Annotated in this window: 51 protein-coding genes and 1 tRNA gene (2 of these 52 running past the window's edge); 31 read left to right on the forward strand and 21 right to left on the reverse strand. The window is 65.3% G+C overall.

Annotated elements, in window-relative coordinates; genetic code table 11:
- The 10 genes from nusA to JQ586_RS02650 all read left to right on the forward strand — a co-directional run.
- Window positions 1–221 carry the final stretch of a transcription termination factor NusA gene (gene nusA / locus JQ586_RS02605; RefSeq protein WP_212392904.1) on the forward strand. Its footprint begins 1390 nt before the window's first position, so only the last 221 of its 1611 coding nucleotides appear in the window; the start codon falls outside the window, past its left edge; its stop codon occupies window positions 219–221.
- Window positions 222–295: 74 nt separating this feature from the next.
- On the forward strand, window positions 296–982 hold the full coding sequence (locus JQ586_RS02610) for an RNA-binding protein (protein WP_212392905.1): 687 nt from the start codon (window positions 296–298) through the stop codon (window positions 980–982).
- A gap of 108 nt (window positions 983–1090) precedes the next feature.
- A complete protein-coding gene (infB, locus tag JQ586_RS02615) occupies window positions 1091–3808 on the forward strand; it encodes a translation initiation factor IF-2 (protein ID WP_212392906.1) in 2718 nt (905 codons plus the stop codon).
- A 153-nt stretch (window positions 3809–3961) separates the two neighbouring features.
- A complete protein-coding gene (rbfA, locus tag JQ586_RS02620; RefSeq protein WP_212392907.1) occupies window positions 3962–4375 on the forward strand; it encodes a 30S ribosome-binding factor RbfA in 414 nt (137 codons plus the stop codon).
- A complete protein-coding gene (gene truB, locus JQ586_RS02625) occupies window positions 4375–5484 on the forward strand; it encodes a tRNA pseudouridine(55) synthase TruB (protein ID WP_212393010.1) in 1110 nt (369 codons plus the stop codon). Before rbfA ends, truB begins: the two co-directional genes overlap by 1 nt.
- 2 nt (window positions 5485–5486) lie before the next feature.
- Entirely contained in the window at window positions 5487–5756 is a 270-nt protein-coding gene (rpsO, locus tag JQ586_RS02630; protein WP_212392908.1) for a 30S ribosomal protein S15, read from the forward strand.
- Between the two features lie 317 nt (window positions 5757–6073).
- The gene (gene pnp, locus JQ586_RS02635) at window positions 6074–8230 is read left to right on the forward strand and encodes a polyribonucleotide nucleotidyltransferase (RefSeq protein WP_212392909.1); all 2157 of its coding nucleotides are present in this window, start codon (window positions 6074–6076) and stop codon (window positions 8228–8230) included.
- 84 nt (window positions 8231–8314) lie between these two features.
- Complete coding sequence (locus tag JQ586_RS02640; RefSeq protein WP_212392910.1) at window positions 8315–8767, forward strand: GNAT family N-acetyltransferase; 453 nt, start codon at window positions 8315–8317, stop codon at window positions 8765–8767.
- A gap of 183 nt (window positions 8768–8950) precedes the next feature.
- Window positions 8951–9781: a hypothetical protein gene (locus JQ586_RS02645; protein ID WP_249147199.1), complete on the forward strand. Its 831-nt coding sequence runs from the start codon at window positions 8951–8953 to the stop codon at window positions 9779–9781.
- 119 nt (window positions 9782–9900) lie between these two features.
- On the forward strand, window positions 9901–10497 hold the full coding sequence (locus JQ586_RS02650) for a glutathione S-transferase family protein (protein WP_212392911.1): 597 nt from the start codon (window positions 9901–9903) through the stop codon (window positions 10495–10497).
- A gap of 18 nt (window positions 10498–10515) precedes the next feature.
- Here JQ586_RS02650 and fabV read toward each other — a convergent pair whose 3' ends face one another.
- The 3 genes from fabV to fabA all read right to left on the reverse strand — a co-directional run bounded on the left by fabV (window position 10516) and on the right by fabA (window position 13558).
- Window positions 10516–11688 carry an enoyl-ACP reductase FabV gene (gene fabV, locus JQ586_RS02655; protein ID WP_212392912.1) on the reverse strand — a complete coding sequence of 391 codons (1173 nt, stop codon included), beginning with the start codon at window positions 11686–11688 and terminating at the stop codon, window positions 10516–10518.
- Window positions 11689–11772: 84 nt separating this feature from the next.
- Window positions 11773–12996, reverse strand: coding sequence for a beta-ketoacyl-ACP synthase I (gene fabB, locus JQ586_RS02660; protein WP_212392913.1), 1224 nt, complete (start codon window positions 12994–12996; stop codon window positions 11773–11775).
- 40 nt (window positions 12997–13036) lie between these two features.
- Window positions 13037–13558: a bifunctional 3-hydroxydecanoyl-ACP dehydratase/trans-2-decenoyl-ACP isomerase gene (fabA, locus tag JQ586_RS02665; protein WP_212393012.1), complete on the reverse strand. Its 522-nt coding sequence runs from the start codon at window positions 13556–13558 to the stop codon at window positions 13037–13039.
- 326 nt (window positions 13559–13884) lie between these two features.
- Between fabA and irrA the strand changes: the two genes are divergently transcribed.
- A complete protein-coding gene (gene irrA, locus JQ586_RS02670; protein ID WP_283815408.1) occupies window positions 13885–14376 on the forward strand; it encodes an iron response transcriptional regulator IrrA in 492 nt (163 codons plus the stop codon).
- 132 nt (window positions 14377–14508) lie between these two features.
- Here irrA and JQ586_RS02675 read toward each other — a convergent pair whose 3' ends face one another.
- Complete coding sequence (locus JQ586_RS02675; protein WP_212392914.1) at window positions 14509–15039, reverse strand: SH3 domain-containing protein; 531 nt, start codon at window positions 15037–15039, stop codon at window positions 14509–14511.
- 347 nt (window positions 15040–15386) lie between these two features.
- Here JQ586_RS02675 and JQ586_RS02680 point away from each other — a divergent pair, with 347 nt between their 5' ends.
- Window positions 15387–16391, forward strand: a complete 1005-nt coding sequence (locus JQ586_RS02680) for a D-glycerate dehydrogenase (RefSeq protein ID WP_212392915.1) — start codon at window positions 15387–15389, stop codon at window positions 16389–16391.
- Between the two features lie 176 nt (window positions 16392–16567).
- Here JQ586_RS02680 and JQ586_RS02685 read toward each other — a convergent pair whose 3' ends face one another.
- Entirely contained in the window at window positions 16568–17482 is a 915-nt protein-coding gene (locus tag JQ586_RS02685; protein WP_212393014.1) for a LysR family transcriptional regulator, read from the reverse strand.
- Window positions 17483–17601: 119 nt separating this feature from the next.
- Here JQ586_RS02685 and JQ586_RS02690 point away from each other — a divergent pair, with 119 nt between their 5' ends.
- Window positions 17602–18609 carry an aldo/keto reductase gene (locus tag JQ586_RS02690; protein ID WP_212392916.1) on the forward strand — a complete coding sequence of 336 codons (1008 nt, stop codon included), beginning with the start codon at window positions 17602–17604 and terminating at the stop codon, window positions 18607–18609.
- 3 nt (window positions 18610–18612) lie between these two features.
- Here the strand turns inward: JQ586_RS02690 and JQ586_RS02695 are convergent, their stop codons facing one another.
- Complete coding sequence (locus JQ586_RS02695) at window positions 18613–19413, reverse strand: molybdopterin-synthase adenylyltransferase MoeB (protein WP_212392917.1); 801 nt, start codon at window positions 19411–19413, stop codon at window positions 18613–18615.
- A gap of 112 nt (window positions 19414–19525) precedes the next feature.
- On the opposite strand from JQ586_RS02695, the gene JQ586_RS02700 reads away from it, so the two are divergent.
- The gene (locus JQ586_RS02700) at window positions 19526–20887 is read left to right on the forward strand and encodes a serine protease (RefSeq protein WP_212393015.1); all 1362 of its coding nucleotides are present in this window, start codon (window positions 19526–19528) and stop codon (window positions 20885–20887) included.
- 129 nt (window positions 20888–21016) lie between these two features.
- On the opposite strand, the gene ggt is transcribed toward JQ586_RS02700, so the two are convergent.
- Both ggt and mutM read right to left on the reverse strand, forming a co-directional pair.
- Window positions 21017–22696, reverse strand: a complete 1680-nt coding sequence (gene ggt / locus JQ586_RS02705) for a gamma-glutamyltransferase (RefSeq protein WP_212392918.1) — start codon at window positions 22694–22696, stop codon at window positions 21017–21019.
- Window positions 22697–22730: 34 nt separating this feature from the next.
- A complete protein-coding gene (gene mutM / locus JQ586_RS02710) occupies window positions 22731–23612 on the reverse strand; it encodes a bifunctional DNA-formamidopyrimidine glycosylase/DNA-(apurinic or apyrimidinic site) lyase (protein WP_212392919.1) in 882 nt (293 codons plus the stop codon).
- A gap of 140 nt (window positions 23613–23752) precedes the next feature.
- Here mutM and ubiE point away from each other — a divergent pair, with 140 nt between their 5' ends.
- From ubiE to trxA, 11 genes are all read left to right on the forward strand, one after another.
- Entirely contained in the window at window positions 23753–24514 is a 762-nt protein-coding gene (ubiE, locus tag JQ586_RS02715; RefSeq protein ID WP_212393016.1) for a bifunctional demethylmenaquinone methyltransferase/2-methoxy-6-polyprenyl-1,4-benzoquinol methylase UbiE, read from the forward strand.
- A complete protein-coding gene (gene ubiB / locus JQ586_RS02720; protein ID WP_212393017.1) occupies window positions 24511–26085 on the forward strand; it encodes a 2-polyprenylphenol 6-hydroxylase in 1575 nt (524 codons plus the stop codon). The genes ubiE and ubiB overlap by 4 nt, the downstream gene beginning before the upstream one ends.
- A gap of 58 nt (window positions 26086–26143) precedes the next feature.
- Window positions 26144–27568, forward strand: coding sequence for a bifunctional phosphopantothenoylcysteine decarboxylase/phosphopantothenate--cysteine ligase CoaBC (gene coaBC, locus JQ586_RS02725; protein WP_212392920.1), 1425 nt, complete (start codon window positions 26144–26146; stop codon window positions 27566–27568).
- Window positions 27565–28023: a dUTP diphosphatase gene (gene dut, locus JQ586_RS02730; protein WP_212392921.1), complete on the forward strand. Its 459-nt coding sequence runs from the start codon at window positions 27565–27567 to the stop codon at window positions 28021–28023. The genes coaBC and dut overlap by 4 nt, the downstream gene beginning before the upstream one ends.
- Window positions 28024–28396: 373 nt before the next feature.
- Window positions 28397–30907 (forward strand): PAS domain-containing sensor histidine kinase, encoded by a 2511-nt coding sequence (locus JQ586_RS02735; protein WP_212392922.1) that lies wholly within the window; start codon window positions 28397–28399, stop codon window positions 30905–30907.
- Complete coding sequence (gene tsaE / locus JQ586_RS02740; protein ID WP_212392923.1) at window positions 30904–32427, forward strand: tRNA (adenosine(37)-N6)-threonylcarbamoyltransferase complex ATPase subunit type 1 TsaE; 1524 nt, start codon at window positions 30904–30906, stop codon at window positions 32425–32427. The genes JQ586_RS02735 and tsaE overlap by 4 nt, the downstream gene beginning before the upstream one ends.
- A gap of 90 nt (window positions 32428–32517) precedes the next feature.
- On the forward strand, window positions 32518–32838 hold the full coding sequence (locus tag JQ586_RS02745) for a PilZ domain-containing protein (protein ID WP_212392924.1): 321 nt from the start codon (window positions 32518–32520) through the stop codon (window positions 32836–32838).
- A gap of 124 nt (window positions 32839–32962) precedes the next feature.
- Window positions 32963–33685 (forward strand): nucleotidyltransferase family protein, encoded by a 723-nt coding sequence (locus JQ586_RS02750; RefSeq protein ID WP_212393018.1) that lies wholly within the window; start codon window positions 32963–32965, stop codon window positions 33683–33685.
- Window positions 33686–33865: 180 nt separating this feature from the next.
- Complete coding sequence (addB, locus tag JQ586_RS02755; RefSeq protein ID WP_212392925.1) at window positions 33866–37012, forward strand: double-strand break repair protein AddB; 3147 nt, start codon at window positions 33866–33868, stop codon at window positions 37010–37012.
- On the forward strand, window positions 37006–40482 hold the full coding sequence (gene addA, locus JQ586_RS02760; protein ID WP_212392926.1) for a double-strand break repair helicase AddA: 3477 nt from the start codon (window positions 37006–37008) through the stop codon (window positions 40480–40482). The genes addB and addA overlap by 7 nt, the downstream gene beginning before the upstream one ends.
- A gap of 117 nt (window positions 40483–40599) precedes the next feature.
- Window positions 40600–40920 carry a thioredoxin gene (gene trxA, locus JQ586_RS02765; RefSeq protein ID WP_016847387.1) on the forward strand — a complete coding sequence of 107 codons (321 nt, stop codon included), beginning with the start codon at window positions 40600–40602 and terminating at the stop codon, window positions 40918–40920.
- A gap of 55 nt (window positions 40921–40975) precedes the next feature.
- On the opposite strand, the gene JQ586_RS02770 is transcribed toward trxA, so the two are convergent.
- From JQ586_RS02770 to rpsA, 10 genes are all read right to left on the reverse strand, one after another.
- Window positions 40976–41716, reverse strand: a complete 741-nt coding sequence (locus JQ586_RS02770) for a metallophosphoesterase (RefSeq protein WP_212392927.1) — start codon at window positions 41714–41716, stop codon at window positions 40976–40978.
- A 46-nt stretch (window positions 41717–41762) separates the two neighbouring features.
- The gene (locus JQ586_RS02775) at window positions 41763–43064 is read right to left on the reverse strand and encodes a bifunctional folylpolyglutamate synthase/dihydrofolate synthase (protein ID WP_249147243.1); all 1302 of its coding nucleotides are present in this window, start codon (window positions 43062–43064) and stop codon (window positions 41763–41765) included.
- Between the two features lie 38 nt (window positions 43065–43102).
- Window positions 43103–44044 carry an acetyl-CoA carboxylase, carboxyltransferase subunit beta gene (gene accD / locus JQ586_RS02780; protein WP_212392929.1) on the reverse strand — a complete coding sequence of 314 codons (942 nt, stop codon included), beginning with the start codon at window positions 44042–44044 and terminating at the stop codon, window positions 43103–43105.
- Between the two features lie 105 nt (window positions 44045–44149).
- The gene (trpA, locus tag JQ586_RS02785; protein WP_212392930.1) at window positions 44150–44986 is read right to left on the reverse strand and encodes a tryptophan synthase subunit alpha; all 837 of its coding nucleotides are present in this window, start codon (window positions 44984–44986) and stop codon (window positions 44150–44152) included.
- Window positions 44983–46200 carry a tryptophan synthase subunit beta gene (gene trpB / locus JQ586_RS02790; protein ID WP_212392931.1) on the reverse strand — a complete coding sequence of 406 codons (1218 nt, stop codon included), beginning with the start codon at window positions 46198–46200 and terminating at the stop codon, window positions 44983–44985. Before trpB ends, trpA begins: the two co-directional genes overlap by 4 nt.
- Window positions 46197–46856 carry a phosphoribosylanthranilate isomerase gene (locus JQ586_RS02795; protein ID WP_212392932.1) on the reverse strand — a complete coding sequence of 220 codons (660 nt, stop codon included), beginning with the start codon at window positions 46854–46856 and terminating at the stop codon, window positions 46197–46199. The genes trpB and JQ586_RS02795 overlap by 4 nt, the downstream gene beginning before the upstream one ends.
- A 79-nt stretch (window positions 46857–46935) precedes the next feature.
- The gene (locus JQ586_RS02800) at window positions 46936–47328 is read right to left on the reverse strand and encodes a lipopolysaccharide assembly protein LapA domain-containing protein (protein ID WP_212392933.1); all 393 of its coding nucleotides are present in this window, start codon (window positions 47326–47328) and stop codon (window positions 46936–46938) included.
- Between the two features lie 72 nt (window positions 47329–47400).
- The gene (locus JQ586_RS02805; protein WP_212392934.1) at window positions 47401–47724 is read right to left on the reverse strand and encodes an integration host factor subunit beta; all 324 of its coding nucleotides are present in this window, start codon (window positions 47722–47724) and stop codon (window positions 47401–47403) included.
- Window positions 47725–47895: 171 nt separating this feature from the next.
- The gene (gene sppA, locus JQ586_RS02810) at window positions 47896–48873 is read right to left on the reverse strand and encodes a signal peptide peptidase SppA (protein WP_212392935.1); all 978 of its coding nucleotides are present in this window, start codon (window positions 48871–48873) and stop codon (window positions 47896–47898) included.
- Window positions 48874–49143: 270 nt separating this feature from the next.
- A complete protein-coding gene (rpsA, locus tag JQ586_RS02815) occupies window positions 49144–50853 on the reverse strand; it encodes a 30S ribosomal protein S1 (RefSeq protein WP_212392936.1) in 1710 nt (569 codons plus the stop codon).
- A 500-nt stretch (window positions 50854–51353) separates the two neighbouring features.
- Between rpsA and JQ586_RS02820 the strand changes: the two genes are divergently transcribed.
- Window positions 51354–51527, forward strand: a complete 174-nt coding sequence (locus JQ586_RS02820; protein ID WP_212392937.1) for a hypothetical protein — start codon at window positions 51354–51356, stop codon at window positions 51525–51527.
- Between the two features lie 75 nt (window positions 51528–51602).
- Here JQ586_RS02820 and cmk read toward each other — a convergent pair whose 3' ends face one another.
- Together cmk and aroA are read right to left on the reverse strand one after the other, a co-directional pair.
- Window positions 51603–52232, reverse strand: coding sequence for a (d)CMP kinase (cmk, locus tag JQ586_RS02825; protein WP_212392938.1), 630 nt, complete (start codon window positions 52230–52232; stop codon window positions 51603–51605).
- Window positions 52229–53566 carry a 3-phosphoshikimate 1-carboxyvinyltransferase gene (aroA, locus tag JQ586_RS02830; protein ID WP_212392939.1) on the reverse strand — a complete coding sequence of 446 codons (1338 nt, stop codon included), beginning with the start codon at window positions 53564–53566 and terminating at the stop codon, window positions 52229–52231. The genes cmk and aroA overlap by 4 nt, the downstream gene beginning before the upstream one ends.
- Window positions 53567–53711: 145 nt before the next feature.
- On the opposite strand from aroA, the gene JQ586_RS02835 reads away from it, so the two are divergent.
- From JQ586_RS02835 to JQ586_RS02845, 3 genes are all read left to right on the forward strand, one after another.
- On the forward strand, window positions 53712–54119 hold the full coding sequence (locus tag JQ586_RS02835) for a TIGR02300 family protein (protein ID WP_212393019.1): 408 nt from the start codon (window positions 53712–53714) through the stop codon (window positions 54117–54119).
- 102 nt (window positions 54120–54221) lie between these two features.
- Window positions 54222–54297 (forward strand) — tRNA-Ala (locus JQ586_RS02840).
- A gap of 185 nt (window positions 54298–54482) precedes the next feature.
- Window positions 54483–54710, forward strand: coding sequence for a GIY-YIG nuclease family protein (locus JQ586_RS02845; protein WP_212392940.1), 228 nt, complete (start codon window positions 54483–54485; stop codon window positions 54708–54710).
- Between the two features lie 8 nt (window positions 54711–54718).
- On the opposite strand, the gene JQ586_RS02850 is transcribed toward JQ586_RS02845, so the two are convergent.
- Window positions 54719–55180 carry a MarR family winged helix-turn-helix transcriptional regulator gene (locus JQ586_RS02850; protein WP_212392941.1) on the reverse strand — a complete coding sequence of 154 codons (462 nt, stop codon included), beginning with the start codon at window positions 55178–55180 and terminating at the stop codon, window positions 54719–54721.
- A gap of 166 nt (window positions 55181–55346) precedes the next feature.
- Between JQ586_RS02850 and JQ586_RS02855 the strand changes: the two genes are divergently transcribed.
- Together JQ586_RS02855 and JQ586_RS02860 are read left to right on the forward strand one after the other, a co-directional pair.
- The gene (locus tag JQ586_RS02855) at window positions 55347–55772 is read left to right on the forward strand and encodes an organic hydroperoxide resistance protein (protein ID WP_212392942.1); all 426 of its coding nucleotides are present in this window, start codon (window positions 55347–55349) and stop codon (window positions 55770–55772) included.
- Between the two features lie 160 nt (window positions 55773–55932).
- Window positions 55933–56758, forward strand: the 5' portion of a protein-coding gene (locus JQ586_RS02860) for a CaiB/BaiF CoA-transferase family protein (protein WP_249147200.1). The gene runs 380 nt beyond the window's last position; 826 of the gene's 1206 nt are visible here — the first part of the coding sequence; its start codon is at window positions 55933–55935; the stop codon falls past the right edge of the window.

Below are 56758 nucleotides of genomic sequence, written 5' to 3' on the forward strand. Positions count from 1 at the left end.
ACCTCGCCGGCTGCGCCACCGACGATCTGGTCGGCTGGACCGAGCGCAAGGAAGGCGGCGAGCCGACCAAGCATGCCGGATTCCTCGACGGCGTCGAGATCTCGCGCGACGACGCCGAGGCCATGATCATGCAGGCGCGCCTCAAGGCCGGCTGGATCACCGAGGCCGATCTCGCCAGGCCGGCCGCCGAGGCCGACGTGGCCGAAGAACCGGCGGCGTAGCGCGCGTTCCGCAGATGTGGAGACCGGCCTTGCGACAAGAACTCGCACCAAATGAGTAGGGAGATGGCCACCGGATGCTCGCTCAGGCTGACCCCGATCTCGACGATGGGCCGCGGACGCAGAAGTCCGCGACCACGCGGATGTGCGCGGTTAGCCGCGAGGTGCGTCCGATCGACGAGTTGATCCGGTTCGTCGTCGCGCCCACCGGCGAGGTGGTGCCGGATCTCAAGCGCAAGCTGCCCGGCCGGGGATTATGGGTTTCCGCATCGCGGCGCAGCATTGCGGAAGCAGTCCGCCGTCACCAATTTAGCAAGGGATTCAAGCGTGATGTCCGCGTCGCGCCGACCCTTCCCGCCGATACCGAGACCCTTTTGGTGCGCAGCGTCACCGAGGCCTTGGCGATGGCTGCCAAGGCCGGCCAGGTCGTGTCGGGCTTCGGCAAGGTCGAGGACGCGCTCAAGGCGGGCGAAACCGCAGCCCTGATCCACGCTTCCGACGGCGCCGCCGACGGAATCCGCAAATTGGACGCGATCGTCAGGCAAAGGGGCGAAAAACGTGGTGAATCGCCGGTAATCGCCGCCGTCAATGTTTTGACGTCGGCAGAATTGGATTTGGCACTTGGGCGGTCAAATGTGATACATGCTGCGCTGCTCGCGGGCCCGGCGAGCAAGACGTTCCTGTCGCGCTGCCAGTTGCTGGTCCGATACCGGATGGCCGACGACGACAAGACCGCCGAAGCGGCCAGAAATTCCAGAGCCTGATCCGGAGAGGCGGATACCGCCTTTCCAACATGATCATGCTCAACAAAAGACGACGAGTTGAAGGATTTGTGCGGTAAACGCACAGCGAAACGAGATTAGGACTGCTGAATGGTTGATACCAAAACTCCTGGCGACAAGACTCTGAGTGTCCCGACCAAGACCTTGACGCTGAAGCCGCGCGTCGAGACGGGCACCGTGCGCCAGAGCTTCAGCCATGGCCGGACCAAGCAGGTCGTGGTCGAGAAGCGTGGCAAGCGCCGCATCGGCGGCGACGGCCCCGCCGACGCGCATGCGCCGGAACCCGTGGTTGCAAAGCCCGCGGCGCCCGCCCCCAAGCCGCCGCTCGGCCGCCCCGGAGGCGGACCGTCGGGCCAACCCCAGCGCAATTCCGGTTCGGGCGTCGTGCTTCGCACCCTGACCGACGATGAACGTTCGGCCCGCGCCAGCGCGCTCGCCGACGCCAGGCAGCGTGACATCGAGGAGCGCCGGCAGGCCGAAGAGGAAGCCAAGCGCCGTGCCGTCCGCGAGGCCGCCGAGAAGGTCGAGCGTGAGGCCGCCGAAGCCCGCCGCAAGGCGGAAGAAGATCGCCATCGCCACGAAGAGGAAGCCAAGCGCAAGGCGGAGGTCGAGGCCAAGCGTCGCTTTGGCGAAGGCGAGGCCAAGCCGGGAGCCTCTGCTGCGCCGGCCAGCCCCGCAGCCTCGTCGCCGCCTGCGCGGCCCGCGACGTCTGCTCCGGGGCGCCCCGCGACGTCAGCGCCGGCTCGCACGACAACATCCCCCTCTGCGCGCACCCCGGCCTCCGCGCCCGGACGGCCACCGGCGGTTGCGGCCGAAGCGGACGAGGATGAAGGTCCGCGTCTGGTGCGCCGCCCCGGCGGCGCCGTACGTCCCGCGGCTGCGCCCAAGACGACCCACAAGCCCGGTCCGCAGAAAGAGCGCGGCCGCCTGACCGTGACCACCGCGCTCAATGCCGATGACGTGCGCGAGCGTTCGATCGCCTCGTTCCGCCGCCGCACCCAGCGCCTGAAGGGTCATGCCTCAAACGAGCCGAAGGAGAAGCTGACCCGCGAAGTCACGATCCCCGAGGCGATCACGATCCAGGAACTCGCCAACCGCATGTCTGAACGCGCGGTCGACGTCATCCGCATGCTGATGAAGCAGGGCGCGATGCACAAGATCACCGACGTGATCGACGCCGACACCGCGCAGCTGATCGCCGAAGAGCTCGGCCATACCGTGAAGCGCGTCGCCGCCGCCGACGTGGAAGAAGGCCTGTTCGACGTCGTCGACGATTCCACCGATACCGAGCCGCGTTCCCCGGTCGTCACCGTCATGGGGCACGTCGACCACGGCAAGACCTCGCTGCTCGATGCGCTGCGCCACGCCAACGTCGTGTCGGGCGAAGCCGGTGGCATCACCCAGCACATCGGCGCCTATCAGGTGCTCTCGCCCGAGAGCGGCACCAAGATCACCTTCATCGACACGCCCGGCCACGCCGCGTTCACCGCGATGCGCGCCCGCGGCGCCAAGGTCACCGACATCGTCGTGCTGGTGGTCGCGGCCGATGACGGTGTGATGCCGCAGACGATCGAGGCGATCAATCATGCCAAGGCGGCCAAGGTGCCGATGATCGTGGCGATCAACAAGATCGACAAGCCCGATGCGAGGCCGGAGCGCGTGCGCACCGAGCTGCTGCAGCACGAGGTACAGGTCGAATCGCTTGGCGGCGACGTCGTCGATGTCGAAGTCTCTGCCAAGAACAAGACCAATCTCGACAAGCTCCTGGAAATGATCGCGCTGCAGGCCGAAATCCTCGACCTGAAGACCAATTCGGAACGTCCGGCGGAAGGCACCGTAATCGAAGCCAAGCTCGATCGCGGCCGCGGTCCGGTCGCGACCGTGCTGGTACAGCGCGGCACGCTGCGGGTCGGCGACATCATCGTGGCCGGTGCCGAGATGGGCCGTGTCCGCGCGCTGATCTCCGACCAGGGTGAGAATCTCGACGAGGCCGGCCCGTCGGTGCCGGTCGAGGTGCTCGGCTTCAACGGCCCGCCGGAAGCCGGCGATCGCCTCGCCGTGGTCGAGAACGAAGCCCGCGCCCGCCAGGTCACGAGCTACCGCGCGCACCAGAAGCGCGAGAATGCCGCGGCGTCGATCTCCGGCATGCGCGGCTCGCTTGAGCAGATGATGTCCCAGCTCAAGACCGCGGGCCGCAAGGAGTTCCCGCTGATCGTCAAGGCCGACGTGCAGGGCTCGCTGGAAGCGATCCTGGGCTCGCTGGAGAAGCTCGGCACCGACGAGGTCGCCGCCCGCATCCTGCATGCCGGCGTCGGCGGCATCTCGGAGTCCGACGTCACGCTGGCCGAAGGCTTCAACGCCGCGATCATCGGCTTCTCGGTCCGAGCCAACAAGGAAGCTGCCGCCGCGGCCAAGCGCAACGGCATCGAGATCCGCTACTACAACATCATCTACGACCTCGTGGATGACATCAAAAAGGCGATGTCCGGCCTGCTCGCGCCGACCCTGCGCGAAACCATGCTGGGCAACGCGCAGATCCTGGAAGTGTTCAACATTTCCAAGGTCGGCAAGGTCGCGGGTTGCCGCGTCACCGACGGCACCGTGGAGCGCGGCGCCAATGTTCGCCTGATCCGCGACAACGTCGTGGTGCACGAAGGCAAGCTCTCGACGCTGAAGCGCTTCAAGGATGAAGTGAAGGAAGTCGTCGCCGGCCAGGAATGCGGTATGGCGTTCGAAAACTACGGCGACATGCGCGTCGGCGACGTGATCGAGTGTTATCGCATCGAGACGATCCAGCGCTCTCTGTAAGTCCAAGTCTTACGAAGCGCCTGGATTCATTTTGCTGAAAATGCCGTGACGCGGCCGGACTTCAAGTCCGGCCACGTCCGCATTGCCTGATTTGAACCCAAGGACCTCGTTGCCTGCCTCAGCATGCGGGCCTGAAGGTTTTGAAAGAGCACGATGCCGCGTCATCAAAAAAAGAGCTCCGCCGCCGGCGGCTCGCAACGTCAGTTACGCGTCGGCGAAACGGTTCGCCACGCCGTTGCCGATATTTTGTCGCACGGTGACGTCCACGATCCCGATCTCGAAGGCCACATCATCACCGTTCCCGAGGTGCGTATGTCGCCGGACCTGAAGCTCGCCACGATCTACGTGATGCCGCTCGGCGGACGCGACACCGACGTCGTGATCGCCGCACTCGAGCGCAACAAGAAATTCCTCCGCGGCGAGATCGCGCATCGCGTTAACCTGAAGTTTGCACCTGACATTCGCTTCCGCGTCGATGAACGATTCGACGAAGCGGAACGTATCGAGAAATTACTGCGAACACCTGCGGTGCAGAGAGACCTTGCACCCGATTCGGACGACGAATGATGACTGTGACGACGACCAACAGCGGGATCGACGCGAAAGACGGCGACGCGCGCGACGCTGAGCGAAATATTTTTTCCGAACAGCGCGGCGAGAATTCGCGCCGGGTGAACAACGATCCGCGCCAGAAGCAGGGCAAGCCTGGTCAGCAGCCGCGCCGCGACAAGCGCGACGTGCACGGCTGGGTCGTGCTCGACAAGCCGATCGGCATGACCTCGACGCACGCGGTAGCGGTGCTCAAGCGCCTGTTCCAGGCCAAGCGCGCGGGCCATGCCGGCACGCTCGATCCGCTCGCCTCCGGTGGTCTGCCGATCGCGCTCGGCGAGGCGACCAAGACCGTGCCGTTCGTGATGGACGGCCGCAAGCGTTACCGCTTCACGGTGTGCTGGGGCGAGGAGCGCGACACCGACGACACCGAAGGGCGCATGGTCAGGACCAGCGAGAGCCGGCCGACCGCGGACGCGATCCGGGAGTTGCTGCCGCGCTTCACGGGGGTGATCGAGCAGATCCCGCCGCAATATTCGGCGATCAAAGTGCAGGGCGAGCGCGCCTATGACCTGGCACGCGACGGCGAGACCGTGGAACTGAAACCCCGGCCCGTTGAGATTCACGAATTAATCCTTTTGGAACATGGAGATAACGGCCAATCCGTGTTCGAGGCCGAATGCGGCAAGGGAACCTATGTTCGGGCGCTGGCGCGGGACATGGGCCGGATTCTGGGCTGTTTCGGCCATATCTGCGCCCTGCGGCGGACCATTGTCGGCCCGTTTACCGAAGCGGACATGATTCCGCTGGAACAGTTGGAGGCTTTGTGCAATAGAGCCGCGTCTGGCGAGGGCAGCCTCGCCGACGCGCTTTTGCCCGTTGAGACCGCGCTGGACGACATCCCGGCACTGGCCGTCACACGGGCTGATGCGGCAAGGCTCCATAGGGGCCAGGCCGTTTTGTTGCGCGGACGGGATGCGCCCAATACGAGCGGCACAGTCTATGTCACGGTGGCAGGCCGTCTGTTGGCGCTTGCCGAACTTGGCAATGGCGAACTCATCCCCAAGCGCGTGTTCAACCTGAGCGGACTGACTGCCGGTCCGGCTCGCAACCATGGAAGCAACTGACGATGTCGATTACCGCGCAACGCAAAGCGGAAGTCATCAAGACGAATGCCACCAAAGCCGGCGACACCGGCTCGCCCGAGGTCCAGGTCGCGATCCTCTCGGAACGCATCAATAACCTCACCGAGCACTTCAAGTCCCACGTGAAGGATAACCACTCACGCCGCGGCCTGCTGAAGCTCGTGTCGACGCGCCGCTCCCTTCTCGACTACATCAAGAAGAAGGACGAGGCGCGTTACAAGGCACTGCTCGAAAAGCACAACATCCGTCGTTGATATTGAGAAGCACGCGCGCGAGGGTTCGCGCGCGTTTTCGTATGATCATCCGCTGACGCGGGCTTTCGAATTGTCGGAAGACGATCATGCGCAACAGCATGGCATTCGCGCCATGCGCACTAGCGTCCAGCAGCAATCCGGCCGTTGGACGGGGCAAGATGCCCAGATCCGAAAGGATGGACGCCATCCGAATCCCGAAGACCATGGCAGGATCGCCGGATGCTGATCGCACGAGCGCGTCAGTGTCCCGCCGTCTTGCGCATGGTCTTTGAGTTTCAGGGCACCGTACTTTCGTGAAACCATGAAAGAAAACCGAAATGTTCAATACTCATTCCGTCGAGATCGACTGGGGTGGACGTCCCCTCAAGCTTGAAACCGGCAAGATCGCCCGCCAGGCCGACGGCGCCGTGATGGCAACGTATGGCGAGACCGTCGTGCTCGCCACCGTCGTGGCCGCGAAGGCGCCGCGCGAAGGCGTCGACTTCCTGCCGCTCACGGTCGACTACCAGGAGAAAACCTATGCCGCGGGCCGCATTCCCGGCGGCTACTTCAAGCGCGAAGGCCGTCCGACCGAGAAGGAGACGCTGGTCTCCCGGCTGATCGACCGCCCGATCCGTCCGCTGTTCGTCGATGGCTGGCGCAACGAAACACAGGTGATCGTCACCGTTCTCTCGCACGACATGGAGAACGACCCCGATATCGTGGCGCTGGTTGCGGCGTCCGCGGCGCTGACGCTGTCGGGCGCGCCCTTCAAGGGCCCGATCGGCGCAGCGCGCGTCGGCTTCGCCAACGATGAATATGTTCTCAACCCGACGCTGGACGAGATGACCGAGACCCAGCTCGACCTCGTCGTCGCCGGCACCGCCGACGCCGTGCTGATGGTCGAATCCGAAGCCAAGGAGCTCAACGAAGACGTGATGCTCGGCGCCGTGATGTTCGGTCACCGCCACTTCCAGCCCGTCATCAACGCGATCATCGAACTCGCCGAGAAGGCCGCCAAGGAGCCGCGCGAGGTCACCGCGATCGACAATTCGGAGATCGAGAAGGAGATGCTCGGCATCGCCGAGCAGGATCTGCGCAAGGCCTATGCGATCCCGGTCAAGCAGGAACGCTATGCCGCGGTCGGCGCCGTCAAGGAAAGGGTGCTGGCGCACTTCTTTCCGGAAGGGCAGGAGCCGAAATTCGACAAGCTCCGCGTCGCCGACGTATTCAAGGAGCTCGAGGCCAAGATCGTCCGCTGGAACATCCTCGACACCGGCAAGCGCATCGACGGCCGTGACGTCAAGACCGTGCGCAACATCGTCGCCGAGGCCGGCGTGCTGCCGCGCGCCCACGGTTCGGCGCTCTTCACCCGGGGCGAAACCCAGGCGATGGTCGTGACCACGCTCGGCACCGGCGAAGACGAGCAGTACATCGACGCGCTGTCGGGGACGTACAAGGAAACGTTCCTGCTGCACTACAACTTCCCGCCCTACTCGGTCGGTGAAACCGGCCGCCTCGGCGGCACCAAGCGCCGCGAGATCGGCCACGGCAAGCTCGCCTGGCGTGCGATCCACCCGGTGCTGCCGCCGCATCACGAGTTCCCCTACACGGTGCGCGTGGTCTCGGAGGTCACCGAGTCGAACGGCTCGTCGTCGATGGCCTCGGTGTGCGGCGCCTCGCTGTCGCTGATGGACGCCGGCGTGCCGCTGAAGCGGCCGACCGCGGGTATCGCGATGGGGCTGATCCTGGAAGGTCAACGCTTTGCCGTGCTGTCTGACATCCTCGGTGACGAGGATCATCTCGGCGACATGGACTTCAAGGTTGCCGGCACCGACCATGGCATCACCTCGCTCCAGATGGACATCAAGATCGAGGGCATTACCGAGGAAATCATGCGTGTCGCGCTTGGCCAGGCCAAGGAAGGGCGCATCCACATCCTCGGCGAGATGGCCAAGGCCCTGACCGCGGCCCGTGCCGAGCTCGGCGAATATGCGCCGCGCATCGAGACCTTCAAGATCGCTACCGACAAGATCCGCGAAGTGATCGGCACCGGCGGCAAGGTGATCCGCGAGATCGTCGAGAAGACCGGCGCCAAGGTCAACATCGAGGACGACGGCACCGTGAAGGTCGCCTCCAACGACGGCGAGGCGATGAAGGCGGCGATCAAGTGGATCAAGTCGATCGCCTCCGATCCGGAGGTCGGCCAGATCTATGACGGCACCGTCGTCAAGGTGATGGAGTTCGGCGCCTTCGTGAACTTCTTCGGCGCCAAGGACGGTCTCGTCCACATCAGCCAGCTCGCCGCCAACCGCGTGCAGAAGACCTCCGACGTCGTCAAGGAAGGCGACAAGGTCAAGGTCAAGCTGCTCGGTTTCGACGATCGCGGCAAGACCCGGCTCTCGATGAAGGCGGTCGACCAGCAGACCGGCGAAGACCTCGAGGCCAAGCAGAAGACCGACGCGCCGGCCCCGCGCGAGGCCGCCGGCGAGTAAGCCGGGCTGCAATCGAAACGACCAAGGGGCGGACCGCAAGGCCGCCCCTTTTTCGTGAGCTCAGGTGCATGAAGGGAAGCTTCTATGACGCCGCCGACCATCCGCCCCGCCCGGCCGGACGAGTATGACGACATCGCCCGGGCCTGGATGGAGAGCTGGGTCTCGACCGGACTGTCGCCGCGCAGCGATGGCCTGTTAAGCGATCTGCGCGCCCGTCTGCCGCGCGAGATCGCCAACGGCTGGAGCCTGTTCGTCGCCGGCGATGATGGCACGATCGCCGCCATGCTGGCGCTGCACCTGCCGACCGCCCTGCTCGACCAGTTGATGGTCGTGCCGGCCTATCAGGACCGAAGCCTGGGGCGTCACTTGCTCGCCTTCACACGCCAGTGTTTGCCGGACGAGATCTGGCTGAAATGTGTCCGCGAGAACGAAAAGGCGTGGCGCTGGTACGAGCGAGAAGGCTTCGTATTCGAGAAGGAAGAGGTCAATCCGCGGACCGGCTTCATGATGAAGCACTACCGGTGGAAGAAGCGATGAGCACGATCGCCTGCCTTGCGGACATGATCTGCACGTTCTAGAGCATTTTCGGTTCTGATTGAATCAGAACCGAAGCCCTAGATTCTCGTTTTGACGCGTTTTCTTCACGCGAACCGGTATCCACTTCGCTCGAAAACGCTCTAGTCAGGCAGATCTGTTGCATAAACCTTTCGTTGGTTGATCATGATCCGTCGTTTCGCCGTCGCCGCCGTCCTCGTGTCATGCTTTGGCGCGGCGGGATGGGCCCAATCTCTTCCAACATCGCCGACACCACCCGCGCTCGCCAAGCCGCCCGCAAAGAAAGTCGCGCGGAAGGCCAACGCGGCCGCGAAGCCCGCGGTTGCCGCGCAGGCCGGTCCATGCCGGCTCGGCGTGATTCCGGTACTTGGAAATCAATTCGCTGTGCAGAAGTACGGTGTGACCATCATCGGGAATGAATCGACCAACGTTCTGATCGAATGGGGGCTCGACGACCTCGTCGTCGCGCGGGTTCGCGCCGCGACCGGCAATGATCCTGCGGTCCGCAGGATCAACTATCCCAAAGGCGCCTTCGACCTGTTCTATCATCCGAAGCCGCATTTGCTGCCGGATCCAACCACGGGCATCCCTGCGATCGTTCAAAGCTTCACGCAAAATGCGAACTGCGAACGCTACCTTGTCGTGACCAAATTCAGGTTGCACCCGCAGGGCACCAACCTTCAGCTTGATGGCATCGGCACCTACAATCAGGGCCTAGGCTCGATGCTCAGGCACTCGCACGTGTTCGCCAATGTAGAGCTGACGCTGCTCGACGGCAGGAGCTATGCGAGGATGGACCGCACGCTGGCGACCATGGGCAACCGCTTCTCCGAAAGCATGAGACTGACGGAAAATCCGTTCAAGCATCTCGACAATTCGGACTTTCCCGACCCTCCCGAGGCTGCGGCCTCCAGCGCGACGCTGCGCGAGAAGACCCGCGGCCTCGTTGCGGAAGAGATCGACAAGGCGATGCCAGCCTATCTCAAGGACGAATAGATCCGCGCTGATCGGCCCGCCAATCCGCCGATCCTCTCCACTCATCGTACATTGCCAATTCGTGGCAGAAACGCGATGAAGATGGCCGGCTTGTCCACGCCGAGGAAAGGTCCCGCACCATGATCAAGCTGTATTGGTCGCCGCGCTCACGCTCGTTCACCGCCATCTGGCTGCTTGAAGAATCCGGCCTGCCTTACCAGCGGGTGCTGACCGACATCAACACCGGCGCGCAGAAGGCGCCGGACTATTTGAAGATCAATCCGATGGGCAAGGTGCCGGCGCTGGTCGACGGCGACGCAAAGCTCGCCGAAACTGCCGCGATCTGCGCCTATGTCGCCGACCGCTATCCGGAGACCAGGCTCGCGCCGGCCACAGACGATCCGAAGCGCGCGCGCTATCTGCAATGGCTGTTCTTCGGGCCGAGCTGCATCGAGCCGGCACTGATCCAGCTCTTCACCAAGCTCGAGGTGCCCTCGCGCATGGCGGCCTGGGGCAGCGCGACCCAGGTGTTCGACGTGCTTGACGCCGAGCTGCAGAAGGGGCCGTGGCTTCTCGGCGACCATTTTTCCGCCGCCGACATCACGATCGGAGCCGGGCTGAACCAGGCGGTGCGGGTGTTCAAGATGGTGCCGCCGCGGCCGTCATTCGACGCCTATATCGACCGCTGCGTGGCGCGGCCCGCATTCCAGCGGACCGAGAAGATCGCGGCGGGGTAAGATCGTCGTCGGCTCGGTCTAACCCGGCACGACGCGCGGATCGAGATCCTGCGTGTAGTCGACGCCGTCGATGCCAAAGCCGAACAGGCGCAGGAACTCTCGCTTGTACTCTCCGAGATCGGCCAGCTCGCCGAGTGTCTCCGTCGATAGCAGCGGCCATCGACGCGACACCTCGGCCTGAACCTCGGGCGAGAGCTCCCAATCGTCGACCCTGAGCCGCTGCGCGTCATCGAGCGTGGCATCCTTGCCGAGGCGCGTGCGGAACAGGCGATCGATCTGCTCGATACAGCCTTCGTGCAGGCCGAGCTGCTTCATGACCTTGAACAGCACCGTGCCATAGAGCGGCACCACTGGAATGGCCGAGCTCGCCTGGGTCACCACGGCCTTCAGCGCCACCACGCGGGCAGCGTCCTGGCCGAGCCGACCGCGGATCTCTTCCGCCTTGCGGTCGAGATCGACCTTGGCGCGACCGAGCGTGCCGTTCCAGTAGATCGGCCAGGTCAGCTCGCTGCCGATATAGGTGTAATTGAGCGTCCGGAAGCCCGTCGCCAGCACCCCGGCGTCCGCGAGCTGGTCGATCCAGCGCTTCCAGTCGTCGCCGCCCATCACCGCGACCGTGGCCGCGGTTTGCTCCTCATTCGCCGGTTCAAGGGTCGTCTGGAAGACCTCGCCGGTCTCGGTGTCGAGGGTCTTGATCTCGACGGGAGCGCCGAGCGGCTTGATGACCGATCGATAGGTTTTGCCGGTGACCGGATCGGTGCGCACCGGCGCTGCCATGCTGTAGACCAGCAGGTCAAGCTGTCCGAACTTGTCGCGCACGCGCTCGATGAAGGTCGCCTTCATCTCGTCCGAGAAGGCGTCGCCCTCGAGCGTGAGCGGAGATCGTCCGATCTTCTGCGCCTCGATCTCGAATGCGCGGTTGTTGTACCAGCCGGCGCTGGCCGGCCTTTTTTCCGTCGGCTCGCGTTCGAGCGACACGCCGATGGTTTCAGCACCGCCGGCGAAGGTCGCGACGATGCGGCTGGCCAGACCGTACCCCGTCGAGCAGCCCAGCACGGCGACGCGCTTGGGGCAGTCCGGAACCGCGCCCTGGCGAAGCACATAAGCGATCTGTTCGCGAACGTTCCTGGCGCAACCGACAGGGTGTGCAGTCGTGCAGATGAAGCCACGCACGCGCGGTTCGATGATCATGCCACCTCCGTTTCGGATCGTCGCAAAGTCGCCATCAGCAGCCCGCTGGCCTCTCGGCGCAAGCGAAGGGAAGCCAACACGACATCAGGCATCCAGTCGCTTGAACACCAGCGTGGCGTTGGTGCCGCCGAAGCCGAACGAGTTCGACAGCACTGTGCCGAGCCTGGCGTTGTCGATGCGCTTGCGCACGATCGGCATGTCGGCGAACGCGGGATCAAGCTCGGTGATGTGCGCGCTCTCGCAGATGAAACCGTTGTTCAGCATCAGAAGCGAATAGATCGCTTCCTGCACGCCGGTGGCGCCGAGCGAATGGCCGGTCAGCGCCTTGGTGGCGGAGATCGGCGGACACTTGTCGCCGGTGCCGAACACCTTGCGGATCGCCTCGATCTCGGGCGGATCGCCGGCCGGCGTCGAGGTCGCGTGCGGATTGATGTAGTCGACCGGCGTCTTCACCGTCGACATCGCCATGCGCATGCAGCGCTCGGCGCCCTCGCCCGACGGCGCCACCATGTCGTATCCGTCGGAGGTCGCTCCATAACCGACCACTTCGCCATAGATCTTGGCGCCGCGCGCCTTGGCATGCTCGAGCTCTTCGAGCACCACCACGCCCGCACCGCCGGCGATCACAAAACCGTCGCGGCTGATGTCGTAGGGACGGGAGGCAGTGGCCGGCGTGTCGTTGTATTTCGACGACATCGCGCCCATCGCGTCGAACAGCACCGACAGCGTCCAGTCGAGTTCCTCGCAGCCGCCGGCGAAGATCACGTCCTGCTTGCCGATCTGAATCGTCTCATAGGCGTTGCCGATGCAATGGTTCGACGTCGCGCAGGCCGAGGAGATAGAGTAGTTCACGCCCTTGATCTTGAACCAGGTCGCAAGCGTGGCGGACGCCGTCGACGACATGCCCTTGGGTACCGCGAACGGGCCGACGCGCTTCGGGCCCTTGGCCCGCGCGATGTCGGCCGCTTCCACCAGCGTCCGGGTCGACGGGCCGCCGGATCCCATGATGATGCCGGTGCGGACGTTGGAGACGTCGCTTTCCTCGAGGCCGGAGTCGCGGATCGCCTGCTCCATCGCGACGTGATTCCAGGCCGCGCCCTCGGCGAGGAACCGCATGGCGCGGCGATCGATCACCTCGGCGGGATTGAGCGTCGGCGCACCGTGCACCTGCGAGCGAAAGCCGAGCTCTGCGGCCTTCTCCGCGCGCGTGATGCCTGACTTCGCCTCGTAGAGGCTCGCAAGCACTTCCTGGGTGTTGTTACCGATGGACGAGACAATGCCCATCCCCGTGATGACAACCCGCCTCATGTTCGCCTCGCCCTGCCGTTGTCCTGCATGATGATCCTGCTCAAGACGGTGCCGTGCCCTGCTTGAACAACCCTACCTTCAGGTCCTTTGCGCGATAAATAATCTCGTCGTCCATGGAAAGCCACCCGTCGGCAATTCCAAGCACGAGCTTTGACCGCATCACGCGCTTGATATCGACGTTGTACACAACCTTGCGCGCATGCGGCAGCACCTGCCCGGAGAACTTCAGTTCGCCGAGGCCGAGTGCGCGGCCACGACCTTCACCGCCGATCCAGCCGAGATAAAAGCCGACCATTTGCCACATGGCATCGAGGCCGAGACAGCCCGGCATCACCGGATCGTTCTTGAAATGGCAGCCGAAGAACCAGAGATCGGACTTCACGTCGAGCTCGGCGCGCACCAGCCCCTTGCCGAATTCGCCGCCGGTCTCGGAAATCTGGCTGATGCGGTCGAACATCAACATCGGCGGCAGCGGCAACTGGGCATTGCCGGGCCCGAAAAGCTCGCCCCTGCCGCAGGCCAGCAAATCCTCGTATTCGTAACCGCCGCGCCGATCCAGCATCCTCTTCAGCCTCTCAAATATCCCGATGAAGCGCTTTTTGCCTGAGCCGGACCGGTTTTCCCGCGGGAACCGGAGTACCCCGCAAATTGGCGCTACCTGGGTACGCCGCCGGCCTTTTGTCTCTGCCGATAGCGCATATGTGGTCCGCGCGCTCTCTATCATAGGCCCAACAGGGCGGCAAAGCGGCATTCCAGTGATAAATCACGGCTTCTGCATCAGTTTCTGCTTGACCTTGGATTCGTTCTAGTTGCGAAAAACTTGCATCTGATAAGCATCCTTTTTATATTTGCTGGGAATATTGCGCGAGTTAGGTGCATAGAGTGGATATGAGCGACGAGGTACCGGTTTTGAACGATGACGCCGTGCACCCGGCCGCACAGGCTGCCGGGCATCACCCGGCCCTGACCGGCTGTCCCTGGCATGACGTCAACGAGATGCTGCAGGCCGCCGGCCTTCGGCCGACCCGTCAGCGCATGGCGCTGGGCTGGCTGCTGTTCGGCAAGGGTGCCCGGCACCTGACCGCCGAAATGCTGTACGAGGAAGCCACGCTGGCCAAGGTTCCGGTGTCGCTGGCGACCGTCTACAACACCCTCAACCAGCTCACCGATGCCGGCCTGCTCCGCCAGGTCAGCGTCGACGGCACGAAGACCTATTTCGACACCAACGTTTCGGCGCACCACCACTTCTATCTCGAGCACAATCACGAGCTGGTCGACATTCCCGACCCGAACCTGATGCTGACCAAGATGCCCGAGGTGCCCGAGGGCTTCGAGATCGCTCGCGTCGACATGGTCGTGCGGCTGCGCAAGAAGCGGTAGTTGTCGTCCCGGCGCAGGCCGGCCCCCATAACCACCGATGCCGATCGTCGTGCACCGCCGGAACGACGTGTCGCCCCAACTACGCCTGCTGCGGAGTATGGGTCCCGGCCTTCGCCGGGACGGCGATGGACGTCAGTCCACCTTCTCGTCGGCGTAGACGCCCCACAGCCGCTGCTGCTCGATCCAGCCATCAAACCCGGTGCCGGTGACCCGGCACCAGTTGTTGGTGCACTTCTTGACCTGCGCGACCACGCCGGCCTGCAGCCGCGCGGCGATCGCGCTGGTGGCATCGGGGCGATCATAGAGCGAGGCGAGATCGTCCTTGTTCTTCATGGTGACGACGGCGGTGCGGCGGCCGGACAGCAGGGAATGATAGACCCAGCCCTCGGCTCCCTCGGAATCGCGCACCCGGCGCCAGTTCTCGAATTCGGCGGTAATCTCGACCGGCAGGCCGGCGCGCGTGTAGACCCAGGCGACGTCATTGTCCTTGGTCGGGCCGGCGCGAACGTTCACATGATCCGATTTCAGGCTGACATAGCGCGGGATCGGCAATCCGCTGGTGGTGGGGCTCGCATCCTTGGCCGAATGTCCCGGCATGACCGACGCACCCAGCATGCATCCGACCAGCGCCGCCAACGACCCCAAACGCCAGAACGCCACCATCAACTCGTCTCCTGTCGAGATGACCAACCCGCATTCGGCGAGCTGCTACCCAAACTCACGCCCTCGACCCCAGGCCCTATGCCCGCTCCCATCAGCTCCTCCACCGCCGATTCCGAGAGGGTTCTTGGGGGTTCTTGTCTTGGCCCGGCCTTCTGCTAGAGAGGACGGAACGCTTCTAGAACCAGAACGCCCGATGTCGCCGGCGAATGCCGGACAAGTGTCGGGAACCCTAGGAAACGCAAAGGAAACGCCGGGACAGCGCGGCGATCAGCAGTGTCGAACAACCGGGTTAATGAGGTCTGAACGGCGGCCAATTTGGCAAGCCGCAGGCCTCATGAAAGCAGGACATGTCGGTGAAGAAAAAGCCTCTCGTCGTCGTCACCCGCAAGCTGCCGGACTCGATCGAGACCCGGATGCGCGAGCTGTTCGACGCCAGACTGAATCTCGACGACACGCCGATGACGCCGGAGCAGATCGCGGAAGCCGCGCGCAGCGCCGACATTCTGGTGCCGACGGTGACGGATCTGATCCGCGAGGACGTGATCAACCAACCGGACTGCAAGCTGAAGATGATCGCCAATTTCGGCAACGGCGTCGACAATATCGACGTCGCGGCCGCGCATGCGCGCGGCATCACGGTCACCAACACGCCTAAAGTCCTGACCGAAGACACCGCCGACATGACCATGGCGATGATCCTCGCGGTGCCCAGGCGCATGATCGAAGGCGCCTCGATCCTGACCGAGGGCAAGCAGAACTGGGCCGGCTGGTCGCCGACCTGGATGCTCGGCCATCGCATCGGCGGAAAGCGGCTCGGCATCATCGGCATGGGCCGCATCGGCCAGGCGGTGGCGCGGCGCGCCCGCGCCTTCGGCCTGCAGATCCACTATCACAACCGCCGCCCGGTGGCGCCTGTCATCGCCGACGAGCTGGGGGCGACCTATTGGGAAAGCCTCGACCAGATGCTGGCACGGATGGACATCATCTCGGTGAACTGTCCGCACACGCCGGCCACCTTCCATCTGCTGTCAGCGCGGCGGCTCAAGCTGATCCGGAAAGAGGCCTATATCGTCAACACGTCCCGCGGTGAGGTGATCGACGAGGACACCCTGATCAAGCTGATCGAAGCCGGCGAGATCGGTGGTGCGGCTCTCGACGTCTACGAGCACGAGCCCGCGGTGAACCCGAAGCTGGTGCGGCTCGCCAGGGCCGGCAAGGTGGCGTTGTTGCCGCATATGGGCTCGGCGACCATCGAGGGCCGGGTCGAGATGGGCGAGAAGGTGATCATCAACATCAGAACCTTCCTCGACGCCCACAAGCCGCCGGATCGCGTGCTGCCGAGCATGCTGTGACCTCGTAGCCCGGATGGAGCGCAGCGAAATCCGGGGCCGCGCTCGAAATATCGAAAACAACGCCATGCAAAGTAACCGGTGGCAGACATCGTCGCCAGCGGCTGACCCCCATCCCGACCTTCCCACTTTCGGGGGCAGGAGAGGACAGATCGCGGCCGGAAGAAGCCAACGCGTCCCTACGTGCTTTTCTTGCGTGCCTGCTTGCGCCAGTCGGCAACGAACGACACGAACGCAGCGAGCGCCGGCGGTGGCTGGCGGCGGCTCGGATAGTAGAGGAACGGCCCGGGGAACGGCGGGCACCAATCGTCGAGCACGCTGACCAGCGCCCCGGACTTGACGCCGTAGCGCACATAGCCCTCGAACGTCGCCCAGTAGCCGACGCCGTCATGAACTGCGCGCAGTGCCAGGCCGAGATAGGTCGCGATCAGCTTGGCCGGCGGCGAGATCTTCACCATGCGGCCGTTCTTCTCGAACTCCCAATCGAAGATCGCGCCGCTGCCGAAACGGGTGCGGATGCAGGCGTGGTCCAGCAGATCCTTCGGATGCATCGGCCGGCCGTGCCTCGCGACATAGTCGCTCGAAGCCACGACCGCATAGCGCTGCGGAGCGCCCAGCGGCACCGCGATCATATCCTGCGCCAGGTGCTCGCCATAGCGCACGCCGGCATCGAACCCCTGCGCGACGATGTCGACGAACGCGCTCTCCGCGACGATCTCCAGATCGACCTTCGGATGTTTGGCAAGGAACGGCCCGATCATCGGCGCCAGCACCAGATCGATCGCCGGCGGTGGCGCGTTGATTCGCAACCGCCCCGACGGCTCGGCGCGCAGGCCGCGCACCTGGTTGAGCGCATCGCCGACGTCGGCCATCGCTGGGCCGACGCGTGCGAGCAGCAGTTCGCCGGCCTCGGTCAGTGCGACGCTGCGCGTGGTGCGGTTCATCAGGCGGACGCCGAGCCGCTCTTCCATGTCACGCAGACGCTGGCTGAGGCTCGACACCGAGACGCGCTGCTCGAGCGCCGCACGTCGGAAGTTGCGCGTGCGCGCCACCGCCACGAAGGCGTCGAGGTCGCGAAGGTCGAAATCCTGCATTGTTCGGTATATTGAACAAGCCATTCAGCACTGTCCAGCTTATCCACGCAATCGAAAAGCTTCATATCAGCGCCGTCTTTCGGCGGCGGAATCCTGTCGCCGTTTCCTGGAGAAACATCATGGACAAGCGCAAACTAGGTTCCACCGGCCCAGCCGTTTCGGCCATCGGCCTCGGCTGCATGGGCATGTCCGATTTCTACGGCCCCGCCGACCGCAACGAGAGCATCGCCACCATCCATGCCGCACTCGAGGCCGGCATCACGCTGCTCGACACCGGCGACTTCTACGGCATGGGCCACAATGAAATGCTGATTGGCGAGGCGCTCAAGGGCCGGAGCCGCGACAATCTGCAGATCAGCGTCAAGTTCGGCGCGCTGCGTGATCCCAATTACGGCTTCCTCGGCTATGACAGTCGACCCCAGGCGGTGAAGAATTTCGTCGCCTATTCGCTGCGGCGACTCGGCGTCGATCACATCGACATCTACCGTCCGGCCCGGCTCGATCCCGCCGTGCCGATCGAGGAAACGATCGGCGCCATGGCCGACATGATCAAGGCCGGCTGGATCCGGCATATCGGCCTGTCCGAGGTCGGTTCCGACACCATCCGCCGCGCCCACAAAATACATCCGATCACCGACCTGCAGATCGAATATTCGCTGATCTCGCGCGGCATCGAGCATGACATCCTCAAAACCTGCCGCGAGTTCGGCATTGGCATATCAGCCTATGGCGTGCTGGCGCGCGGATTGATCAGCGGCCACTGGTCGAAGGATCACTCGAACGCGAAGGATTTTCGCCTGCTCAGCCCGCGTTTCCAGGCCGGCAATATCGACGCCAATCTGGCGCTGGCAGATCGTCTGCGCGTGATCGCCGAGGAGATCGGCGCATCGCCTGCACAAGTCGCGATCGCCTGGGTCGCAGCGCAGGGCAAGGACATCGTACCGCTGGTCGGCGCAAGGCGGCGCGAGCGCCTGACCGAAGCGCTTGGTGCGCTTGATGTGAAATTGTCCGATGCGCATCTTGCTGCGCTGGCCAAGGCGTTTCCAGCCGGCGCCGCCTCAGGCGGCCGCTATCCGGAGGAGCACCTCAAACATATGGACAGCGAGAAGCCCGCGAAGGCGTCGTAAGATTCAAAAATACCCGCTCAGATCTGTGATGCCGGGAGCGTCACCATTGAGCGGGTTCTGCGGATCGCGCGCGTAGCGCAGGGTCTCAAACCGCATCGCGCGCGCATCCACCATCAAGAGGCGCCCGACCAGGCTCTCGCCGAAACCCACGATCTCGCGGATCGCCTCCAGTGCCATCATCGATCCCATGATGCCGGCGAGCGCGCCCATCACGCCCGCCTCGGCACAGGCCGGCACGGTGCCCGGCGGCGGCGGCTCGGGGAACAGGCAGCGATAGGTCGGGTTGAATTCGCCCTGCGCGTTCTTCTCATGCGCGCGGATCGTGGTCAGCGAGCCGTCGAACTGGCCGAGCGCCGCCGTGATCAGCGGCTTGCCTGCGAGGAAGCAGGCGTCCGAAACCAGATAGCGGGTCTCGAAATTATCTGAACCGTCGAGCACGAGATCGTAGCCCGCGAGCAACTTCATCGCATTGTGCGCGTCGAGCCGGACCGGATGCCCCTCGAACATCACATGCGGATTGAGCGCACGGATCTGCGCGGCGGCACTGTCGACCTTGCGCTTGCCGATGTCCGGCGTCGCATGGATGATCTGGCGCTGCAGGTTGGACAGTGACACGCTATCGTCATCGACCACGCCGAGCCGGCCGATACCTGCGGCCGCCAGATACATCAACACGGGCGCCCCAAGACCGCCGGCGCCGATCACCAGCACCGACGCGTTCTTCAACGCGTTCTGACCGGGACCGCCCACCTCGCGCAGCACGATGTGGCGGGCGTAGCGTTCGAGTTCATCGGCACTCAGCATCATGATGTCCTAAAGCCCGGCTCCGTGAACCCGGGCGCGGTTGTTGCCGACCAAGCAGATGTGCTTAATTGCGTGGACGTCAATGGTTTCAGTCATTCCCGCCGGATTTGTCATGAGATCGCTGCTTTCGGCAATATTGATGGTCGCGGCCGCGGACGCGGTGCATGCCCAGATGACGCCGCCGTCGACCGTCGGCGCCAAGCCGAAGGTCGTGACGACAATACCTGTCCGCCCCGCGCTGCAGAAGCCGGAGGACACCGCCAATGCGATGGCGCAGGCCGAGCGTCTGGCGCTGCAATCGGATCTTGCCTGGGTGGGCGAATATAACGGTGCCATCGCCGGCGATGTCAGCGAGCGCATGGTCAACGCGATCAAGGAATTCCAGAAGAACAAGGGCGGCAAGCCGACCGGCGTGCTGAATCCGCAGGAACGCGGCCTGCTCGCCGACACGGCGCGGCGGCGGCAGGAGAATGTCGGCTGGAGGATCGTCACCGAGCCCGCCACCGGCGCGCGTCTCGGCATTCCCACAAAGCTTGTGCCACAGCTCACGAGCGATGCCTCCGGCGCCAAATGGACCTCACCGACCGGCACGATCCAGGTGCAGCTCGCCCGGCGCAAGGAGGCAAACCCGACCACCGCCAAGCTCGCCGAGCGCGAAAAGAAGGAACCGGCCGGCCGCACCATCGACTACACCGTGGTGAAGCCGGACTTCTTCGTGCTGTCGGGCATGCAGGGACTGAAGAAGTTCTACCTGCGCGGCACCTTCCGGGGCGACGAGGTGCGCGTTCTCACCATCCTCTATGATCAGGCAACCGAAAATACCGTCGAGCCGGTCGTGATCGCGATGTCGAGCGCATTCAACGCGTTTCCATCGGGCGTGCAGGGCGGCCCGCCGCCGCGCAAGACCGTCGACTATGGCACCGGTGTCGTGGTCAGCGATGACGGCGCCATCGTCACTGATCGCCTGGTGACCGATGACTGCATCGCGCTGACGATTCCCGGCTACGGCAATGCCGATCGTGTCGCCGATGACAAGGAGCACGATCTCGCACTGCTGCACATCTATGGCGCGCGCGGATTGAAGCCGCTTTCCGTCGCCGGCAATGCGACCGGGACGGCGTTTGAAATCACGGGCATCTCTGATCCGCAGAACCAGGGCGGCGGTGCGGCGGTGAGCAGCGTGAAGGCCTCAGTGGCGCAACTCGGCGGCGGAGGCGAAATGGCGCTGTCACCGGCGCCGCCGGTCGGCTTCTCCGGCGCGGCAGCGCTCGACAGCGACGGCAAGTTCGCCGGCGTCGCGCTGCTGAAGCCGGTCGTCGTCGCGGGCCCGGCCAGCGCAACACCTCCGGCGCAGGCCGCGCTGGTGCAGCCGGACACCGTGCGCGATTTCCTGAAGGCGCACGGTGTGAACGCATCGGGCGGTTCGGCTGACGCCAAGGCCGCTGTGGTCCGCGTGATCTGCGTCAGGAAGTAAGTCCACCTCGCCCCGCTTGCGGTCCGATGAGGGGGTACAGGTCGTGCAGCGGGCACCGCCTGGCGGATGGAGCCCCTCACCCCACACTCTTCCCGCAAGAGCGGGGCGAGGAAGCCCAACCAACTTTCCTCACCGCAACATGAACCGCACACCAGCCCGCGCATACCCGCCCGCGATGCCGACCGGCGTGCCGTCGGCACGCCAGCAGGCGGCGCCGGTCATGGTGCCGTCGTCGTTGAACACGATGCCGTTCATGCCGCCGGCCACCGTCGACACCACCTGCACCTTGTGCCCCTTCGCGGCGAGCGCGGCGCGAACGGTTTCCGGCACCGCCTGCTCGACCTCGAGCGCATTGCCTTCGGTCCAGACCCGCGGCGCCTCGACTGCCTCCTGCAGGCTCATGCCGTGGTCGATCAGGTTGATCAGCGCCTGCATCGCGCTCGGGAAGATGCGTTTTCCTCCGGGCAGCCCGAGCGCATAAGTGAGCTTGCCGTCGCGCAGCGCCATCAGTGGCGACATCGAGGTGGTGACGCGCTTGCCTGCGGCGAGCGACAGCGCGTGTCCCGGCCGCGGGTCGAACAGGTTCATGTAGTTGTTCGGGATGGTGCCGAGACCGGGGATCAGGATCTTCGCGCCAAACAGATTGTTGATGGTCTGCGTGGTCGCGACCACGTTGCCCATGGCGTCCGCCGCGGTCATGTGCGTGGTGTGCGCGCTTTCGAGCTGCGCGACGCCGGCGCTCCAGGCCTGCGCGGAAGCGGGATCGATCGCGGATCGACGCTCGTCGGCATAGGCCTTCGAGGTCAGCCGCTCCACCGGCACGTTGATGTAGGCGGGATCGCCGCTCGCGGCCTCGCGATCGGCAAAGGCGATCTTCAGCACTTCGGCGAGAAGATGAATGGTCTCGGTCGAGCCGAAGCCGAGGCGCGCGATGTCATAGCCTTCGAGAATGTTGAGCATCTGCGTGATATGCACGCCGGACGCCGCCGGCGGCGGCGGGCCCAGAATCTCCCAGCCGCGATAGTCGGCGCGGATCGGCTGCCGCTCGACGGTCTTGTAGGTGGTGAGGTCCTCGCGCGCGATGAAGCCGCCGTTCGCCTGCATGTAGTCGACGAGGATGTCGCCGAGCGGTCCCCGATACAGCGCGTCCTCGCCATGCTCGGCGATGTACTTCAATGTCTCCGCATATTCCGCCTGCACCACGCGCTCGCCGGGCTTCAGCGGCGTGCCGTTCGGCAGATAGATCGCCGAGATCGGCTTGTCCTTCAGCATCACCTCGGCGCCGTCGGTGATGCATTCGTGCAAATAAGGTGTTGTCGCATAGCCGCGCGCGGCATGCTTGATCGCCGGCTGCATCACGTCGGCAAGACTCATGGTGCCGAAGCGGCGCAGGGTCTCGCACCAGGCCTTCAGCGAGCCTGGCACGGCAACCGCCTTCGGCCCGTTGAGGTTCTCGTTGCCGACCGTATCGAACACGTCATGCGCCGAGCCGGGCTTGGAGGTATAGGTGTCCGGCTGCACTGCCTTCGGCACGGTGCTCTGCCCGTCGATAAAGCGGTGACTGCCGTCGGCGAGGCGGATATGCGCCATACCGCCGCCGATGATGCCGACCATCATCGGCTCGACCAGGGTCAGCGTGAACAGGGTCGCGATCGCTGCATCGATCGCGTTGCCGCCGGCGGCAAGCATCTCGGCGCCTGCGGCAGAAGCCAGCGGATGATTGCTCACCACCATGCCGCGGCTGGACGTCGCCGGCTGTTTCTGGCACTCGAAGTCCGTTGCCGCGCGGTCGCGCCAGTTGCCGCCCATGAGCCGTTCTCCGCTTGTTGTTATTCTTGACACTCTATTTTTGGCATTTGGGGCACCAGAACGTCGAACGGCCATTCTGGGTGAATCGTTTGACAGTGCCGCCGCAGCCCCTGGTTCGGCACGGCTCGCCTTCGCGGTCGTAGACCTGGAACGAATGCTGGAAATAGCCGAGATCGCCATTGGTCAGCCGGTGATCGCTGATCGAGGAGCCGCCGGCCTTGATCGCCTGGTTGAGCACCGAATGGATGGCATCGACCAGGTGCGTGGAATGATTAGTAGGCTCGGCTTTCCCGGTCGCAAGCGTCGCGGCCAATCGCCGCGGCGACAGGTGCGCGCGAAACAGGGCCTCGCAGACATAGATGTTGCCGAGTCCCGCCACCACGCGCTGGTCGAGCAGCGCAGCCTTCAGGCTGGTCTTCTTGTTGTGGCAGGCTCGCGCCAGCATCGCGGCATCGAATTCGTTGCCTAGCGGCTCGGGACCCAGCCCCTTCAGGAGCGGCTCATCCTCGAGCGCGTTGCGCGCGATGATCTTCATGTAGCCGAAGCGGCGCGGATCGTTGAAGACAACCGCAGCTCCCGACGACATGTGGAACACGACATGATCGTGGGCGCGATCCTCGCTCCGCGGATGGTGGAATTGGCCTTGTGTCGCGTCCCCCTCCTCCTTGTGCACGCGGAACGAGCCTGACATCCCCAGATGCATCAGCAGCACGTCGCCCGAGGTGAGGTCCGCCATCAAATATTTGGCGCGACGGCCAAGTCCGGTGACGGTCTGGCCCTCGAGCCGGGCGATGAAGTCTTTTTGAAACGGAAACCGCAAATCCTTGCGGCGGGCTTCGGCCTTGACGATCCTGGAGCCCTCCATGGCCGGCTGCAGGCCGCGGCGGACGGTCTCGACTTCGGGTAATTCCGGCATAGCAGGGCATTCACCTTTTGAAGGTGACGTGATAGCGCCATTGCGGCCGCCGCGCTATGGTCTGGCTGGAGCGTTTCCGAGCGAAGTGGGCACCGGTTCGCGTGAGGAAAACGCGACCAAAAAGGTAAGAGTTCTGAGTGATGGATCGGCCGGAGCAAACCACCCATTTCGGCTTCAGGGACGTGCCCCTGGGCGAGAAGCAGACGCTGGTGAACGAGGTGTTTCACAGCGTGGCGTCGCGCTATGATCTGATGAACGATCTGATGTCGGCAGGCCTGCACCGGGCCTGGAAGGACGTCATGATCACCACGCTCGATCCACCCAAGGGCGACAAGCCGTTCACCCTGCTCGATGTCGCCGGCGGCACCGGCGACATCGCCTTCCGCGCCGCCAAGGCCGGCGGCGCCGGCTTCCGCGCCACCGTCTGCGACATCAATGGCGACATGCTGGCGGTCGGCCGCGAGCGCGCCGCCAAGCAGCACCTCGATGACCGCGTGGCGTTCGTCGAGGGCAACGCCGAGACACTTGCCTTCGCGGATCGCTCGTTCGACGCCTACACGATCGCCTTCGGCATCCGCAACGTGCCGCGGATCGACCTTGCGCTGCGCGAGGCCTATCGCGTGCTGAAGCCGGGCAGCCGCTTCCTGTGCCTGGAATTCTCCACCGTCGACGTGCCAGGCCTCGACCGGCTCTACGACCTGTTCTCGTTCAAGGTGATCCCGCAGCTCGGCCGCGCCGTCACCGGTGATGCCGAGTCCTATCAATACCTCGTCGAGTCGATCCGCAAATTTCCGCGGCCGAACGCGTTCGCCGAGATGATCGGCGCCGCCGGCTTCTCGCGCGTGAAGTGGCAGAGCCTCTCCGGCGGCATCGTGGCGCTGCATTCGGGCTGGCGTTTGTGATCTCGGCACTGTCCCACATCACGCGCCTCGCCCGCGCCGGCCTCGTGTTTGCGCGCGAGGGCGTGTTCGGCGTCGTCGATCCCTCGCTGGTGCCGCCGCCCGGACAGCTTGCGCTGAAGCTGGCGCGGCTGATCGAACGCCCCGGTGCCAAGTCCGGCGCGCGGCTGTCGCGCGCGCTGACGCGGCTCGGACCCGCCTACCTCAAGCTCGGACAGTTCCTCGCGACGCGGCCCGACGTCGTCGGCGTCGTGATGGCGCGCGACCTTGAAAGCCTGCAGGACCGGCTGCCGCCATTCTCGCAGGATGAGGCTGAGACGGTGATCGCGCAATCGCTGGAACGGCCGCTGTCGCAAGCCTTTGCCAGCCTCGGACCCGCGGTGGCCGCAGCCTCGATCGCACAGGTGCATCGCGGCGAGGTCGAGCGCGATGGCATCCGCCGCCAGGTCGCGGTGAAGGTGCTCCGGCCGAATGTCGCCGCGCGCTTTCGCCGTGACCTCAGCGATTTCTTCTTCGTCGCGCGCAACGCGGAGGCTCACTCCGCCGAGGCGCGTCGCCTGAGGCTGATCGAGGTCATCAACACGATGTCGCGCTCGGTCGCGATGGAGATGGACCTGCGGCTCGAGGCGGCCGCGCTGTCGGAGATGGCGGAGAACACGCAGGACGATCCGGATTTCCGCGTGCCGACCGTCGACTGGGACCGCACCACCCACAACGTGCTGACGATGGAGTGGATCGACGGCATCGCGCTCAACGACCACGCGCGGCTGGCGGAGGCCAAGGTCGACCTGCCGGATCTCGGCCGCAAGGTGATCCAGAGCTTTCTGCGCCACGCGCTGCGCGACGGTTTCTTCCACGCCGACATGCATCCCGGCAATCTGTTCCTTGACGAGGCCGGCCGACTGGTCGCCGTCGACTTCGGCATCATGGGCCGGCTCGGATCGAAGGAGCGGCGTTTCCTTGCGGAGATCCTGCTCGGCTTCATCACCCGCGACTATCGCCGCGTCGCCGAGGTGCATTTCGAGGCCGGTTATGTGCCGGGACATCATTCGGTGGAGAATTTCGCGCAGGCGATCCGCGCCATCGGCGAGCCGATCCACAACCGCACCGCCGAAGAGATCTCGATGGCGAAGCTGCTGACGCTGCTGCTCGAGGTCACGGGCCTGTTCGACATGCAGACGCGGCCGGAGCTGATCCTCTTGCAGAAAACCATGGTGGTGGTCGAGGGCGTGGCGCGCGGCTTCGACCCCAAGCTCGACATCTGGAAGATCGCCGACCCCGTGGTGCGCGAATGGATCACGCAGAATCTCGGCCCGGCTGGTCGTATCCAGAGCGCGATGTCGGGCGCCGGCGAGCTCGGCCGCATCCTGTCCGGCCTGCCGGCGATCGCCAGCCGCGCCGTGACGGTGCTCGAGCAGTTGGAGACCATGACCAGCGAGGGTCACATGCTGTCATCGGATACCATTGAGCAAATGGCCCATGCCGAGGCCCGAAAGGCCCGGGTGCAAACCGTCGGCCTTTGGGTCATCGCCATCGCCCTCATTGCAATCTTCTTTGCGATCCGGTCGCAGTGAATTTGATTGCAATGCATGCATGATATGATAGCGTTGCTATCATATCTGAGGGCGCGCCATGGCCAGCCTGACCATCCGAAAGCTCGACGACACGCTGAAGGCCTATCTGCGGCTGCGCTCCGCCAAGAATGGACGCTCGGTCGAGGAGGAGGTCCGGGTCATCTTGCGCGAGCTCGCGGACGGTCGTGCCGAGCCCGCCGAGGCGGTCGCAGCCGTCCCCGCGGCCAGCTCTGCGCCCGTCCCCCGCGCGGCCAGCGCGGCCGGAGAGCCCCGGATCACCCTGATCATCGGCGGTGGAATCGCCGCCTACAAGGCGCTGGATTTGATCCGGCGGCTGAAGGAGCGGCATATCCAGGTCCGCTGCGTGCTGACCAGTGCAGCCCGGCAATTCATCACCCCGCTTGCCGCCAGCGCGCTGTCGCATGAGCGCGTCTACACCGACCTGTTCGATGCCGAGAGCGAGTTCGACGCCGGCCATATCCGCCTTGCCCGCGAGTGCGACCTGATCGTGGTGGCGCCGGCGACTGCCGACCTGATGGCCAAGATGGCGCACGGCCATGCCGACGACCTCGCCAGCGCTGTCCTGCTCGCGGCCAATCGGCCGATCCTGCTGGCGCCGGCGATGAACCCCCTGATGTGGAACAATCCGGCCACACGCCGCAACGTGCTGCAGCTCCGCCGCGACGGCATCCATACCGTCGGCCCCAATGCCGGCGAGATGGCCGAGGCAGGCGAAGCCGGGGTCGGGCGGATGGCCGAGCCGACCGAGATCGCCGCCGCCGCCGACCACATGCTGCGACCGCCGCAACCACGCCCGCTGGCCGGCAAGCGCGTCCTGATCACTGCCGGCCCGACCCATGAGGCGATCGATCCGGTCCGCTACATCGCCAACCGCTCCTCCGGCAAGCAGGGCTTTGCCATTGCCGTCGCGGCGCGAGCGGCCGGCGCCGATGTCGTGCTGGTGTCCGGCCCGGTCGAATTGCACGATCCGGCCGGCATCTCGGTCATGCGCGTTGAATCCGCACGCGACATGCTGCACCGGGTCGAGGCGGCGCTGCCGGTCGACGTCGCGATCTTCGCCGCCGCCGTCGCCGACTGGCGCGTCGTCAGCGAGGGGACGCAGAAGCTGAAGAAGACCTCGGCCGGCATGCCGCCGCTGCAGCTGGTCGAGAACCCCGACATCCTCGCCACGATCTCGAAGCTGAAGGACAAGCGGCCACCGCTGGTGATCGGTTTTGCCGCCGAGACCGAGCATCTGATCGACAATGCCAAGGCGAAATTCGCCCGCAAGGGCTGCGACTGGATCGTCGCCAACGACGTGTCACCGGCATCAGGCGTGATGGGCGGCGACCGCAATACCGTCCATCTGCTGGCGCGTGAGGGCAAGGACGTGACGGTCGACTCCTGGCCGGTCATGACCAAGGAAGAGGTCGCCGCTGCGCTGGTGTCGCGGATCGCAAGAACCGTGGGGACGGCATCGTGAGCGCAGCCATCAAGGTCGAAATCCGCCAGCTTCCGCATGGCGCGGATCTGCCGTTGCCGGCCTACCAGACCGCCGACGCCGCCGGGCTCGATCTCCTGGCTGCGGTGCCGCAGTCCGCGCCCCTGATCCTGTTGCCGGGACGCTACGAGATGGTTCCGACCGGGCTGACCATCGCGCTGCCACCCGGCTTCGAGGCGCAGGTGCGGCCGCGCTCCGGCCTCGCCGCCAAGCACGGCATCACGGTGCTGAACTCGCCCGGCACGATCGACGCCGACTATCGCGGCGAGATCAACGTGCTCTTGATCAATCACGGCCAGGCGGCGTTCTCGATCCGCCGCGGCGAGCGTATCGCGCAGATGGTGATCGCGCCCGTCACCCGGGCGGAGCTGGTTCCCGTCGAGGTGCTGTCCTCGACCGAGCGCGGCAGCGGCGGGTTTGGTTCAACCGGCCGCTAGAGCATGATCCGGACCGGAATGGCCGCGTGCCTGCGCAAAGTGGGCACCGGTTCCTCCGCAAGATCATGTTCCGATGACAAGGCTCTTCCGCGCAAATACGGAGTCATTTCGAGTCAAATGCACACGATGCAGCGTCGCCGCCGCGCATTTTTTCACAGCCGATTCTGCGTTCACGATCTGGACTCTTACTCGCTGACTCCCGTTGGGACTATTCTGCTTTGATTCGAGCACGACGGGGGGTTTTCGTCGCGCTTTCTGGTCCTGCTTTGCTTGGGCATGATCCCGGCGTAAACGCGAAGCGTTTGTCGCCAGGGGGAGATTGTTCTTCCCATTTTCGGATCCTGCCTGGGAGTTGTGCGTTCTGGGGCAACATATGTTGGGCGTAGTCGCGGCGATGCGTCGAACCCTGCTGTCATGCACCTCACTGGCGCGCGACGGCGCGATCGGGCTCGCCATGACGGCATTGCTGCCCGCCCGCGCTGCCATAGCCGCCGAGATGACGCTCACCCAGGCGGTCTCGGATCATTTCGGCCTCAATCATCAGGAGGTCGCGGTTCTCGCGACGTCCTTTGCCCTGGTCGGCTTTTCCGTCGTCTCCGCGATCCTCTTGATGCGCACCCGCGTGCGCGCGACCCGCAACGAGGAGCGGCTGCGCTCCGATATCGCCGATCTGCAGGTGCAGTCCGACCGGCTGCGCGCGCTGCTGTTCGCCGAGCCGCAGGTGCTGATCTCCTGGGCCGCGGGCGACAACCGGCCGCAAATCTCGGGCGACATCTCGCTCGTGATGTCGCAGGAAGGTTCGCCGCAGCGCATCCTCGCCTTCGGAACCTGGCTGCCGCCCGAGCCGGCGCTGCAGATGGATCATGCCGTCGACGCGCTGCGCGAAAAGGGCGAGGCTTTCCTGCTCAACCTCTCGACATCGGCCGGGCGCGCCATCGAGGCGATGGGGCGCGCGATCGGCGGACAGGCCATCGTGCGGATCCGCGAGCTCGGCGGCCTCAGGCGCGAGCTCGCCGAATCGAACCTGCGCTACAAGACGCTGCAGGAAGAGACCGAGCTGCTGCGCGACTTTGCCGCCGCCGCGCCCTGGCCGATCTGGGCCAGGAGCATCGAAGGCAATCTGCGCTACGCCAACGCGGCCTATGTCCGCGCCACCGAGGGCGCCAGCGTCACCGACGCGCTCCAGCGCAATCTCGAACTGCTCGAAAGCGATCAGCGCACCGAGCTGACGCGGGCGCTCAACGACAATGCGAGCTATGCCGCGCGCCTGCCGATCGTCGTCAGCGGCGAGCGGCGGATCTACGACGTGCAGGCGCTCAAGCTGACCGGCGGTAGCGCCGGCATCGCAATCGATGCCAGCGAGGCCGCCGCGCTGCGCGCGGCGCTGACGCGGATGGTCGAGGCGCACCGGCGCACCCTGGACCAGTTGTCCTCGGGCGTGGCCGTGTTCGACGCCGACCGGCGGCTCACCTTCTATAATGAATCCTACCGGCGCCTTTGGGGCCTCGACCAGTCGTTCCTCGACAGCAATCCCGACGACTCCAGCATCCTCGACCGGCTGCGTGCCACCCGCAAGCTGCCGGAGCAGCCGGATTTCCGCGCCTGGAAGGCCAAGCTGCACGAGGCCTATCGCGCGGTCGAGTCCGAGACCTACACCTGGTTCCTGCCCGACGGTCGGGCGGTCAGCGTCGTCACCACGCCGAATCTTGAAGGCGGCGTGACCTATCTGTTCGACAACGTCACCGAGAGCCTCGACCTCGCCCGCCGCTTCGACGGCCTGACGCGGGTGCAGCGCGAGACCCTCGACAACCTTGCCGAGGCGGTCGCGGTGTTCGGCAGCAACGGCCGCGCACGCCTGTTCAATCCGGCCTTCGCCAGGATGTGGAAGCTGTCGCCCGACGCCTTGAACGGCGAGCCGCATATCGAGGCGGTGGAAGCGCTGTGCAAGCCGCTCTACGACGATGCGCAGACCTGGCGGACGCTGCGCGAATCGGTCACCGCGATCGAGAACCGCGCCCAGGTCGCGCTCAAGCTGGAGCGCAAGGACGGCAGCGTGCTGGATTGCATGACCATTCCGCTGCCCGACGGCGCGACGCTGCTCACCTTCCAGGACATCACCGACACCGAGAATGTCGAGCGCGCGCTGCGCGAGCGCAATGAGGCGCTGGAAGCCGCCGACCAGATGAAGGTGGATTTCGTCCACCACGTGTCCTACGAGCTGCGCGCACCGCTCACCACCATCATCGGCTTCGCGCATTTCCTCAGCGATCCCTCGACCGGCCCGCTGACGCCGAAGCAGGCCGAATATCTCGACTACGTCACCAAATCGACCAACGCGCTGCTGGCGTTGACCAACAACATCCTCGATCTCGCCACCATCGACGCCGGCGCGATGAAGCTCGAGCTCGGCCCTGTCAACATTGGCCAGGCGATCGAGGCTGCCGCCGAGGGCATCCAGGACCGGCTGGCGACCGATCGCATCACGCTCAAGGTCGATATCGAGCCCGGCATCGGCGGCTTCATCGGCGACGAACGGCGCGTGGTGCAGGTGCTCTATAACCTGCTCGCCAACGCCGTGGGCTTCTCGCCACACGACGCCACCGTCACGATCAGCGCACGGCGGACCGGCCACAGCGTGGTATTCGCGGTCACCGATTCCGGTCCCGGCATTCCGCCGGAAATGAAGGACAAGGTCTTCAACTGGTTCGAAAGCCACTCCCACGGCTCGCGGCATCGCGGCGCCGGTCTCGGCCTGTCGCTGGTCCGTTCCTTTGTCGAGCTGCATGGCGGCCGGGTGCGCGTCGATTCGGCCGTCGGAAAGGGCACGACGGTGACCTGCGACTTTCCTGTTGACCAAACCGCGCATCGCAACGCTGCGGAATGATTGCGACCTCCACATTCTCGGTCCCTCTCGCGAACGAAGGCGCGACATCGGAGCTGATGGCCGACCTCGCGCTCTTGATCGGCGCCGGCGACGTGATCACGCTGTCGGGCGACCTCGGCGCCGGCAAGACGGCTGCGGCCCGCGCGCTGATCCGCTATCTCGCCGTCGACGATGCGCTGGAAGTGCCGAGCCCGACATTCACGCTGGCGCAGAGCTACGAGCTGCCGCCATTCCCGCTCATTCATGCCGACCTCTACCGTATCAACGATGCGAGTGAGCTCGATGAGATCGGGCTGTCGCCGCTGCCCGACGGCGTCGTCGCACTGATCGAATGGCCGGAGCGCGCACCCGATGCGTTACCCGGCGACCGCATCGACATCGCGCTGAGCCATCGCCCGGCGCTGGGATCGACCGCGCGCGCGGCCGAAATCACCGGCTACGGGAAAGCCGCCGCGAAAGTCACTCGCCTGAAGCTGCTGCGCCAATTCCTCGATGGCGCGGGTTATCTTGACGCCCGGCGCGAGCGGATGCCCGGTGATGCCTCGACGCGATCCTATGCGCGGCTGCACACAAACAATGGCAGCGTCATCCTGATGAACTCGCCGCGGCGACCTGATGGCCCGCCGATCTATGACGGCAAGTCCTACAGTGCGGCGGTGCATCTGGCTGAGGACGTCCGGCCGTTCGTCGCGATCGGCAACGGCCTGCGCAAGCACGGCTTCTCCGCCCCCGCTATCCGGCACACCGATCTCGAATCCGGCTTCCTCATCACCGAGGATCTCGGCGGCGCCGGCGTGGTCGAGGGTGAGCCGCCGCAGCCGATCGTCGAGCGCTATGAGGCCGCGACCGAGATGCTGGCGGCGCTGCATCGCGAGGTGTTGCCGGAAACGCTGCCGCTGACGGCGGAGACAAGCTACGACATGCCGGTGTTCGACGTCGATGCCTGGCTGATCGAGATCGGGCTGATGCTCGAATGGTACATGCCCGATCGCGGCGTGCAGCCGAGCGATGAGCTCCGCGCGGAATTTCTCGGGATGTGGCGCACGCTGCTGCAAAAGCCCGCCGCAGCGCCGCAGACCTGGGTGATCCGCGATTACCACTCGCCAAACCTCATCTGGCTCGCCGAGCGCACCGGAATCCTGCGCGTCGGCATCATCGATTTCCAGGATGCGCTGCTGGGACCTGCGGCCTATGACGTGGTGTCGCTGCTGCAGGATGCCCGGATCGACGTGCCCGAACAGCTCGAACTGTCGCTGCTGACGCGCTACATCAAGGCGCGGCGCACCACCGACCCGAGCTTCGATCCGGCGGCGTTCGCGGAGCTCTACGCGATCATGTCGGCGCAGCGGAATACCCGCCTGCTCGGCACTTTCGCACGGCTGAACCGGCGCGACGGCAAGCCGCAATATCTCAAGCACCAGCCGCGGATCTGGACCTATCTCAACCGGTCGCTTGGGCACCCCGCGCTCGCCATGCTGCGCGACTGGTACGCCGCCAACGTCCCTCCCCCGATACCGTAATTTACCGCTTGTTAGCCAGCCGCTGCCTAAGCTGGCGCTGGTTGTGCTCCATCGGCAGGGGCGGGCCTTGATCTGGAGCTTGACCACCCCATGGGGACGGAACGACGCAGGGGCGATCGCGTCACATTCGAGCGCGGGATCGCGGCTCACATGATGGGCATCGACGGCACCTGGCGGCGTGACTGCATTATGGAGGACGTATCCGAGACGGGTGCCAAGCTCACTGTCGAAGGCTCGGTCGAGGGCCTGCATCTGAAGGAGTTTTTCCTGCTGCTGTCGTCCACAGGACTGGCCTATCGCCGCTGCGAGCTGGCATGGGTCAATGGCGACCAGATCGGCGTCAACTTCCTGAAACAGGGCGACAAGAAGAAGAAACCGGCCAAACGCGGCGCGCAGGCAGCCGACGTTTGAGCCTCCATCGCCTCACCCGTCTTACGGCCGTCATGTCCGATGACTATGCGGTCTGGTTGATGTGCTTGCCGAATCGCCGTGATATGATCGGCGCAGAGCTGTTATGACCGAGAATATCCGCAAGATGCCCGTCACTCCCCACAAAGCCATGGTGCTCGCCGCAGGTCTCGGCGTGCGCATGCGCCCGCTGACGAATACGATGCCGAAGCCGCTGGTGAGCGTGGCCGGCCAGCCGCTGCTCGACCATGTGCTCGACAAGCTTGCCGGCGCCGGGGTCACCGAAGCGGTCGTCAACGTGCACTATTTGCCCGATCAGATCATCGACCACGTCAAGACCCGCAGCCGCCCGCGCGTGATCATTTCCGACGAACGCGACGAGGTGCTGGGCACCGGCGGCGCGGTCGTCAAGGCACTGCCGCTGCTCGGTGATGCACCCTTCTTCCACGTCAATGCCGACACGATGTGGATCGACGGCGTGCGCTCCAATCTGGCGCGGCTCGCCGAAGCCTTTGATCCGGCGCGGATGGACATCCTGCTCCTGATGGCGCCGACCACCTCGAGCATCGGCTATAGCGGCCGCGGCGACTACGCCATGTTGCCCGACGGCGCCCTGCGCGCGCGGCGGGAACATCAGGTGGTGCCGTTCGTCTATGCCGGTGCCGCGATCATGTCGCCGGCGACGTTCGCCGGCGCGCCTGCCGGCCAGTTCTCGCTGACCAAGATGTTCGACCGCGCCAACGAGCAGGAACGCCTGTTCGGCCTGCGCCTCGACGGCGTCTGGATGCATGTCGGAACCCCCGACGCAGTCCAGGCCGCGGAAGAGGCGTTTCTGGAAAGCGTGGCGTAGCGCCTCATAGTCGGTTGTCATCCTCCGCGCATGCGGGGGATCCAATCCAGTACGCCGCGGCCTCTAGGTTCGCGGGTGACGACAGCGGCGATGCGGTGGGGAGTGGGGAAAGCACGCCGCCGCCCATGACCTGACGGTCGTCGCTCCCTATATTGGCGCCTGATCCGAATCAGGCAGCCCATGCGCGTTTTCAGTGTTCCCCTCTCCGCGCCATTCTTGCGCACCGTCGTCGTCGCTTTGGTCGATGGCAGGCTGGTCGAGGGATTCGAAGCGCGCAAGGATCCGGCGAAGCTGGCCAATGCCACGCTCTATCTGCCGACCCGGCGCGCCGGGCGGCTGGCGCGTGAGATATTCCTCGACGTGCTCGACACCGATGCCGCGGTGCTGCCGCGCATCGTCGCGCTTGGCGACATCGATGAGGACGAGCTCGCCTTCGCCGACCGCTCCGACGAATATGGCGGCATCGCGCCGCTCGACATTCCGCCCAGACTGGGCGAGCTGGAGCGCCGCCTGACGCTTGCGCATCTGGTCGCGGCCTGGGCAAAGACTCCGGTGTCATCGCCGCTGGTCGTGGGCGGCCCGGCCTCGACGCTCCAGCTCGCCGGCGATCTCGCCCGGCTGATGGACGACATGGTGACGCGCGGCGTCGACTGGCGCGCGCTCGACCGGCTGGTGCCGGATCAGCTCGACAGATACTGGCAGCACTCGCTCGAATTCCTGCGCATCGCGCGCGACGCCTGGCCGAATTATCTGACCGAGATCGGCCGGATCGAGCCGGCGGCGCGCCGCGATCTCCTGATCGAGGCCGAGGCCGCACGGCTCACCGTCCATCATGCAGGCCCGGTGATCGCGGCCGGTTCGACCGGCTCGATGCCGGCGACGGCAAAATTCCTGCACGCGGTGGCCAGGCTGCGGAACGGCGCGGTGGTGCTGCCGGGGCTCGACACCGATCTGGACGAGGCCTCGTGGGCGACGATCGGCGGCGAGCGCAGTGATGACGGCAGGTTCTCGATACATCCGTCGTCGAACCATCCGCAATTCGCGATGCACGCCCTGCTCGACCGCTTCGGCATCAGGCGGCGCGACGTCGAGAACCTTGCGGCCTCGGCGCCGCTCGGCCGCGAGGTTCTGGTGTCGGAGACAATGCGGCCCTCGACCGCGACCGCAGAGTGGCATGACCGGCTGGAGCGGCCGGAAATCATCGCGCGCATTTCCGCAGGGATGACCAATCTGACCGTGGTCGAAGCGCCCAATCCGGAGATGGAGGCGCTGGCGATCGCGGTCGCGATGCGCGAAGCGCGGCACCTCGGCAAATCGGCGGCGCTGGTGACGCCGGACCGCGCGCTGGCGCGCCGCGTGATGGCCTCGCTGGCGCGCTGGAATCTGCAATTCGACGATTCCGGCGGTGATGCGCTGATGGAGACGCCGGCCGGCGTGTTCGCCCGCCTCGCCGCGGAAGCCGCGGCGCGAGGACTTGAGCCGCCGACATTGCTGGCGCTGCTCAAGCATCCGCTGTTCCGACTCGGTGGCGCGCCGGACGCGCTGAAACGCGCGATCGAGGTGCTGGAGATCGCGCTGCTGCGCGGCACGCGACCGCAGCCTGGCACCAGTGGGCTCGCCCGCGATTTCGAACGCTTCCGCGCCGAGCTTGTGAAGCTCAACTGCGGCGAGACCTCGTCGCTGCACAAGCAGGAGCAGCGCGCCCGGTTGCGCGACAGCGACCTCAACCAGGCTCAAGCCCTGGTTACCAGGCTGCAAGCTGCGCTGGCGCCGCTCGAGGGAATGGCGTCGTCAAAACCTTACGACTTCGCCGAGCTGGCATTGCGCCACCGCGAGGCGCTGGTGGCGCTGTCATCCGACCAGCACGGCGTCGCCATCGTGTTCGAGGAGCGCACGGGCGGCGCGCTGGCGTCGGCTTTCGACGATCTGCTTGCGAAGCCGCAGCCAAGCGGGCTGATGACGCCGCTCGCCGACTATACCGAAGTGTTCCAGACCGCGTTCGCCGACCGCATGGTGCGACGGCCGGAATCGGCCCGCACGCAACTCAACATCTTTGGCCAGCTCGAGGCGCGGCTCACTGAATCCGATCGAGTCATCCTCGGCGGCCTCGTCGAGGGCGTGTGGCCGCCGGCGCCGCGGGTCGATCCCTGGCTGAGCCGGCCGATGCGGCACGAACTCGGCCTCGACCTGCCCGAGCGGCGCATCGGCCTCTCCGCGCATGACTTTGCGCAACTGCTCGGCCATGACGAGGTAATCCTCACCCATGCGGCCAAGGTCGGCGGCGCACCGGCGGTCGCCTCGCGCTTCCTGCACCGGCTGGAAGCGGTTGCGGGCGAAGCGCGCTGGAAGGCGGTGACATCGGCCGGCGAAACATACGTGCAATACGCCGCAGAGCTCGACCGGCCCGATGAAGTCAAGCCGATGCCGCAGCCCGAGCCGCGACCGCCGCGGGAGACGCGACCGCTTAGGATGTCGGTGACCGCGATCGAGGACTGGCTGCGTGACCCCTACACGATTTACGCGCGCCACATCCTGAAGCTCGATCCGCTCGACCCCGTCGATATGCCGCTGTCGGCGGCCGATCGCGGTTCGGCGATCCATGAGGCGCTCGGGGAATTCACGCAGGCCTATGCCGATGCGCTGCCTGCGGACACCATGCGCACCTTGCGCGAAATCGGAGGTAAGCATTTCGCGCCGCTGATGGAGCGCCCGGAGGCGCGCGCGCTATGGTGGCCGCGGTTCCAGCGTATCGCGACGTGGTTCGCGGAATGGGAGCAGGCGCGACGCGGCGACATTGATCGAATAAAGGCCGAGCTTCGCGGCGAGATCGGCATTCCCCTCGACGATGACAGGATCTTCATTCTCTCGGCGCGCGCCGATCGCATCGAGCGGCGGCGAGACGGCAGCTTTGCGATCCTCGACTACAAGACCGGCCAGCCGCCGACCGGAAAGCAGGTGCGCATGGGCCTGTCGCCGCAGCTCACGCTCGAGGCCGCGATCCTGCGCGAGGGCGGCTTTGCCGAAATTCCCGCAGGCTCTTCGGTCGGCGAACTGGTCTATGTCCGGCTGAGCGGCAACAATCCGCCCGGCGAGCAGCGCACGCTGGAGCTGAAGATCCGTCCCAATGACACGCCGCAGCGTCCGGACGAGGCCGCGGATGGCGCGCGGCTCAAGCTGGAAGCGCTGATCCGTGCCTTCGATAGTGAGGAACAGCCTTATACGTCGCTGAATCTTTCAATTTGGTCCAACCGTTACGGCGCCTATGACGATCTTGCGCGCATCAAGGAATGGTCGGCTGCCGGCGGCCTGGGGATCGAGGAATGGTGAAGGCTCCCCGTCCCATTCCGCCGGCGGTGCGCGACGCCCAGGCGCGGGCGTCCGATCCGAAGGCGTCCACCTTCGTGTCGGCCAATGCCGGCTCGGGCAAGACGCATGTTCTGGTCCAGCGCGTGATCCGCCTGCTGCTGTCAGGCGTGCCGCCGGAAAAGATCCTCTGCATCACCTTTACCAAGGCCGCCGCCGCCAACATGGCCGAGCGCGTATTCACGACGCTCGGCCACTGGGTGACGCTCGATGACGATGGGCTCAATGCCGCGATCCGCGAGGCCGGCATTGCGCATCCCTCCGCTTCGCTCCGCCGCGACGCGCGAAAACTGTTCGCCTGCGCGCTGGAGACGCCGGGCGGGCTGAAGGTGCAGACGATCCACGCGCTGTGCACGCGGCTACTGCAGCAATTTCCGTTCGAGGCAAATGTCCCGGCGCGTTTCGCCGTGCTCGACGACCGCGACCAGACCGAGATGATGGAACGGGCCAACCTCGCCGTGTTCCTCGACGCCTCGCGCAATCCGGACAGCCCGATCGGCCGCGCGCTGATGACGGCGATGGCGAGCGCCGCCGATGTCACTTTCAAGGAGGTCGTGCGCGAGGCATGTCTCAGCCGCGACCATTTCATGGCCTGGACCGATGTTGCCGGCAGCGCTGCGACGGCAGTCGCGCAGACGTCGGCTGCACTCGGCGTGTCCGGCGATGACCGCATCGAGGATGTCGAGCGCGAGATCGTCGATGGGCCGAACCTTGCGCGGTCGAGCTGGAAGGACATGGCCTCGACCCTCGATACCAGCAGCAAGGCGGATCAAAAGCAGGCCGATCGGCTGCGGAGCGCACTGACCTTTAGCGGTGCGGCCCAGGTTGACGAATATCTCGGCGTCTTCCTCACGGACGACCGCGCGCCGCGCGCCTCGGTCGTGACCAACAGCTTCATCAAGAAGAATCCAATCGCAGGCCGCCGCTTCGAATCGGAAGTCGACCGGCTGGGCCCCCTGATCGAGCGCCGCCGGGCGATCGTCACGCGCGACCGCACCGAGGCGCTGATCCATATCGCGACTGCCGCCGCGGCGCATTACCGCCGCGAGAAGCTGGAGCGCGGCCTGCTCGACTATGACGATCTGATCGACAAGACACTGGCGATGCTCGACCGAGTCTCATCAGGCTGGGTGCATTACAAGCTCGACCGCGGCGTCGATCACGTCCTGATCGACGAGGCGCAGGATACGAGCCCGCGGCAATGGGACATCGTCGCGCACATCATCTCGGAATTCACCGCCGGCGCCGGAGCGCGCGACGGTCTGGTACGCACCGTGTTCGCGGTCGGTGACGAGAAGCAGTCGATCTTCTCGTTCCAGGGCGCCGCACCGCGCGAATTCGATCTGCGTCGCCGCGAGCTGAGGCGGCGCTTCGAGGATGCCGGACTGAAATTCGATCCGGTATCGTTCACCTATTCGTTCCGATCGGGGCCGGCGATCCTGCACTCGGTCGACCACGTGTTCCGCGAGCAGGAGATCTATTCCAGCATCCATGCGGTCGAGAACGGTTATCCAATCCACAATGCGATGGCCGATGCCGGCCCGAGCCTGATCGAGCTCTGGGATCTCGCCGTGGCCGACGACCGCCAGGACATCGAAGGCTGGCGCGCGCCTTTCGACGGCGTGTCGGTGACGAGCCCGGAGGTGAAGCTCGCCAGGCGCATCCAGACCGAAATCAGGCGCCTCGTCGCGAGCGGTACGATGACCGGCAGCGACGGCGCGCGCCGTCCCCTGCGCTACGGCGACATGCTGATCCTGGTGCGCCGGCGCGGCAATGCGTTCGATGCCGTGATCCAGGCGCTGAAGCATGCCGGCATTCCGGTCGCCGGCGCCGACCGACTGAAGCTGACCGAGCACATCGCGATCATCGATCTGATGAGCCTCGCTGACGCACTGCTGCTGCCGCAGGACGATCTTGCGCTCGCGGTGGCGCTGAAAAGCCCGTTGTTCGGCCTCGATGACGACGATTTGTTCAGGCTGGCGTGGGAGCGCCGCGGATCGCTGCGCGGAGCGCTCGCGGCCCATGCGGCAACCGATGACCGATTTGCCGCAGTGCTGCGGCGTCTCGAGCAATGCGAGCGCCGCTTCGCCACCGAGACGCCGTTCGCGTTCTACGCCTGGCTGCTCGGCGGCGACGGCGGGCGCGCGCGCATCCTGCGGCGGCTCGGGCACGAGGCCAACGACGCGCTCGACGAATTCCTGGAGCTGGCGCTGAGCCATGAGCGCAAGGCCCCGGCCTCACTGCAGGGCTTCGTCGCGTGGCTGCGCGCAGCCGACACCGAGGTGAAGCGGGACATGGAGATTTCGCGCGACGAGGTCCGGGTCATGACCGTGCACGGCGCCAAGGGCCTCGAATCGTCGGTCGTGTTCCTGGTGGACACCACGACCTCGCCCTCGGATACACAGCGGCTGCGGCTGATCCATCTGCCGCAGGGCAATGCCGCGCCCCACGCGCCCGGCGTCGTGGTATGGGCCGGCAAGAAGGCGGAAGATCCGCCCGTCGTCGCCGCCGCACGCAAGGACATGCTCGGCGACACCGAAGACGAATATCGCCGCCTGCTCTATGTCGCAATGACGCGCGCCGCCGACCGATTGGTCGTGGCCGGGTGCATGCCCGGCAACATGAACACGGTGCGCAAATCATCGTGGTACGACCTGATCACGAGGGGCCTTGCCACTTCCGGGCTCAAGCTCGAGGAGCTGGAGACGCCGGCCGGCAAGGTGATGCGCTATACGCGGCCGGACGATGCCGCTGGCACCACCGGGGCCGCCGCTTCGGCGGCGGCTGCACCGATCGCGTTGCCGCAATGGCTGCGCCTACCGGCCGCATCAGAAGCGTCCGCCGCAAGCCTGCTTCGTCCATCCGATCCCGGCGATGATCACGTTCATCATGTGCGGAGCGGCGAGTCGGGGCTGCTGCGCGCTCGCGCCCTGCAACGCGGCACGCTGGTGCATCGCCTGCTGCAATCGCTCCCTGACATCGCGGCCGAGCGGCGCCGCGAGGCCGCGCTGCACTATCTGGCCCGCAATGCCGATGGCTGGACCGAGCAAGAGCGTGCAGCGCTTGCCGGTCAGGTGCTTGACCTGATCGTGGATCCGCGATTCGCAGCAGTGTTCGCACCCGGCAGCCGGGCCGAGGTCTCGATCGTCGGGCGATTGGACCAGCCGGATCAGCCGAAAGCGCTGGTGTCGGGCCAGATCGATCGGCTGGTGGTGACGGCAAGCGAGGTGCTGATCATCGACTTCAAGACCAACCACGCCCCGCCGAAGACCGCCGGTGATGCCCCCAAAGGCTATGTGCGGCAGCTTGCGCTGTACCGGGCGGTGCTGTCGCAGCTTTATCCCCATCTGCCCGTCCGCGCCGCGCTGGTTTGGACCGAACTCCCTGAAATGATGGAGATTTCTGCGCCCGCGCTAGACGCTGGGCTGGCATAAGATCATGTCTTGGCGAGCGAGCTTGACCCGGCAAGGGGGCGTTCATAGGTTTGACCCATGCTCCCGGGCGCGATTCTTCAGGTCGCGCCTTTTGTCTCAACCGAACGAGGTAATCCCATGGCCGTTGGCAAGGTTTCTGACGCCGATTTCGAAGCCGAAGTGCTCAAGGCGACCGGGCCGGTGGTCGTCGATTTCTGGGCCGAGTGGTGCGGACCGTGCCGCATGATCGCGCCTGCCCTCGACGAGATTTCCGGCGCGATGGGCGACAAGGTCAAGATCGTGAAGCTCAACGTCGACGAAAGCCCGAAGACCGCGTCGAAATATGGTGTGATGTCGATCCCGACCCTGATGATCTTCAAGGGCGGCGAGATGGCCTCCCGCCAGGTCGGCGCCGCGCCGAAGGCGAAGCTGCAGCAGTGGATCACCGCTGCGGTCTGATCCACGTCGCATTTGATGATTGCGCATCGGCCGGCGATGAGCCGGCCGTTTTGTATTATCGGATCCAGCCCGTCGCCAACGCTGACGCAAGCTCGGGCTGACCGTTCCGTCGGGCCAGCTCGGCCATCGCATCGTGGTCGTACGGGATATGACGGAACGTCACCTCCCAGTCGCCGTCGATCCGTTCGACGATCGCATAGCGTGCATCGGGCGAGCCCGCCTCGACCACATGCGGATGCGGCTTGCCGGCGCGATACCCGGGCGAGCCGACGCTGCCAGGATTGACGATCAGCCGTCCGTCGCGAAGCCGCACCGCACGGGCGAGATGCGTATGAGCGCAGAGTATCAGTGATTGCGGCACGCCCGCTGCCTTCGCCTCGATCGATTCCAGCGACGACATCAACACCTCGCCGCTCGGCAGCACGGTGTCGAGCCAGTAGGTCTCGTCGTCATCCGGTGTCGCGTGGCAAAGGAAGACCTGGTCGCGATAGATGCAATTTGCCGGCAATGTGCGCAGCCAGTCGAGATGGCGCGGCTCGAGTTGCGTATAGGTCAGCCGCTCCCAGGAGCTCATCTTCTCGTGCGGGCGGTCGATCAGATAGCGGTCGTGGTTGCCGAGCAGATGGACCGCATCGAGCTCCATCAGGATATCGATCGTCGGTCGTGCGTTGAGCGGGCCGCTCACCATGTCGCCAAGGTCGACGATCCCGGAAATTCCCAGCGCGCGAATGTCCGACAGCACGGCCTGGAGTGCGAGGTGATTGCCATGGATGTCGGCGATCGCAGCAAAACGCATGGTGTCTCTTCCTCGCTCTTGTCGCACGTCGGCGACGCGGGGCGTCTCATGCAGGAGGCGTGCCGTTGGCGGCGAGCACCGGGCCGGCGAGATAGAGCGAGCCGGTGATCAGGATGCGCGGCGGCACTTCATAGGCCAGCGTGGCGAGACGTTGCAGGGCGGCATCGACGCCGGTCGCGATCTCGACGCGCATGCCGAGCGCCCGCGCAGCATCCGCCAGCCTCTCCGGCGGCATGCCGTTATCGCGGCCCGGCACCGGGACGGCGATGATGTGGCGCGTCAGCCCGGCAAAATTCGCCAGGAAGGCGCCCGCATCCTTGTTGCCCATCATGCCGGCGATCACGACCAACGGCCGCGACACGCGCTCCTCGAGGTCGCCGAGCGCCGCCGCAGCAACGCGGCCGCCTTCGGCGTTGTGTCCGCCATCGAGCCAGACCTCCGAGCCCTGCGGCCCCTGGCAAACCAGCGCGCCGGATACCAGCCGCTGCATCCGCGCCGGCCACTCGGCATTGACGATGCCGGTCTCAAAGGCCGACATGCCGAGCTTGAACGCATCGATCGCCCGCAAGGCCGCGATCGCGAGCCCCGCATTGTCGAACTGGTGCCGGCCGAACAGCTTTGGCGCTGCGAGATCCATCAGGCCGCGCTCATCCTGGTAGACCAGCCGGCCGCGCTCGATGCTGACGTGCCATTGCTGGCCGGCCGCGTGCAGCGGCGCGCGCATGCGGCTGGCCTGAGCCTCGACCACGGCCATCGCCTCGGGGGCCTGCTCGGCAGAGATCACCGGAACGTTGCGCTTGATGATCGCGGCCTTCTCGCCGGCGATCGCCGTCAGCGTGTCGCCGAGGAATTCCATGTGATCCATGCTGAGTGGCGCGATCACCGAGGCGAGCGGAGCCTCGACCACATTGGTCGAATCCAGCCGGCCACCGAGGCCGACCTCGAGCAGCGTCACGTCGGCCGGATGCTTTGCGAACAGACAGAACGCGACCGCGGTTTCCATCTCGAAGATGGTGACGGGTTGGCCTGCGTTGAGGCGCTCGCAATGCTCCAGGGTCGCGCGCAATTCGTCGTCGCCGACGAGCTTGCCGCCGCCGACCGCGCCCAGCCGGTAGCATTCGTTGATCCGCACCAGATAGGGCGAGGTGAAGACATGGACGCGCAGGCCCGCGGCCTCCAGGATCGCGCGCATATAGGCGATCGTCGAGCCCTTGCCGTTGGTGCCGGCGACGTGGATCACCGGCGGCAGCCTGCGCTCGGGATGATCGAGCCGCGCCATCAGCGCCAGCATGCGATCGAGGCTGAGATCGATGCGCTTGGGATGCAACGCCGACACCCGTGCGATCAGGTCCCCGAGCGAGGGCTGCGATGGGGCGGCGGCGGCGGTCACGCGTGCGGCGCGGCCGGCACCGTCTCCGGGGCCGTGACGATCTGGGCCGGCGTCGTGACGGCAACCACTGGCTGCGGCGCCGTCTCCAGCGCAGGAGATTTCGTGAACAGGCGGCACAGCCGAGCCAGGGTGGCCCGCATGTCGTGACGGTGCACGACCATGTCGACCATACCGTGCTCTTTGAGATATTCGGCACGCTGGAAACCATCAGGCAGCTTCTCGCGGATGGTCTGCTCGATCACCCGCGCACCGGCAAAGCCGATCAGCGCACCGGGCTCGGCGATCTGGACGTCGCCGAGCATCGCATAGGACGCGGTGACGCCGCCGGTGGTCGGATTGGTAAGCACGACGATGTAGGGCTGCCGCGCCTCGCGCAGCATCTGCACGCCGACCGTGGTACGCGGCATCTGCATCAGCGACAGGATGCCTTCCTGCATCCGCGCGCCGCCGCTCGCGGCGAATACGATGAAGGGCGACTTCTTCTCGGCCGCGAGTTCGAGCCCGCGCACGATCGCCTCGCCGGCGGCCATCCCAAGCGAGCCGCCCATGAAATCGAAATCCTGCACCGCGACCACGACGCCGGCGCCTTCGAGCTTGCCGTAACCGACCTTGATCGCGTCGTTCAGACCGGTCTTGGTGCGGGCGTCCTTGATACGGTCGACATATTTGCGCTCGTCGCGGAACTTGAGCGGATCGGCCGTGACCTCGGGCAGCGCGACGTCGAACCAGGTCTCGTTATCGAAGATCGACTTCAGCCGCGCCACGGCGCCCATGCGCATGTGGTAGTTCGAGCCCGGAATCACGAACTGGTTGGCCTCGACGTCCTTGTAGAACACGAGCTGCCCGGAATCCGGGCACTTGATCCAGAGGTTCTCCGGTGTCTCGCGGCGCAGGATATTACGGATCTTGGGCCGGACGACGTTGGTGAGCCAGTTCATGGTGCGCTCCGAGATGCGGACCTTGCCCGCATCGAGTGGATATATGGCGGGCCGGCCGAAACCCGGCAAGCCGTCGTCTGCGGCCTTGTTGCCGCAAATTATGGCTTATTCAGCGGCCTGCCTGGCGCCGCGGACCCCCTGGGCCAGTGCGGAGGCGAGGTCGGCCACCGCGGCCACGGTCTTGGCGGTCGCACGGCCCTCGGCATCGAGGCTGCCCTTCAGGGCATCGACCAGCGCAGTGCCGACCACGGAGCCATTGGCGTTCTCCGCGATCGCCCGCGCCGCTTCGGGGGTGCGGATGCCGAAGCCGACGCAGATCGGCAGATCGGTGTGCCGCTTGATTCGGGCCACCGCCTCGCCAACCACTTTCGAATCGGCCGCCGCACTGCCGGTGATGCCCGTGACCGCGACGTAGTAGACGAAGCCCGAGGTGTTCGCGAGCACGGCCGGCAGACGCTTGTCGTCGGTGGTCGGCGTCGCCAGGCGGATGAAATTCAACCCGGCCTTCATCGCGGGGATGCACAGCTCGGTATCTTCTTCCGGCGGCAGGTCGACGATGATCAGCCCGTCGACGCCAGCGGCCTTTGCATCGGCCAGGAACTTGTCGACGCCATAAATGTAGATCGGGTTGTAGTAACCCATCAGCACCAGCGGCGTGGCGTTGTCTTCCTTGCGGAAGCCGCGGACCATCTCCAGCGTCTTCCGCAGCGTCATGCCGCCTTTGAGAGCGCGCAGGCCCGCGGCCTGGATCGACGGGCCATCGGCCATCGGATCGGTGAAGGGCATGCCGATCTCGATCACGTCGGCGCCCGCCTTCGGCAGCGCCTTGATGATATCGAGCGAGGTCCTGGCGTCCGGATCGCCCGCCATCACGAAGGTGACGAAGGCGGAGCGGCCTTGCTTCTTGAGCTCGGCGAAACGTGCGTCGATACGGGTGGTCACTTCTTTCTGCCCTTCAAGATGTCGCCGACCTGCGGCACGTCCTTGTCACCGCGGCCGGAGAGGTTGACCACCATCAGGTGATCCTTCGGCCGCTGCGGCGCGAGCTCCGACAATTTCGCGATCGCATGCGCCGATTCCAGCGCGGGGATGATGCCTTCGAGGCGCGACAGGAGCTGGAACGCGGCCAACGCCTCCTCGTCGGTCGCCGACAGATATGTCACGCGGCCGGTCTCGTGCAGCCATGCATGCTCAGGGCCGATGCCGGGATAATCCAGGCCCGCCGAAATCGAATGCGCTTCCTCGATCTGACCGTCGTCGTCCATCAGGAGATAGGTGCGATTGCCATGCAGCACGCCGGGGCGGCCGCCGGCGAGCGAGGCGGCATGCAGCTGGGTCAAGCCGTGACCAGCGGCCTCGACGCCAAAGATCTCGACCGAGGGATCGTCGAGGAACGGATGGAACAGGCCCATCGCATTCGAGCCGCCGCCGATGCAGGCGACCAGCGAATCCGGCAGGCGGCCTTCCGCCTGCTGCATCTGCTGGCGCGTCTCGTGCCCGATGATCGACTGGAAGTCACGCACCATCATCGGATAGGGATGCGGCCCCGCGACCGTGCCGATGCAGTAGAACGTGTTGTGCACGTTGGTCACCCAGTCGCGCAGCGCGTCGTTCATCGCGTCCTTCAGCGTGCGCGCACCCGACTGCACCGGAATCACCTTGGCGCCGAGCATCTCCATGCGGATCACGTTCGGCTGCTGGCGCTCGACGTCGACCGCGCCCATGTAGACCACGCATTCCAGCCCGAACCGTGCGCACAGCGTTGCGGTTGCGACGCCATGCTGGCCGGCACCGGTCTCGGCGATGATGCGCTTCTTGCCCATGCGCCGCGCGACCATGATCTGGCCGAGCACGTTGTTGACCTTGTGCGAACCGGTGTGGTTGAGCTCTTCGCGCTTCAGGTAGATCTTCGCGCCGCCGAGATGCTCGGTGAGCCGCTCGGCGAAATAGAGCGGCGAGGGCCGGCCGACATAGTCCTTCAGATAGACGTTCATCTCCGCCTGGAACGACGGGTCGGCCTTGGCCTCGACATAGGCCTTTTCCAGGTCGAGGATCAGCGGCATCAGCGTTTCCGCGACGAATCGTCCGCCGAAAATGCCGAAATGCCCGCGCTCGTCGGGACCGCTGCGGTAGGAGTTGGGCAGGTTTTGATTCATCGAGCCATCAGTTCTTGGGTTGCGCGCGCGGCGCGGATGAAAGCGCGGATCATCTCGGGATCCTTGACGCCGGGCGAGCTTTCGATGCCTGACGACACGTCGACGCCGCCGGCACGGGTGACACGGATCGCCTCGGCGACGTTGTCGGCATGGAGCCCGCCCGAGACCATGTAGGGCAGATCGAGATCAAGATTCTCCAGCACATGCCAGTCGAACGGCGCTCCCAGCCCGCCGGGACGGGTGGCATCCTTCGGGGCGCGGGCATCGAACAGGATGCGGTCGGCGACGCTGGCATAGCCCGGCAAGCCTGCGAGGTCGGACGCGGTCTCGACCGGAAGCGCCTTCATCAGAGGCAGGCCGAATTTCTGCTTGATGTCGCGTAGGCGCGCGACAGTTTCCTTGCCGTGCAGCTGCAACATGTCCGGCCGCAGGGTCTCGATGATGTTTTCGAAGGTGGCGTCGTCGGCATCGACGGTCAGTGCGACCTTGACCGCGCGGCCCTTGGCGCGACTGCCGAGATCGCGCGCGACCCCAAGGCTGATATGGCGCGGCGACGGCGGGAAGAACACGAATCCGACCATGTCGGCACCCCCCTCGAGCGCGACGTCGAGCGTCTCGCGCGTGGATAGGCCGCAGATTTTGACGAGCAGGGACATGGTCTCGGAACAGGTGTCTCTGGAAGCGGGTTTTCGGGCAGCCGGAGCCGGGCTACGCCCGGCCCCGACGGGGCGGGTTCTACAACGTCGCGCCCTGCTTGTCTCGCCCGGCGGACCCGTAAAAGCCGAGTTGGGCCCGGGCCTGGGGCCGCTGCGCCTCGCCCCGGGAAGCCGCTGCGGCGGCCCTGAGATCGGCGATCTCGGCCTGGGCCTGCCGGACGGCCGCCTCGTGCTGCCGGGCCACACGGCGCCAGCGCCCCTGCCGGAACCAGGTCGTGATGCCGCCCGCGATCACGCCCAGCATCGCCGAGGCGATGATGACCACGAACAGCGGCAGGGTGACCGCAATCGCCGGCGTCGCGGAATTCAGCGGATCAAACGACACCGTTACCCAATGACGGTTGGCGACCGCGAAGATGATGAAGATCAGCCCCAGCGGGATGACGACCAGTGCCGTGAAGAACTTTCGCATGACCTTCTCTCAGTGCGATGGAGAAAGCGCGGGCGCGCACCCGCAACACGGCAACGCCTTGACGCTCGTGCGTTACGCGTCGGCTTTCGGCGCGTCGACCTCAGGCGCGTCCGCGTCATCGCGGTTGAGACGCTCGCGCATCTCCTTGCCGGTCTTGAAGAACGGTACGCTCTTCTGATCGACCGGCACGTGCTCGCCGGTGCGCGGATTGCGCCCGGCCCGCGCCGGACGGTGCTTCACCGAGAATGCGCCGAAACCACGCAGCTCAACGCGGTCGCCCCGCGCCAGCGCGGCGACGATCTCATCGAGAATCGCATTCACAATGTTCTCGACATCCCGCTGATAAAGGTGCGGGTTGTGCTCGGCGATACGCTGAACAAGTTCGGATTTAATCATCGAAAGTGGGATCCGGGATCTTGCGGAAGTCCATTTCCGTGAAAATACGTTGCACTGTCAAGACGCTAAATCAATTTATGGCATCGCGAAATTGCGTGACAAATAGCCCAATCAGGGCTGCGGCGATTCCCGCAGAGCGGGAAGTGCCCGAAAATCACGCCCTGACGCCGATCAATTGGTTCCTCCCGGGCTCCACAGGGCCAACATGCCGTCCAGCCCGAACCGGTCGACCGCCTGCACCACCCCGCCCTGCTCGATCCGCCGCGCGACGTCGCCAAATCCCAGGGCATCGAGCGTCATTGAGGCCGCGGTGCGCAGGAATGTCAGGTCGCCAAAGCGTGGATTGAGCTTGTAATCGCGCACCGGCAGGTCGCTTTTGACCTTCTTCTCGGCAACCAGCCAGGCAATCGCGGTCTTTTCGTCGCCAAGCTGGTCAATCAGCTTCAGATCGACCGCCTGCCGGCCGGTAAAGACACGCCCGTCGGCGACTTTTTGCAGCAGCGCGTCATCCATTCCGCGCCGCTCCTTCACCAATCCACGGAACCAGGCATAGGAATCCTTCACCAGCGCATCGATCGCGTCATGGGCTTCCGGGCTGGTCGGCTCGAAGCCGTTCGGCGCCGCCTTGAGCGGCGAAGACTTGATCTCCTCCATCTTCACGCCGACCGTCTTCATCAACTCGGTGAAGTTGGGAAACTGGAACAGCACGCCGATCGAGCCGACCAGCGCGGTCTGCTGGGCGACGATGTGATCGGACGCGATTGCGGTGATATAGCCGCCCGACGCGGCAAGGCCATCGACGACGACGACGAGCGGCTTCTTCGCCTTCAGCCGGACCAGCGAGTCATAGAGTTGCTCGGAGCCCGCGGTGGTGCCGCCGGGCGAATTGATGTGCACGATGACCGCCGCGTATTGCGACTTCTCCAGCCGCTCCAGCGCCTCGACCCGCTCCTGGTCGCTGCGGATCAGTCCGTTGATATTGACGCGGGCGATCGCCGCCTTCGTTGCAAGCGCGCCGCGGCCGCCGGCGGCGAACACGGCGGCGCCGACGATGGCCGCGATCGCAAACACCGCAGCGGTGACGCGCCAGAACGTCAGCTTGCGCCTGATGCGGCGGCGATCGACGATCACGTCTGAATCCAGCGACATCGAACTTCTCCAGGAATCCCGGGTGCGCTTAGCCGTCGCAGCGTCACCATCAGCTTAGTCAAATACATCAATTGCGACGCAATATGAAGAAAACAAGGCTCGCCATATTGGCTACTTGCGTAGCCCGGATGGAGCGAAGCCCAATCCGGGACGGTGTGCTCCGCGGATACAGCCCCGGATTTCGCTGCGCTTCATCCGGGCTACAAGCTCAAACAAAAAGGCCCCGGCTTACGCCGGGGCCTGATTGATCGCGTCGTCCAAGGCGAACGCTTACTTGTCGGTGCCGCGGTTCTTGAGCGCGGTGCCGAGGATGTCGCCGAGCGTCGCACCCGAATCGGAGGAGCCGTACTGCGCGATGGCTTCCTTCTCCTCGGCGACTTCCAGCGCCTTGATCGAGACCTGCACCTTGCGGGCCTTCTTGTCGAACTGGATGACGCGGGCATCGACCTTCTCGCCGACGGCGAAGCGCTCGGCGCGCTGGTCGTTGCGGTCGCGGGCCAGCTCGGACCGCTTGATGAAGGTGGTGAACTCGGTGCCCGAGATCCGGACCTCGATGCCGCTCTCCTTCACCTCGAGCACTTCGCAGGTCACGACCGCGCCCTTCTTGACGTCGCCCGGCTCCGCGAAGGGGTCGCCTTCGAGCTGCTTGACGCCGAGCGAGATGCGCTCCTTCTCGACATCGACGTCGAGCACCACGGCCTTGACCATGTCGCCCTTCTTGAAGTTGTCGATGACCTGCTCGCCCGGAAGCTTCCAGTCGAGGTCGGAGAGGTGGACCATGCCGTCGACGTCGCCCTCGAGGCCCAGGAAAAGTCCGAACTCGGTCTTGTTCTTGACCTCGCCCTCGACCACCGAACCGACCGGGAACTTCTCGACGAAGACTTCCCAGGGATTGCGCATGGTCTGCTTGAGACCGAGCGAGATGCGGCGCTTGACCGAATCCACTTCCAGCACCTGCACTTCGACTTCCTGCGAGGTCGAGACGATCTTGCCGGGGTGCATGTTCTTCTTGGTCCACGACATCTCGGAGACGTGGATCAGGCCTTCGATGCCCGGCTCGAGCTCGACGAACGCGCCGTAGTCGGTGATGTTGGTGACACGGCCGGTGAAGCGGGCGCCCAGCGGGTACTTCGCCTCGATGCCCTGCCACGGATCGTCCAGCAGCTGCTTCATGCCGAGCGAGATGCGATGCGTCTCGTGGTTGATCTTGATGATCTTGACCTTGACGGTCTGGCCGATCGTCAGCACCTCGGTCGGGTGGTTGACGCGCCGCCAAGCGATGTCCGTCACGTGCAGCAGGCCGTCGATGCCGCCGAGGTCAACGAACGCACCGTAATCGGTGATGTTCTTGACCACGCCGTCGATCACCTGACCCTCTTCGAGGTTCTGCACCAGCTCCTGGCGCTGCTCGGCGCGGGTCTCTTCGAGAACCGTGCGGCGCGACACCACGATGTTGCCGCGGCGACGGTCCATCTTGAGGATCTGGAACGGCTGCGAGTTGTTCATCAGCGGCGCAACGTCGCGGATCGGACGGATGTCGACCTGCGAGCGCGGCAGGAAGGCAACCGCGCCGTCGAGATCGACAGTGAAGCCGCCCTTGACCTGGTTGAAGATGACGCCGTTGACCTTTTCGTTGTTCTGGAACGCCTTCTCGAGCTTGCCCCAGCTCTCCTCGCGGCGCGCCTTGTCGCGCGACAGCACGGCTTCGCCGAGCGCATTCTCGATGCGGTCGAGGAACACCTCGACGGTGTCGCCGATCTTCAGATCGCTTTCGCGGCCGGGGCCGGCGAATTCGCGCAGCGCGACGCGGCCCTCGGTCTTCAGGCCGACGTCGATGACGGCCATGTCCTTCTCGATTGCAACCACCTTGCCCTTGATGACCGAGCTTTCCTGCAAATTGCCGCCGGCAAAGGACTCATCAAGCATCGCCGCGAAATCGTCGCGGGTCGGAGTATAGGAAGACGCAGTATTCGAAGCCATTTGTTCTCCAGATGCGGGATCTTGCCGGCCGTTCGGGTTGATGGGCGCACCGCGCGTGGAGTGTCAGGGTTCCGCAAACCCTGACGACCGCTCGTTGCGGGAGGCGCAACAGCGGGCCGGCAGCATGACTGCACGTTCGGTACGTATGATTTTATCCGGGGCCAGAAACGCGAATATCGACTTCAAGGCCTGGGAGCGGGCGTTCCTCCAGAAACGGCTGGGGCTGATACCCGTCGCCGGCCCGCTCGGACACAGCCTCGACATGATCGACGGTGGCCCGGACGCCGCTGATATAGCCCCGAGGCTTCATTTGGGCAAGCCGGAATTGGCTCGTTTACGAGCCCTTAAGGCTGCTCGCGGCCCCGCTGGCGGCGTACATCGGGCATCTCAACGACCTGTTGACCGCGTCCGGTGAATTGGAGGGCCGCCGGCTGGCGATGGAACCTGCCCTTAAGCATGGCTCGACACGATGGCACCACCAAAAACAGGGGGAATGACCAATGAAGAGCTTCTTGGTGCTGGCAGCCGTCGCCGTCGTGACGCTCGGAAATGCCGTCGCCGCGATGCCTAGCGCCGTCTCGACCGATCACCAGTCGTCGGCCCTGCCGGCGCAGCCGCTCCTGACCATCGCGGATCAGGAGCTGCCGTTCGACCGGTACTGGTCGAAGAACTGATCCATCAGGTCCTGAGGCGATCCAGAATGCGATGACCCCGTCATCGCACCCTTTTCTTGTCCGGCTGCGAGCGCATCAGCGCCTGGCGCGCACCGCCTCGACGATAGCGATGGCGGCGCGCACGCCGGCCTCGATGTCGAGATTGGAATTATCCAGCGTGTGGGCGTCGGCTGCCGCGCGCAGCGGCGCGATGGCGCGGTTCTGGTCGCGCTCGTCGCGCTTGATGATGTCGGCCAGCACTGCTTCCTCGTCGGCCTCCTCGCCGCGTGCGCGCGCCTCGAGCGTGCGCCGGTGGGCCCGCACGCGCGGGTCTGCGACCACGAAGATCTTCACGTCGGCATCCGGGCAGATCACCGTGCCGATGTCGCGGCCATCGAGCACCGCGCCGGGCGGATCAGCCGCGAACTGACGCTGGAAATTGACCAGGACCTCGCGGACCCTGGGAAAGGCCGAGACGACGGAGGCACCGTCGCCGACCTTCTGCGTCTTCAGCACCGGATTGCCGAATTTTTCAGGATCGAGCTCGAGCGCCGCCGCCACCGCGAGCGCCTCATTGTGAAGGTCTTCGCCCGCTGCCATCAGCGCCCAGGCGACCGCGCGATAGATCACGCCGGTGTCGAGATGGCGAAAGCCATAATGGTGGGCGAGCCGCTTGCCGAGCGTGCCCTTGCCGGAGGCGGCGGGACCGTCGATGGCAATGATCATGACAGCTCCGCTCCAAGCGAGCGCATCATTGGAATGAAATCCGGGAAACTGGTGGCGATGAAGGCGGTGTCGTCGACCTTGACCGGCTTGTCGGAGGCGCAGCCCATCACCAGCGCCGACATCGCAATGCGGTGATCCATATGGGTCGCGACGAGGCCGCCGCCGGGCACGTGGCCGCGGCCCTCGACGATCAGATCATCGCCCGAGACCTCGACGTTGACGCCATTGACGCGCAACATGTCGGCGGTCGCCTCGAGCCGGTCGGATTCCTTGACGCGCAGCTCCTTGAGTCCGCGCATGATCGTGGTGCCTTCGGCAAAGCTCGCCGCGACCGCCAGCACCAGATATTCGTCGATCATCGAGGGGGCGCGCTCGGGGGGCACCTCGACGCCGCGCAGCTTCGAGTGACGCACACGCAGTTGCGCCATCGGCTCGCCGGCATCACCGCGCGCATCGCTCTCCTCGATCGAGGCGCCCATCTCCCGCAGGGTCGCGAACAGGCCGGTGCGCAGCGGATTGGTCATCACGTCCGACAACACGACGTCGGAACCCTCGACGATCAGCGCCGCCACGATCGGGAACGCGGCCGACGAGGGATCGGCAGGCACCACGACGGCGGCACCATGCAGTTCGGGCTCACCTTGCAGCGAAATCCTGCGGCCGTGGCTGCCTTCCTTCACCGAGGAAACCTCGGCGCCGAAATGCCTGAGCATCAGTTCCGTGTGGTCGCGGCTCGCTTCCTGCTCGATCACGGTCGTGACACCAGGCGCGGAAAGGCCCGCCAGCAGCACCGCGGACTTGATCTGGGCCGAGGCGACCGGGGTCTTGTAGACCAGCGGTACCGGATAGCGTGCGCCGCTCAGCGTCAGCGGCAGCCGGCCACCCTCGCGGATGTCGCGGGTCCGGGCGCCCATCAGTTCCAGGGGATCGAGGATGCGGCGCATCGGCCGCGAGCGCAGCGAGGAATCGCCGTCGAATACCGCCGTGATCGGGCACCCGGCGACGGCGCCCATGACGAGGCGGCAGCCGGTGCCTGAATTGCCGAAATCGAGCGCCGCGGCAGGTTCGGCGAAGCCACCGACGCCGACACCGGACACGCTCCAGGCAAACGGCCCGGTCCGCTCCACCCTGGCGCCGAGAGCGCGCATGGATTTGGCGGTATTGAGCACGTCCTCGCCTTCAAGGAGGCCGGAAATACGGGTTTCGCCCACCGCAAGCGCCCCCAGGATCAGGGCGCGGTGGGAAATCGACTTGTCGCCGGGAACGCGCACCTTGCCGGCCAAAGGGCCGCAGCTGCGGGATTCCAGCGGGGTCTGGGGGTCAGAATGGGCCAAGATTGTGTCCTCTCGCGCCGCGGCAGGTATCACATAGGCAACACCGCGTCACGCGCCCGTCAAATGCGTGCAAACCGCTATTGACAGCAGCCCCTCAACTAGCCAAGTGAAGCACCGTTTTTCAGGAAAATTCTGGGATCACCACGTGGCCAAGTCCGACCTCGGAACCAAGCGTATTTGCCCGACCACGGGCAAGAAGTTCTACGATCTGAACAAGAATCCGGTGATTTCGCCCTACACCGGCGAGGTCGTGCCGATCGCGCCGGTTGCCCCGCCGCGGGGCCGGGGTGCTGCGTCAGCGGCGCAGACAATGGCTGCCGATACGCCGGAGCCGGCGGAAGCCGAAGAGATGGTCTCGCTCGAGGAAGCCGATGCCGAGGAGAACACCGGAAAGGTAAAAGCCCAGGTTCCCGAGTCCGAGGACGATATCGAGGTCGATGAGACCATCGATGACGATGATGATGACGATTCGACCTTCATCGCCGACGAGGAAGAGGGCGATGAGGATGTCACCGACATCATTGGTGACGTCGGAGGCGACGAAGAGACTTGAGATCGTCGCCGATCTGTGGTGAAGGGTGCTGCCTCACGAGTCGCCTGGGACCCGGGGGCCGGGCAGGGTCGTAAGATCGCGCCCAAACTGGAAATACGTTACGGGGCCATAGCTCAGCTGGGAGAGCGCTTGCATGGCATGCAAGAGGTCGGCGGTTCGATCCCGCCTGGCTCCACCACGCTTCGCCCTTCGGGCTACGCGTGGCGCAGCCGCGCGGAGCCTGAGGGGCGAAGCGTGGTGTCCGGCGTAGCCCGAAGGGCGAAGACGGACCGGTTAAATCCGCCACTTTATCTACTTGCTTCAGATCGGTAGGCTTCTTCACTCAACGTGTGGCTGCGCGCCACGTAGGGGCGAAGAGGACGGGTGTGGTACGTCTACATCATCCGCAGCGTCGATTTTCCTGATCAGGATTACATTGGCGCGACCGAAGACCTCAAGCGACGAATTCCCGAGCACAATGCCGGGAAGTCAAAGTTCAAGCCTTGGAAGTTGATTTGGTACTGCGCTTTTCCCGATAAGTACAAAGCACTCGCCTTCGAGAAATATCTCAAAGGCCACTCCGGCCGTGCCTTCGCCAAGAGGCGCCTTTAGCCCGCCCCCTACTCCCCCAGCACCGCATTCAGCCGGTCGCGCAGCGCGACGATCTCGTCCTTCATTGCCAGCAATTCCCCGACCGTGCAGTCCGAGGCGGCAAGGATCGACTGCGGCACGGACCTCGCCTTGTCATGCAGCGCATGGCCCTTTGAGGTCAGCGCGATCAGCACCTGGCGTTCGTCCTCGCTGCTGCGGGTGCGCTTGATCAGGTCCGCGGCCTCGAGACGCTTGAGCAGCGGGGTCAGCGTTCCCGAATCCAGGAACAGGCGGGCGCCGATATCCTTCACCGGCACGCCGTCGCGCTCCCACAGCGTCAGCATTACGAGATACTGGGGATAGGTCAGGCCGAGCCGGTCGAGCAGCGGCTTGTAGACGCGATTGAAGGCGTGTGCGGTCGAATAAACCGCAAAGCAGATCTGGTTATCGAGACGCAGCGCCTGGTCCGCTGCCACAGGTTTCCTGACCATCCCGGGATCCCGTCATGACTTGTCACATTCGCGGTTCATTGTGGTCGGAGCGGGCAGCGAATTCAATTGCTCACAATTAAATGTGAGGCTGCTTAATATGTATTGCGCACAATCTAATTGCGTGCGATACACATCGCGTTGAAACGGAAACCCCAGGGAGATCCCCATGTCTGTGAACGTGCTCTACAAGACCAGCGCCAAGGCAACCGGCGGCCGTGACGGCCATGCGGCGACCCTGGACGGCGCGCTCGACGTCAAGCTCACCACCCCGAAGGAGCTCGGCGGCGGCGGCGGTGCCGGCAACAATCCCGAGCAGCTGTTCGCGGCCGGCTATGCCGCCTGCTTCATCGGCGCCATGAAGTTCGTGGCCTCACAGGGCGGGCCGAAGGTTCCGGCCGACGCTTCGGTGACTTCGACGGTCGGAATCGGCCCGCGCTCGGCTGGCGGCTTCGGCCTCGCCGTGGAGCTCGCCGTCTCCCTGCCCGGCCTTCCCCGCGCGGAAGCCGAGGCGCTGGTCGAGAAGGCCCATCAGGTGTGCCCATATTCGAACGCGACCCGCGGCAATGTCGACGTGAAGCTCAGCGTCGTCTGACCCAAGACCTTACTCCGCCACACGGAATGGCCCGCTCCGGCAGCGGGCCATTTGCGTTCCGGCGGCATGCGGCCGTGCGCACCAGGCCATTGCTGGCGCCTTTGAACCCCGTTAGCTCTGGGACCTGACATACGATCCCATCTGAGCGAAGGTTGCTTTCATGAACACCCCAGCGGCTACGGGCGCGATGACCGGACTGCGCGTGATCGATCTGACGCGCGTGCTCGGCGGTCCCTATTGCACGCAGATTCTCGCCGACCACGGCGCCGACGTGATCAAGGTCGAGCCGCCTGCAGGCGACGAGGTGCGCGACTGGGGTCCTCCGTTCCACGAGGAGGACGCGGCCTATTTCGTCGGCATCAATCGCAACAAGCGTTCGATCGGCCTCGATCTCGCCTCCGAAGGCGGACGCGGCGTGCTGATGAAGATGCTCGAGACCGCCGACGTGCTGATCGAGAATTTCAAGCCGGGCACGCTCGACAAATGGGGCATCGGCAACGACGTGCTGCGGGCGAAATTCCCGCGCCTCGTGCATTGCCGGATCTCCGGTTTCGGCGCCGACGGCCCGCGTGGCGGCAATCCCGGCTACGACGCGATCATCCAGGCGATGACCGGGATGATCGCGGCGACTGGTTCGCCCGAGAGCGGCCCGATGCGCATCGGCGTGCCGCTGGTCGACATCACCACGGGGCTCTATGCGGCGATCGGCATCCTGATGGCGCTGTCGGAGCGGCAGCGCTCGGGGCTCGGCCAGTTCCTCGAGACGACGCTGTACGAGACCGGGCTTGCGATCATGCATCCGCACACCGCGAACTATTTCATGCACGGCAAGCCGCCGTCGCTGACCGGCAACGAGCATCCCAACCTCGTGCCTTACGCTATCTTCCCGACCAGGACCGACAACATCTTCATCGGTGTCGGCAACGACGGCACCTTCCGCAAGCTGGCGAAGGAAATCGGCAAGCCTGAGCTCGGCACCGATCCGC

The sequence above is a fragment of the Bradyrhizobium jicamae genome, assembly GCF_018130215.1.
Classification (GTDB): Bacteria; Pseudomonadota; Alphaproteobacteria; order Rhizobiales; family Xanthobacteraceae; genus Bradyrhizobium; species Bradyrhizobium jicamae_A.

What these genes read in the sequence shown, in the direction of transcription:
- JQ586_RS02610 (WP_212392905.1), top strand. Translation starts at nt 296, where the DNA reads ATGCTCGCTCAGGCTGACCCCGATCTCGACGATGGGCCGCGGACGCAG.
- infB (WP_212392906.1), top strand. Translation starts at nt 1,091, where the DNA reads ATGGTTGATACCAAAACTCCTGGCGACAAGACTCTGAGTGTCCCGACC.
- rbfA (WP_212392907.1), top strand. Translation starts at nt 3,962, where the DNA reads ATGCCGCGTCATCAAAAAAAGAGCTCCGCCGCCGGCGGCTCGCAACGT.
- truB (WP_212393010.1), top strand. Translation starts at nt 4,375, where the DNA reads ATGACTGTGACGACGACCAACAGCGGGATCGACGCGAAAGACGGCGAC.
- rpsO (WP_212392908.1), top strand. Translation starts at nt 5,487, where the DNA reads ATGTCGATTACCGCGCAACGCAAAGCGGAAGTCATCAAGACGAATGCC.
- pnp (WP_212392909.1), top strand. Translation starts at nt 6,074, where the DNA reads ATGTTCAATACTCATTCCGTCGAGATCGACTGGGGTGGACGTCCCCTC.
- JQ586_RS02640 (WP_212392910.1), top strand. Translation starts at nt 8,315, where the DNA reads ATGACGCCGCCGACCATCCGCCCCGCCCGGCCGGACGAGTATGACGAC.
- JQ586_RS02645 (WP_249147199.1), top strand. Translation starts at nt 8,951, where the DNA reads ATGATCCGTCGTTTCGCCGTCGCCGCCGTCCTCGTGTCATGCTTTGGC.
- JQ586_RS02650 (WP_212392911.1), top strand. Translation starts at nt 9,901, where the DNA reads ATGATCAAGCTGTATTGGTCGCCGCGCTCACGCTCGTTCACCGCCATC.
- fabV (WP_212392912.1), bottom strand. Translation starts at nt 11,688, where the DNA reads ATGATCATCGAACCGCGCGTGCGTGGCTTCATCTGCACGACTGCACAC.
- fabB (WP_212392913.1), bottom strand. Translation starts at nt 12,996, where the DNA reads ATGAGGCGGGTTGTCATCACGGGGATGGGCATTGTCTCGTCCATCGGT.
- fabA (WP_212393012.1), bottom strand. Translation starts at nt 13,558, where the DNA reads ATGCTGGATCGGCGCGGCGGTTACGAATACGAGGATTTGCTGGCCTGC.
- irrA (WP_283815408.1), top strand. Translation starts at nt 13,885, where the DNA reads ATGAGCGACGAGGTACCGGTTTTGAACGATGACGCCGTGCACCCGGCC.
- JQ586_RS02675 (WP_212392914.1), bottom strand. Translation starts at nt 15,039, where the DNA reads ATGGTGGCGTTCTGGCGTTTGGGGTCGTTGGCGGCGCTGGTCGGATGC.
- JQ586_RS02680 (WP_212392915.1), top strand. Translation starts at nt 15,387, where the DNA reads ATGTCGGTGAAGAAAAAGCCTCTCGTCGTCGTCACCCGCAAGCTGCCG.
- JQ586_RS02685 (WP_212393014.1), bottom strand. Translation starts at nt 17,482, where the DNA reads ATGCAGGATTTCGACCTTCGCGACCTCGACGCCTTCGTGGCGGTGGCG.
- JQ586_RS02690 (WP_212392916.1), top strand. Translation starts at nt 17,602, where the DNA reads ATGGACAAGCGCAAACTAGGTTCCACCGGCCCAGCCGTTTCGGCCATC.
- JQ586_RS02695 (WP_212392917.1), bottom strand. Translation starts at nt 19,413, where the DNA reads ATGCTGAGTGCCGATGAACTCGAACGCTACGCCCGCCACATCGTGCTG.
- JQ586_RS02700 (WP_212393015.1), top strand. Translation starts at nt 19,526, where the DNA reads ATGAGATCGCTGCTTTCGGCAATATTGATGGTCGCGGCCGCGGACGCG.
- ggt (WP_212392918.1), bottom strand. Translation starts at nt 22,696, where the DNA reads ATGGGCGGCAACTGGCGCGACCGCGCGGCAACGGACTTCGAGTGCCAG.
- mutM (WP_212392919.1), bottom strand. Translation starts at nt 23,612, where the DNA reads ATGCCGGAATTACCCGAAGTCGAGACCGTCCGCCGCGGCCTGCAGCCG.
- ubiE (WP_212393016.1), top strand. Translation starts at nt 23,753, where the DNA reads ATGGATCGGCCGGAGCAAACCACCCATTTCGGCTTCAGGGACGTGCCC.
- coaBC (WP_212392920.1), top strand. Translation starts at nt 26,144, where the DNA reads ATGGCCAGCCTGACCATCCGAAAGCTCGACGACACGCTGAAGGCCTAT.
- JQ586_RS02735 (WP_212392922.1), top strand. Translation starts at nt 28,397, where the DNA reads ATGTTGGGCGTAGTCGCGGCGATGCGTCGAACCCTGCTGTCATGCACC.
- tsaE (WP_212392923.1), top strand. Translation starts at nt 30,904, where the DNA reads ATGATTGCGACCTCCACATTCTCGGTCCCTCTCGCGAACGAAGGCGCG.
- JQ586_RS02745 (WP_212392924.1), top strand. Translation starts at nt 32,518, where the DNA reads ATGGGGACGGAACGACGCAGGGGCGATCGCGTCACATTCGAGCGCGGG.
- JQ586_RS02750 (WP_212393018.1), top strand. Translation starts at nt 32,963, where the DNA reads ATGCCCGTCACTCCCCACAAAGCCATGGTGCTCGCCGCAGGTCTCGGC.
- addB (WP_212392925.1), top strand. Translation starts at nt 33,866, where the DNA reads ATGCGCGTTTTCAGTGTTCCCCTCTCCGCGCCATTCTTGCGCACCGTC.
- addA (WP_212392926.1), top strand. Translation starts at nt 37,006, where the DNA reads ATGGTGAAGGCTCCCCGTCCCATTCCGCCGGCGGTGCGCGACGCCCAG.
- trxA (WP_016847387.1), top strand. Translation starts at nt 40,600, where the DNA reads ATGGCCGTTGGCAAGGTTTCTGACGCCGATTTCGAAGCCGAAGTGCTC.
- JQ586_RS02770 (WP_212392927.1), bottom strand. Translation starts at nt 41,716, where the DNA reads ATGCGTTTTGCTGCGATCGCCGACATCCATGGCAATCACCTCGCACTC.
- accD (WP_212392929.1), bottom strand. Translation starts at nt 44,044, where the DNA reads ATGAACTGGCTCACCAACGTCGTCCGGCCCAAGATCCGTAATATCCTG.
- trpB (WP_212392931.1), bottom strand. Translation starts at nt 46,200, where the DNA reads ATGAATCAAAACCTGCCCAACTCCTACCGCAGCGGTCCCGACGAGCGC.
- JQ586_RS02795 (WP_212392932.1), bottom strand. Translation starts at nt 46,856, where the DNA reads ATGTCCCTGCTCGTCAAAATCTGCGGCCTATCCACGCGCGAGACGCTC.
- JQ586_RS02800 (WP_212392933.1), bottom strand. Translation starts at nt 47,328, where the DNA reads ATGCGAAAGTTCTTCACGGCACTGGTCGTCATCCCGCTGGGGCTGATC.
- JQ586_RS02805 (WP_212392934.1), bottom strand. Translation starts at nt 47,724, where the DNA reads ATGATTAAATCCGAACTTGTTCAGCGTATCGCCGAGCACAACCCGCAC.
- sppA (WP_212392935.1), bottom strand. Translation starts at nt 48,873, where the DNA reads ATGTCGCTGGATTCAGACGTGATCGTCGATCGCCGCCGCATCAGGCGC.
- rpsA (WP_212392936.1), bottom strand. Translation starts at nt 50,853, where the DNA reads ATGGCTTCGAATACTGCGTCTTCCTATACTCCGACCCGCGACGATTTC.
- JQ586_RS02820 (WP_212392937.1), top strand. Translation starts at nt 51,354, where the DNA reads ATGAAGAGCTTCTTGGTGCTGGCAGCCGTCGCCGTCGTGACGCTCGGA.
- cmk (WP_212392938.1), bottom strand. Translation starts at nt 52,232, where the DNA reads ATGATCATTGCCATCGACGGTCCCGCCGCCTCCGGCAAGGGCACGCTC.
- JQ586_RS02850 (WP_212392941.1), bottom strand. Translation starts at nt 55,180, where the DNA reads ATGGTCAGGAAACCTGTGGCAGCGGACCAGGCGCTGCGTCTCGATAAC.
- JQ586_RS02855 (WP_212392942.1), top strand. Translation starts at nt 55,347, where the DNA reads ATGTCTGTGAACGTGCTCTACAAGACCAGCGCCAAGGCAACCGGCGGC.